The organism is Streptomyces sp. bgisy130, from assembly GCF_057708345.1.
In genome coordinates this window covers 112,189-167,972 of record NZ_JBYISA010000003.1, presented here as the reverse complement: position 1 = coordinate 167,972, position 55,784 = coordinate 112,189, and the positions used below count along the sequence as shown (strand labels likewise).

Sequence of the window (55,784 nt, the reverse complement as noted above, 5' to 3'; positions counted from 1 at the left end):
CGAGTGCGTCCGCTTCAACGAACTCCTGGCCAAGGCCGTCGCCGATCTCTCCACCCCCGCCTCCCCGTTGCTGCTGGCCTCCGAACCGGAGGGCTGGGAGACCGGCCGCGCCACCTATGACGGGACCCATCCGTCGGAGCACGGCGAGCACTTGCTGGCGGGCGCGTTCGCCCAGGCGATGCATCAGGCGTGGGGCGTCGGCGGGCCGTACCGCGCCGCCGCGGTGTCCGGGGCGGCCGTACCGGCGGGGTGACTCGGCGCGCGCGGTCGCCGGTGCCCCTGACCCCCGAACGGGCCTTGCTTTGAGCGCACTTCAAGGCGTTGGCTGGACCACCATGAAGTACACGCAGCTCGGACGCACCGGACTCAAGGTCAGCCGACTCGTCCTCGGCACGATGAACTTCGGGCCTCAGACGGACGAGGCCGAAAGCCACACCATCATGGACGCGGCGCAGCAGGCCGGCATCAACTTCTTCGACACCGCCAACGTCTATGGCTGGGGTGCCAACAAGGGCCGTACGGAGGAGATCGTCGGCTCGTGGTTCGCCAAGGGCGGCGCCCGGCGGGACAAGACCGTGCTGGCCACCAAGCTCTACGCCAACATGGCAACGGACGACGGCAAGGTCTGGCCCAACCACGACAAGCTCTCCGCGCTCAACATCCGGCGGTCGGTGGACGCCAGCCTCAAGCGGCTGGGCACCGACTACATCGACCTCTACCAGTTCCACCACGTCGACCGGGACACGCCCTGGGACGAGATCTGGCAGGCCATGGACGTGCTCGTCCAGCAGGGCAAGATCCTCTACGTGGGCTCGTCCAACCACGCCGGCTGGCATATCGCCCGCGCCAACGAGACCGCCGCCCGCCGCGGCTCGTACGGCCTGGTCAGCGAGCAGTGCCTGTACAACCTCGCCGAGCGGCGCGCCGAGATGGAGGTCATCCCGGCCGCCGAGGGCTACGGCCTGGGCGTCATCCCGTGGTCCCCGCTGCACGGCGGGCTGCTGGGCGGTGCCCTCCGCAAGGAGCGCGAGGGCGGTGCGGGCCGCTCGGGCGCCGGCCGCTCGGCGGACTCGCTCGCCAACTCCACGATCCGCGCCCAGATCCAGTCGTACGAGGATCTGCTCGACAAGCACGGTCTGGAGCCCGGTGAGGTGGCCCTGGCGTGGCTGCTCACCCGGCCCGGGGTCACCGGCCCGATCGTCGGCCCGCGCACCGCGGACCAGCTCGCCTCCGCGCTGCGGGCCGTCGAGCTGACCCTCCCGGACGAGCTGCTCGCCTCGCTCGACGAGATCTTCCCCGGCCCCGGGCCGAGCCCGGAGGCCTTCGCCTGGTGAACGGCCGGGCGCCCGGCGGCCGGTTCCAACCGGGCCGCCGGGCGCCCTGGGGCAGCCGTCAGCGCAGTGCCGCCGCCACGATCACGACGATGAGCAGCACGGCGAGCAGACCGGACATGATCCGGTTACGGGTTTTGGGATCCACCCTCTGAGCGTAACCGGGACGGACCCGAACGCTTCATCGGGCCGGGAACCAGCGGCCGCGGACCGTCAGTGGCCCAGCGGCCAGGACCCCACCGTTTCGTACCGGGGCTGCCTGCCCGCCACGCCCGCGACGGGGGGATGGCTGCACACCAGCGCGAGGGCCTCGACCGTCCAGGCGGTCCCGGCGAAGTCCTTGAGGGCGGTCGCGTACGGGCGGAGGTCCAGGCCGGGGACGCGGTTGCGGGCGAGGGTGAGGTGCGGGGTGTACGGGCGGTGCTCGTCGTCCATGGCGAGGCCGGCCCGGCGGCCCGCCGCGGTGGCCGCGTCGGCCAGCCGGCGCATGGCGGGGCGGTCGCCGTCGGCCCCGGCCCACACCACCCGGTCCGAGAAGCGGCCGCCGCCGGCGATCCGCAGCTCGTAGGGGTCGCGGCGGTGGGCGGCCCGCGCCAGCCGCTCGGCCAGGCCGGGGACGGTCTCCTCGGGCACCTCCCCGTAGAAGGCGAGGGTGAAGTGCCAGCTCTCCCGGCCGGTCCAGCGCAGCCGGTCGGCGGCCGGGAGCTGCTTCAACTGCGCCACCTCGGCGGCCAGTTCCTCGATCGCGGGCGCGGGGGGCAGGACGGCGGCGAAGAGTCTCATGCGGCCAGTGTGGCCCAGCGCACCGGCCGTCCGGCGGGACCCGGCGTGCCACGGCCCGGCCCCGCGGCGGCGCCGGGCCACGGTGCGTGCACTATGCCGCGGGCGTCAGAGCCCGCTCCGCGGAACGGGCATCGTCCGGGGCCCGGGGCACGAACGTGAGGTGCCGATGGCCGCGGCGCAGGTCGATCTTGAGGCGCAGACCGCCCACCCTGGCGAGGATCAGGCCGATGAGGACGGCGGCCGCGAGCGAGACCACCCCGCCCGCCAGGAAGCCGATCCGCGGGCCGAAGGTGTCGGTGATCCAGCCGACCAGCGGTGCGCCGAGCGGGGTGCCGCCCACGAAGACCATCATGAACAGGCTCATCACCCGGCCGCGCATGGCCGGATCGGTGGCCATCTGGATGCTCGAATTGGCCGTGACATTGATGGTCAGGCCGACCGTGCCGATCAGGACCAGCAGCGCCGCGAAGACCCAGAACGACGGGGCGAGCGCGGCCGCGATCTCCAGGGCGCCGAAGAGCATCGCCGCCCCCACCACCAGCCGCAGCCGGGAACTCGCGCGACGGGCCGCGAGCAGCGCGCCGATCAGCGAGCCGGCCGCCATCAGCCCGTTGAACAGGGAGTACGTCCCCGCGCCCTGGTGGTAGACGTGGTGCACGAACGCGGTCAGCCAGATCGGGAAGTTGAAGCCGAAGGTCCCGATGAAGCCGACCAGCACGATGGGCCAGATCAGATCGGGGCGGCCGGACACATACCGCAGGCCCTCCCGGAGCTGGCCCTTGCTGCGCGGGACGCGGTGGACCTTGTGGAGTTCGGCGGTGCGCATCATCAGCAGGCCGGTGAGCGGGGCGATGAACGAGAGACCGTTGAACAGGAAGGCCCAGCCGCTGCCGAAGGCGGTGATCAGGACACCGGCGGCGGCGGGTCCGATCAGCCGCGCGGACTGGAAGTTGGCGGAGTTGAGGCTGACGGCGTTGCGCAGCTCGTCCTGGCCGACCATTTCGGAGACGAACGCCTGCCGGGCGGGGTTGTCGAGGACGGTGACCAGGCCGAGCGCGAAGGCGGTCAGGTAGACGTGCCAGACCTGCACCTGCCCGCTCAGCGTGAGCGCGGCGAGGGCCAGGCCGGTGACGCCCATGGCGGACTGGGTGACGAGCAGCAGCTTGCGCTTGGCGAAGCGGTCGGCGATGACACCGCCGTAGAGCCCGAAGAGCAGCATCGGCAGGAATTGCAGCGCGGTGGTGATACCGACCGCGGTGGAGGAGCCGGTGAGGCTGAGCACCAGCCAGTCCTGGGCGATGCGCTGCATCCAGGTGCCGGTGTTGGACACCATCTGGCCGGTGGCGAAGAGGCGGTAGTTGCGTATCCGCAGGGAGCTGAACGTGCCCGTGCGCGGTGTGGCGGCGGGGCCGGCGGCGACAGCCGGGGCGGTGCCCGGAGCGGTCGCGGTCGCGTCGTCGGAAACCGTGTCGTCGTGGGAGTTCGGTGCGGGGGCGGAGTCTGCTCCGGATCCCGTACTCAAAGTGGGTTCGCCTCCTCGGCCTCGGGTTCTACAGCTGTGCGAGCTTCTCCAGCACGGGCGCGGCGGCCCGCACCTTCGCCCACTCGTCCTCGTCCAGCCCGGAGGCCAGCTCGGCGAGCCAGGCGTTGCGCTTACGGCGGCTCTCTTCGAGCATCGCCTCGGCCTGCTCGGTCTGCGTGACGACCTTCTGACGGCGGTCGTCGGGGTGCGGTTCGAGCCGGACCAGTCCCTTGGCCTCCAGCATGGCCACGATGCGGGTCATCGACGGCGGCTGCACATGCTCCTTGCGGGCCAGCTCACCGGGGGTGGCATGGCCGCACCGGGCGAGGGTGCCGAGCACCGACATCTCGGTGGGGCTCAGCGATTCGTCGACCCGCTGATGCTTGAGTCGGCGCGACAGGCGCATCACGGCGGACCGCAGGGCGTTCACCGCGGCCGCGTCGTCAGGGGGCACCTCCGGCCCGTCGGGCTGGAGGGAGGACAGTTCCGGCATGGTCTTTAGCATAACTCATTACCCTTTCTAAGGAAAGCCAAGGGCAGCCATCCGCCATGGGTCACCCATATGAGTGAGGACGCCGCCGAAAGTGACCCGCCTGACCGCGTACGGACGGGACCGTGTCCGAATGGGATCGAAGGTGCTCAGCCTGCGGGTGGACGGGGAACTGCTGGACCGCATCCGGCAGCACGCCGCAAAACGCGGAATGAGCGTCCAGGACTATGTGGTCCGGACGCTCATCCGCGAAGACTTCGACGAGCGGTTCCAGTGCTCCGTCGACGAGACGGAGAAGCTGGGAGTCCGCTGGCCCGCTACTTGACCCCCAGCGCCTGCTCGATCGGGTCGAGCAGGAAGTAGACCAGGAAGCAGAAGCCGACCGCGTTCAGCAGCCAGGGGACCTCCTTGATCCGGCCGGTCGCCGCGCGCAGCAGGATGAAGGCCAGCACGCCGATGCCGATGCCGTTGGTGATGCTGTAGGTGAACGGCATCGAGACGAGCGTCAGGAACGCCGGGATGCCGATGGTGAAGTCGCCCCAGTCGATGTCCCGGACGTTCGAGGCCATGATCAGGAAGCCGACGACCACCAGCGCAGGCGTCGCGGCCTGCGCGGGGACGACGGTCGCCAGCGGCGTGAAGATCAGCGCGAGCAGGAAGAGGCCGCCGGTCATCAGGTTCGCGAGACCGGTGCGGGCACCTTCGCCGACCCCGGCGGTGGACTCCACGAAGCAGGTGTTGGCGGAGGCCGAACCGAAGCCGCCGCCCGCGACCGCGATGCCGTCGACCATCAGGATCCGGCCCATGTTCGGCAGGTTGCCGGTCTCGTTGTCCAGCAGCCCGGCCTCCTCGCCGACGCCGATGATGGTGCCCATCGCGTCGAAGAAGCCGGAGAGCAGCACGGTGAAGACGAACAGGCAGCCGGTCAGCACACCGACTTCCTTGAAGCCGCCGAACAGGCTGATCTGACCGATCAGACCGAAGTCCGGGGTGTCGATGATCTTTTCCGGCACGTTGGGGACCGCCAGGCCCCAGGCCGCGTCCGGGATGTCGACGAGCGCGTTGATGACGATCGCGACGACGGCCATCGAGACCATGCCGATCAGGATCGCGCCCTTGGTCTTCCGCACGATCAGCACGAACATCAGCGCCAGCCCGATGATGAAGACCAGCACCGGCCAGCCCTTGAGCTGTCCGCCCTGGCCCAGGCCCATCGGGACGACGGTGTGCGCGGCGTCCGGGTTACGGGTCACAAAGCCCGCGTCGACCAGGCCGATCAGCGAGATGAACAGGCCGATACCGATGGCGATGGCCCGCCGCAGCCCGTTGGGGATCGCGTCCATCACCCGCTGCCGCAGCCCCGAGGCGACCAGGAGCATCAGCACCAGACCCGCGAGCACGACCATGCCCATGGCGTCCGGCCAGCTCATCTTGGGCGCGAGCTGAAGCGCCACCACGGCGTTGATGCCGAGGCCGGCGGCGACGGCGATCGGGACGTTGCCGATGACGCCCATCAGGACCGTGGTCAGTCCGGCCATCAGCGCGGTGGCGGTGACCAGCTGGGCGTTGTCGAGGTGGTGGCCGAACTTATCGACTCCGGAACCGAGAATGATCGGGTTCAGCACGATGATGTAGGCCATCGCGAAGAACGTCGCCAGCCCGCCGCGCAGTTCGCGGCCGACCGTCGACCCCCGCTCGGAGATCTTGAAGAAGGCGTCGAAGCCGTTCTTGGGAGGCTTCGGAGCCGGGTTCTCAAGGGTGTCGACCGGCGTGGTGGCCGAGGGGGACATGCGGGGACCTCAGTCGTACGGGCCTGGGCAGGCGTGGGGGCCCGAGGGCCCGGAACACGAACAAAAGCGGAATCAACTGGATCGACTTGGAGGAAGAGACGAGCAATACCAGCCGTATCCAGAAAGGTTCAGTATGAATAAACAATGCATTGATCGCTATCTCCGCGCGTAGACCCTTGCGGCACCTGGCCCTGCGCTCGCACCCCACGCCGCCGGCACCGCCGCGCACGGCCACCGGCCCGCTGCCCACCGCCGCCCGCGGAGCCGTCACCCGCTCCCCGTAAGCTGAGCACCATGTGGAAGAAGTCCGAACTGCGCGAGGCCCCGGCGCCTCTCGAGGGCCCCGTCGTCGGCACGATCACCGGCGGCACCATCATCTGGTTCGTCCTCTTCCTCGGCCAGCTCCCCTTCTACGGCTGGTTCGCCGACAACGGCCACGCCTGGTGGGTGTGGACCTGTCTGGCCGGCGGCGCCCTGGGCCTGATCGGCATCTGGTACGTCCGCGGACGGGATGCCGCGCTCAAGCGCGCCGCGGCGGCCGACCACTCCTGACCGCCTCCGCGCCCTCGGCGGACACCCCCTCGCCCCTCCGCCCGGCCAGCGGGTGAAGTACGCATTCCGCCCGTAACGTCGAGGGCATGACGGAGCGGGCGAGGACCGACGTCGAGCAGTCCGGGCCGGGTGGCGAGCCCGCCCGACGGACCGCGGGGGCACCGGTCAACCCCGGACTGACCGCCGCAGAGGTCGCGGTGCGAGTCGCCCGGGGCGAGGTCAACGACGTCCCCGTACGCTCCTCCCGCTCGGTCGCCGAGATCGTCCGGGCCAATGTCTTCACCCGCTTCAACGCCATCATCGGCGTCCTCTTCGTCATCATCCTGATCGTCGGCCCGATCCAGGACGGCCTGTTCGGCTTTGTGATCGTCGCCAACACCGGTATCGGCATCGTCCAGGAGCTGCGCGCCAAAAAGACCCTGGACAAGCTGGCGGTCATCGGCGAGGCCAGACCGGCCGTCCGGCGCGACGGGGTCACCGAGGAGATCCCCACCTCCGCGGTGGTGCTCGACGACGTCCTCGAACTCGGGCCCGGCGACAAGGTCATCGTCGACGGCGAGGTGCTGGAGAGCGACAGCCTGGAGATCGACGAATCGCTGCTGACCGGCGAGGCCGACCCGGTCGTCAAGAAGCCCGGCGAGCAGGTGATGTCCGGCAGCTTCGTGGTCGCGGGCGGCGGCGCCTTCACCGCGACCAAGGTCGGCCGGCAGGCGTACGCGGCCCAGCTCGCCGAGGAGGCCAGCCGCTTCACCCTGGTCCACTCCGAACTGCGGACCGGCATCAGCCAGATCCTCAAGTACGTGACCTGGATGATGATCCCGACCGCGCTCGGCCTGATCCTCAGCCATCTGCTCACCCTCGGGCTGCCGGGCGACGCGGCGATCCGCCGGATGGTCGCGGGGATCGTGCCGATGATCCCGGAAGGTCTGGTGCTGCTCACCTCCGTCGCCTTCGCGATCGGCGTCATCCGGCTCGGCCGTAAGAAGTGCCTGGTCCAGGAGCTGCCCGCGATCGAGGGCCTGGCCCGGGTGGATGTGGTCTGCCTGGACAAGACCGGCACGCTCACCGAGGGCGGCATGGACGTCCAGGGGCTGCGGACGCTCGACGGCGACGAGGACTACCTCCGGCAGGTGCTGGGCGCCCTCGGCGAGGCCGACCCCCGGCCCAACGCCTCCCTCCAGGCGGTCATCGCGGCCTATCCGGCGGACGGCGGCTGGCGCTGCGTCCAGTCACTGCCGTTCTCCTCCGCCCGGAAATACAGCGGCGCGGCCTTCAACGGCCCGGACGGCGAGAGCAGCACCTGGCTGCTCGGCGCCCCGGACGTCCTGCTGCCGGCCGGCGACCCGCGGCTCGCCGAGACCGACGCGCTCAACGCGCAGGGCCTGCGCGTCCTGCTGCTGGCCCGCGCCGTACGGGAACTGGACGACCCCGACGTCACCCGGGACGTACAGCCCGCCGCGCTGGTCGTCCTGGAGCAGCGGCTGCGCCCGGACGCCCCCGACACCCTGCGCTACTTCGAGGACCAGGGCGTCCGGGCCAAGGTGCTCTCCGGCGACAACGCGGTGTCGGTGGGCGCGGTGGCCGGCAAGCTGGGGCTGCCGGGCGCGCACGCCCCGGTGGACGCGCGCGCCCTGCCCGGCGAACGGGACGCGATGGCGGCCGAGATCGAGGCGGGCGCGGTGTTCGGCCGGGTCACCCCGCAGCAGAAGCGGGACATGGTCGCCGCGCTCCAGGCCCGCCGCCACACCGTCGCGATGACCGGCGACGGCGTCAATGACGTGCTGGCCCTCAAGGACGCCGACATCGGCGTCGCGATGGGCTCCGGCTCCGAGGCGACCCGCGCCGTCGCCCAGATCGTCCTGCTCAACAACAGCTTCGCCACGCTGCCCTCGGTGGTCGCCGAGGGCCGCCGGGTCATCGGCAACATCACCCGCGTCGCCACCCTCTTCCTCACCAAGACGGTCTACTCCGTCCTCCTGGCGATCCTGGTGGCCTGCTGGCAGATCCCGTACCCGTACCTCCCCCGGCACCTGACCCTGCTCTCCACCCTCACCATCGGCGTCCCCGCGTTCTTCCTCGCGCTGGCCCCCAACAAGGAACGCGCCCGCCCGCACTTCGTCCGCCGGGTGATGCGCTACGCCATCCCGTCCGGCCTCATCGCCGGCGCCGCCGCCTTCGCCACCTATCTGCTCGCCCGCAGCTACTACACCGGCCCCGACGCCCTGCCCGCCGAGACCAGCGCCGCGACCCTGACCCTCTTCCTCACCGCGATCTGGGTCCTGGCGATCATCGCCCGCCCCTACACCTGGTGGCGCATCGCCCTGGTCCTGGCCATGGGCCTGGCCTTCCTCATCGTCCTGGCCACCCCCTGGCTCCAGACCTTCTTCGCCCTGCGCCTGGTCGGCACGACCATGCCCTGGGTGGCGGTGGCCATCGCCGTACTGGCGGCCGTCCTACTGGAGGTCACGTGGCGATGGGTGGGGCGCCGGTTTCCGGCTTGAGGCGGTTTGCGATCGGCGGGGTGGACGTTTCTGACCACTGGGGCGCGGCCTTTGAATGCCGCCACGCGGCTCTCCGACTGCGGCCGAATACCGCGTCTCGGCCCGGTCACAGAACCCGCCCCGGCATGGCGGCCCCCCGCGCCTCCCCCTACTCTCCGCCCCATGACCTTCCTCCACGGGGGCCTCACCTACGAGGTCCTGGCCCGCACCCATCACTCCCGCCACTACCACTCCGGCGGCGACGGCGTCCTCGACTGGTGGGAGTGGCTGATCCTGGTCGTCGGCGCGGTCGCGGTGATCTGGTCCCTGGTGAAGAAGTTCAGCTCGGACTGAGGGGGCGGTGACGGCCGGGGTGCAGCCGGCCTCATAGGGCCGAACGCCGTTCCCGGGTGGCTCGGCTGTCACGGTCCCGGCAAAAGACCGAGATACGCCTGATACATGGCCTCGGGACGATCGAAACACGTGCCGCTTAACGTGCGGGATACGTGCGTCCTCTGTCGGCGGGCCCGAGGCGGGGCCGACCGGTCCGGAGGGTGTCGACGGACCAGGAACGGCCATGGCCATGGCCATGGGACGAGGAAGTGAGCGGCAGCGTGAAGAAGGCCAAAAGGCAGCGGGGCTTCTGGCAAGAGCTGCCGATTCTCATCGGTATCGCCCTTCTCCTCGCCCTGCTGATCAAGACCTTCCTGGTGCAGGCGTTCCTGATCCCGTCCGACTCGATGCAGGACACCCTCCAGCGCGGGGACCGGGTCCTGGTGGACAAGCTGACCCCATGGTTCGGCTCCGAGCCGGAGCGCGGCGAGGTCGTGGTCTTCCACGACCCGGGCGGCTGGCTGAACGAGGCGCCGACCCCCGAGCCCAACGCTCTCCAGCAGGTCCTCAGCTTCATCGGCCTGATGCCGTCAGCGGAGGAGAAGGACCTGATCAAGCGGGTGATCGCGGTCGGCGGCGACACGGTCGAGTGCCACGGCACCGGCCCGGTCGAGGTCAACGGCAAGGCGCTGAAGGAGGATTCGTACCTCTTCCCCGGCAACACCCCCTGCGGTGACAAGGCATTCGGGCCGGTCAAGGTTCCCAAGGGAAGCATCTGGGTCATGGGTGACCACCGTCAGAAGTCCCAGGACTCCCGCTACCACACGAACCTCAAGGGCAACGGCACCGTAGAGACCAAGCAGGTCGTGGGACGAGCCTTCACGATCGCCTGGCCGGTCAACCGCTGGTCGTGGCTGCCGGTGCCGGACACCTTCGACCAGCCCGCGCTCAACAAGGCCGTCGCAGCGACCCCGGCAGCGCTGGGCCTCGCGGGCGCGGCACCAATCACCACCTGGCTCCGCCGGCGGCGGCGAACCGCGCGAGCGAAGTAGCCCGCCCCTACGCCTCCTCCCCACCCTCACCCCCGCCCTCATCCTGGCCCTCATTCCCGCCCTCGTCGTCCAGCGACCGCCCCACGGCACGCAGCCGCTCCCCCCTGCTCTCCGCGACCCGCCGCACATCCCGCAGCGAGTCGGTCAGCCCTCGGGCCAGAAAGCGCAGCTCCCGGTTGCCCGCCCCCTGACAGGCGAGCAGCTCGTCCGCATGACCGATGAGGTCGTCGGCCATACCGAGTTGAAGGCGCTCGATGTCATCGGCAACACGGGAGACATGGCCCGTGCCGTCCCCCAGGAGATAACAGGGATTGCCGTCGGCGCTGGACCATGGGAGGAGGCGGGCGGGGTCGTGGTGTCCCGTCACGGCGCCACCCCCAGCCCATGAACCCGCTCGTACGGGACGAGGGAGGGGCGGTGGCGCGAGGGCGGTAACAGACTTCGCCGCAGTGGCTCGACGATGTGGTCAGTGCGTCGGAACATGGCGTCAACCTCCATGGGATCCCGGCCGAGGACGGCTGAGACGGTGTTGGCATGTGTAATCAGTCAACGACAGAACGCCACCGCGAATGTGCACAGCAAGTGCACAAGGGCGGCGCGTGGGTAGGTGCCCCTGCGAGCATGAAGTCCGGCGAACCAGACGAACTCGACTGGGAAGTAACGGCACATGAGTGCAGAGATCACCGCTCCTGGACCGGGCGCGAACGTGAAGGTGCTGCGGCTCGAACGGGGCTGGTTGCAGGACCACCTGGCAGCCAGGGCCCGGATGTCGACATCGATGCTCGGCAAGATCGAGCGAGGCGAACGACCACTCACCCAGGGCATGGGAGCTGTCCTCGCAGGCGCCTTCGGCATCACCCTGGACGAACTGTTGGGGCAGGTCCCCGTGCGGGCCGGGGACCAGGATCGGCTGACAGAGTTGCGGGCTGCGATGCGGCGCTTCGACCTCCCGGCCGGTGAGCCGGTTCGGGAGGACCGCCTCGCGTACGACCTCGCTGAGCTGTTCCGGCTCCGTGGCGATGCCGACATTTCGACCGTCACCCACCAGCTCCCGGGACTGCTGCGGCGTGTACAGGGCCGGGCACACAGCACCGGCCTGCCCGAGGACTGGTCGAACGTCGCCGAGGTGTACAGCGCGGTCTACTGGCTGGCCGCCCGCCACCGCTGGATGACGCTGGCGGAACTTGCCGTGGTCAGGCAGCGGCAGGCGGCGGAGCGCGCGAACGCCTTGGCGCTTGCCGTGGCCTCCCGGGACGAGGCCGGGACGTTCCTCAACGGAGGCGACTTCGCCGGAGGGCTGGCCGTTGTGGACCGGGCCCTCGTCCGGGCCGAATCGGGCATGCGAGGCAGGACCCGCCATCTCGCTCTGGGCCTGCTGCATCTCCGGGGGATGACCCTGGCCGGTCGATTGCGGGACAAGAAGACCGTCGAGCGGCATATCAAGGGCGCCCGCAAATCCGCCGCGGTCATCGACTCCGACGTCGGTGTACACGGAATCCATTTCGGCCCGGAAAACACCCTCGTCCACGTCCTCGCGACCCATGTCGACCTCAAGATGAACGCCGAGGCACTCGCCGAGGGCGAGAGATATCTGCGCGACGGCCCCACCCTGCCGGCCACGCGGATCGGCCCCCTCCACATGAATATTGCCCGGGCCCAACTGGCGTTGAAGGACCGGGACGGTGCGGTGGATTCCCTGGCCGAAGCATGGGACATCGCACCGCAGATGGCGAAGGTCCATCCCACCAGCCTGGAATTGAGCCGCGTGCTCGTTTTCCTGCATAAACGCAGCAATCCGAAGGTCACCGCGCTCGCCAAAAGGGCAGGCATCAGGATCTGAGCGGCAGTGATGCGGGACCGAGGGGACATCCTTCCCTCGGCGACGGTGACCAGGGAGAACCAGCGTGACGGACAACCAGCGGGCCCTCACCGACGATCAGCGGCAGTGGGCCGGACTGATCTGGGACTACCACCGGATGCACCACGAGGTGCGGCCGGCCGACGTGGCGATCGGGCTGGGCAGTCACGATCTCGGGGTGCCCGCTTTCTGCGCCCGGCTGTACCGCGCGGGGCTCTTTCCCACCCTGGTCTTCACCGGCGGCCCCAATCCGACGGCCCCTGAAAGGTTCCCCCGTGGCGAGGCCGTGCACTTCCGCGAGCACGCCCTGGAGCTCGGCGTGCCGGACAAGGCCGTTCTGCTGGAGCCCGCGGCACGCAATACCGGCCAGAACATCACGCTCTCCCGGAAGGTGCTGGCCGCCGCCGGTATCACCCCCAGGACGGTGCTGCTGGTGTCCATGCCCTATATGGAGCGACGGGCCTTCGCCACCGCCCGCAAGATGTGGCCCGAGGTCGAGGTGATCTGTGCTTCGGAACCGCTGGAATTCGACGACTACCTCAAGAGCATCGGCGACGAGAAACTCGTGACAGACCAGCTCGTCGGTGATCTCCAGCGGGTGATCGAGTATCCCGGGCTCGGCTTCGCCATCGAGCAGGAGGTACCTGAAGACGTACAGGCCGCGTACGCCTCACTCGTCCGGGACGGCTTCACCAGCCGACTGCTCACCCGCTGACCGGCCGCCGCCGGGCCCGCCCCGTGCCACTCACACATCGCCCTGCACACGGGCATGAAGATGCATGTCATGCCAGCCGTCCTGTTGCAGATGGGCGCTGCGGCGGGTGCCCTCCAGGGTGAAGCCGGACTTGGTGGCCACCCGGCAGGAGGGCTCGTTGGCGGTTGAGTGGGCGAGTTCGAGGCGGTGGAAGCCTGCCTCGTCCAGGGCCCAGGCGGCCAGGGTGGCGAGGGCGCGCGAGGCGATGCCGTCGCCGCGGGCGTGCGGCAGGACCCAGTACGCGCACTCGGCTTCGCCATGGTCCAGGTCCATCCGGCGCAGGCCCGCCCGGCCGAGGATCTCGCCGTCGGACGCCCGGGTGACGGCCCACTGGGCGTCCCGCTCCTGCTGCCAGGAACGGTGGGCGGCCGCGATCCACTCCTGCGCCTCGGCCGGGGACGTCACATGGTGCATGTGCCAGCGCCGGATCCCCTCGTCCTCGTAGGCGGCTTGCAGGACGGGGGCGTCAGCCGCCTCCCAGGGCCGTAACAGCAACTCGCCGCCGGGCGAGAGGAGAGAAGGCTGCGGGGTCGCCGAGAGGGCACCGGCACGGAGGGCGGGAGTGATCGCGAGGGGCATGGGCGGCATCATCTCCCTGCCACGGCCACTCCCGTCAGTCGAACCACCACGCCCGCGCCACTGCATGAGCCGGTGGAGGATGTACAGCCGCCCCAGCGACACAGCCGAGACGGCTCCCTCCGGGCCCGGAGGGAGCCGTCGTCAAGGATTCATCCACTCAGGTCGTGTACTCCAGCTCCGTCAAGGCGTCCTTGATGACGGTCGGAGCGACCTCATACAGGTCGAGACCTTCCACATGCTTGACCAGCGCTTCACGCGCTTCGCTGAGCTGTTCCATCAGGCCCTCCCCGCCCAACTGGCGGGGAAGGACAATGCGGCGGAACTCCTCCTGCGCGATGGCGCCGGCGAGCAACTTTTCGGCGAGCCACAGTTGCGTGCGTTCCCGGATCGCGAAGGTCAGGTGGATGCTGTGCTCGTCGGAGTCGACCACGTGAGGGTTGTGGACCCATCCCCGCGGGAGCAAGAGTGACTGGCCGGCCTTGAGGTCGACCTCTACGTCCGGCCCGGCCGCCTCCCACGCGGGAATGAAGTGGTCCTGCCATACGCGGAAGCTCTCGTTGTACTCGCGCATAGGCGCTGCGACCGGTGGCCGCCAGAGCTGCCACCGCTTCGTACCAGCGATCTGGACGATCACGGCCATCTGCTGATCCCAGTGGTGCCGGAGCCCTTGATTGTCGGGTGGGGTCAGGAAGGCGTGGATGTAGTTCGAGTAGCTGGTCTCCGTCTGGATCGCTTCCGAAATCTGTGACAGGGCCGGAACGACACGCTGAAGGTTGCCGAGGCGGATGGTGTAGCCACGCTCGTACAGCCGGGCGAGCTTCGCGCGGTCTGTCCTGCCGTTCGTCATGTACGCGTTCTGACTCAACGACGGGGTGGGGGCCTTGACAGCCGCAATCTCGTTGGCCGGGACGCACCCGGTGTAGAGGTAGCCACGGATGGACTCCGCGGTGACTGTCTCGTGGAGGGCCGACTTGCCGCGCTCATAGACGCGGGGCTCATCCGGCCACGAGGCCAGCAGTTCGGTTACGCCTTCCTCGGGCAGCAAGAGGCGCAGCGACATGGCATCGACTCCTTACAACGGCTGGAGCGGGCAAGAGGTCTGCGGGTGGAACCGGTTCGGGCAGCACACGACGGAGAACGAGATCAGGCTCTTGGACGGCGTGTAGTACACCCAGCTCACGTCGACACCGCGGGGCAGCACATCGGTGGCGTACTCCAGCTTGGTGTCGAGACCGCTGTACGTCTGGAGGCCATCCGCACGTTCGAACGGAGTGTTCGCCTCGTACTGCTTCGTCAGCCAGGCCAACGCGATAGCCAGATCAGCCCAGGTGCGGTCGGCCGAGACCTGGTGCTTCTTCATCAGCCAGTAGCCGGTCATCGTGGGCGGCACGTTGCCGGTCTGGAACTCCGCGGCGGCCTCGCGGTACCGGTCAAGGACTGCCTGCTGTCTCTTGTCCTCGGAGTCCAGCACCGAGGGCGGGCCGTTGGGATGTGGAGGCCGGCGCCCTCCCTCCTTGCCGTACACCGCCGATGGTCCGATCCACGGTCCGAAACCGTGCCAGTGCCCTGACCAGCTCATCTGTGCCCTTCTGGAGATGCGGGGCCGCCCCGCCAGAACAGGGCGGCCCGTTTTGTCCCGGATGGGGAAGCGCCAGACTAGAGCGCCAGACCCCGCTTCTTGGCCCAGCCGATGACGAAGTCGTCCACCTCGGCGGCGGTGGCGCGCAACTCCTGGCCGGCTCCCTCGGGCTTCGAGTCACGGAGCGCGAACGACTCCTCGGCGCCGGGGATGGCTGCCACGTCAATGCACGACTCGTGCTCGCCATTGAGGTTGCCGCCGCAGAAGTTCTCGAACGCGCCGTCGTCGACGGCGGGGAGGGTGTAGAGGTTGTGCACGGGTAGTCCTCCTTGCGCATGCGCTGTGCGGAGAGTCGTTCTCCGCGCCGTAGTGCACTTGCACCCACCCCGGCCCGACCTGTCCTCTTTCGGGGTACTGGCCGGCCGGGGTGGGATTTGAGTTCCGCCCCGCGGGGGCAAAGGGGCCGTACCCGGGGGGAGCCGGCGGAGGTCACGTCGGCATGATTTGCGGCTGCCATGGCTGCTTGGTCGGAACGAACGTAGAGCGGCCGACGGTCAACTCCCAAGCACATTGCGTGAGTTTGCAGCAAGTCCTTTGACGGGCACGAATGCCTCCTCGACCATCGACGTGTCGCGCAATTTCGTGCAAGGCGGACGACAGGAGAACAGCCATGAAGCTACGGTTCCTTGGTAAGAACTCCCAGGTGGGCGACTGCCCGACCCTCTACGCCACCGACCGTGACACCTACCTCGTCCAGGGGTGGAAGATCTTCGCGAACGACCTGCTGATGCAGCTCACCCTTTCCGAGGGCGAGACGGCCGTGGAGGTCCCCACCGAACTGTTCGAACACCTGGAGAAGGATGGCCTCCCCTCTGGCGAGTTCAAGCGCCTTGATGACCCCCTCATGGTCCTCACACCCGGCGGTACGTACGTTGTCCAGGGCCGGGCGGTGACCGACCCCGAGACCCTGGCCCAGATGTCGATTCCGGACTACGAGAGCGTGGTCGAGGTCTCCCAGGCCACGATCACCGCCCTACTGGAGGAACCACGTGAAGCTGATCTCCAGCGCCGAGCGCAACCGGCTCTTTGAGGGCTTCGCGCACGACGCCTTCCACCTGGAGCTGAGGGACGACTACTCGGTCCCAGCAGAAGACGGCCCGTACGAGAGTTGGCTCCGAGGGACGGTCGACAACTCGTTCATGGTGCCGTGGACACAGCTCATGAAGCGTGTCACCGGCTCCGGGCAGACCGTGCGCCGGGTACGGGTCGTCACCGAGCCCCATAGCTCCTACATCCAGTGGGAGTACGCCACTGCCCACGTCAACGTAGAGGCTGGCGAGTCAATCCGCTGGCTACCGCGCCACAAGCTGCACAAGGATCTGGTCTTCCCTGTAAAGGGAAATGACTGGTGGCTCTTCGATGACAAGCTCCTGGCCGTGGGGCACTTCGACGACACAGGGAGGGTCCTCGGGTCCGAAATGATCGATGATCCCGAGACGGTCGCCGAATGCGTCCGCCTGCGGGATCTGCTCTGGGCCTCCGCCATCCAACATTCCGAGTACACGCCCTGACAGTTCCGTGAGCGATCAGGCACAAGAGACACGCGAGGCGCTGGGCGCCCGGCTGCGTGGATTCCGCAAGGACGCGGGGTACAGCAGCGGCCGGGCCTTCGCCGCTGCCACAAGCTGGCAGGAATCCAAGATCTCCCGTATCGAGAACGGGAAGCAGAACGCGAGCGAGGAGGACATCCGCGTCTGGTGCCACTCGACGGGACACGAGGCCGACTTCCCCGACCTGCTTGCCACAGTTCGCCACATCGACGAGCTGTGGATGGAGTGGCGCCGGCAGCTCCAGGACGGGGCCGCGAACCGGCAAAGGAAGTCGCTGCCGCTCTACCAGAAGACCAAGGTATTCAGGATCTGGGAGCCCAATGTCATCTGGGGCACCATTCAGACCGCCGACTACGCCGAAGCCATCTTCGAGGAGGTCTCAAACTTCCACGAGAGCCCCGCTGACACGGAGGCAGCCGTGGCGAAGCGCCTCGAACGGCAGAAGTACCTCTACGAGGGCAACCGGATCTTCAACGTTCTCCTCGGGGAACAGGCCCTCTACTCGAACCACGGCGGATCCGAGGTCATGAGGGCCCAACTGGATCGAATTCTAGCCGTGTTGGCGCTTCCACGGCTCAGCCTGGGCATCGTCCCACGGTCCGCGCGCCTCGCCCTCTGGCTCGGGCACGGCTTCTCGATGTTCGATGACAAGCTCGTCATGGTGGAGGCGCTCTCCGCAGAGATGTCCGTGACACAGCCGAGGGAAATCGAGCTGTACCGCAAGGCATTTGCCCTTCATCGGCAGTCCGCCGTCTATGGCCAGGCCGCCAGGGATCTCATCCTGACTTCCATCGATCACTTCGACCGCCGGCGAAGGGAAAATCGTGACTGAAATACAGAATTGGCACACCAGCACCTACACCAAGTCTGATAACTGCGTCGAAGTCGCCGATAGCGACCCAGCCGAGGTCAAGGTCCGGGACTCCAAGCGCCCGGGAGGTGTAATCCTGACCTTCCCGCAGATTTCCTGGGGCCAATTCGTGGATTTCATAAAGCTCTGAACTGCTCATGCCGCTCGCGGTTTGACCGGCGGGTACCGGCCCCATGGTCGTCCTCCCTCAGTCGAACCACCGCGCCCGTGCCAGTTCCTCCCCCCGGTCCGGGTCCTCCAGGAGGGCGGCGACCTCGAAGCGGCGGGGCCATTGGCCTGTTGCCCAGGCGAGGCCGGCTGCTACGCCTTCCAGGGTGGCGGCGTGCAGCGTGCCGTCGGGGGTGTGGCGCCAGTCGAGTTCGGCGGTGTCTTCCGGGCCGTCGCCGACGAGGAGTTCCTCGTGTTCCAGGTAGGTGTCGGGGGTGGCCGGGCCCAGCAGGGCGCGGACGGCCTCGGGGACCTCGTGGCGGACGCCCTCGGAGCGGACCTCGGCGCTGACCACCTCGCTCAGGCGCCGTACCTGGAGCAGTTCGGCCAGCGCGGCGGCGCGGGCCGGGCGTACGGGGAGCAGGGCGCGGCCGGCCGCCAGTGGTACCAGGTCCGGGGCGTCGGCGACCACGGCGTCGGCCGCGTCGACCACCTGGACTTCCTGGTCGCGCACGGTCCGCAGTTCGTCCGGGAGGGTCACCTGGTCGGGGTCCAGGTCCGCCAGCAGGCCGTAGAGGGCGTGCAGTTGTGCGGGGCCGACGGTCAGGTCCGGGTCGGCGAGCCGGGCCAGCAGTTCGGCCGCGCCGCCCGGCTCGTCGAGGAGCGCGGAGACCGAGGTCCGGACGCCGAGGGCCCGCAGCACCTGGGCATCGACGTCGCCCGCGTCCGCCGACTCGTACAGCCCGGACAGCAGCGGGTCGCCGCCGGCCGAGCGCAGACCGGCGGGCCGGCGGCCGTCCAGCACCGGATGCCCGCGCAGCCACCAGGCGGTGTACGGGCGGACGGATTCGGTGGTGCCGTCGGGGAGCAGGACCCGTACGGGCGCGGTCAGGGCGTCGCGCAGCGGGGGCTGGGACAGCATCGCCAGCACCTGGGGCCAGGCGTCGTCGTCGACCAGGTCGAGGTCGCGGACCGCGACGAGTTCGGTCACCACCGGGGGGACGGGGGTCTCCGGCAGCGCGTCGAGGACGTCCTCGCACCAGACGTCCACCGCGTCCAGCAGCCCGACGTCGTCCGGCTCGGCGAAGTCGCCCTCGCGGGGGTCCATCTCGTCCGGGTCGAGCACCACATCGGTGGCCCGGACCAGCGCGAAGGCGGCCATGACGCCCACGGCCGTCAGCGGCTGCTCGCCCCAGCGTCCGGCCAACTCCGCGTCACAGGCGGCGATTTCGCCCTCGCGGATGACGCGCTCGAAGTCGCTGCCCGGGTACACCAGCTCGCCCGCCGGTGCCAGTTCGCCGTCCTCGTCGGGCAGCGCGAGCGCCCCGAGCCAGGGCTCGTCGCCCGGCGTGAGATTGGCGTCCCGGACCAGGCCGAGCACCGTCTCCGCCAGCTCCTCGGCGCCCAGCGGGGCCCCCGGCCCGCCACCCAGCTCGTCGGCGAAGACGTCGTATGCGTCCTCGTCGGCCTCCAGGGAGTTCGCCACCGCCGCCCGCACCTGCGGTGTGGTCAGGACCGCGCGCGGAGCGGCGGGCGTGGCGCCCAGCTTCTCCAGCAGCGGGTGCACCGCGTCGGGGTGGGCGACCTTCAGGCCGAGCCGGGCGAGCGTACGGTGCCGGGCCGCGGCGTCCTCGTCGGGGCCGCCGCCGGGCAGCGGCAGCAGCACCTGACGCGGCCCGATCGTGGTCCGTACGCCGCCCTGCGCGCCGCCGGGACCCTGGCCGGCGGTGCCCGCGAGCGGCACCGGCAGCCCGCTGAGCCGGTCCGGGTCGGTGCCGGCCAGCGCGTCGTAGAGCCGCCACCACCAGCCGGGCGACCGTTCGACGCCGGCCAGCCGGTCGATCATCTCGCCGAGCGGCACCCGGGCCACGCCCAACGCCCGCAGCTCCGGCCGGCGTTCGAGCCCGGCCGGCAGCAGGCTGGGGAACAGCTCGGCCAATACGCCCACGGCCGCCGCGCCCGCGCCCTCCACCAGCTCGGCGTCCACCGGGCGCAGGACGTACCGGTCGACGCCCCCGTCGCCCTCGTCCCACTCGTCCGCCGGCGCCGCCTCGGGCTCGGCCGGCCGCCCGCCGGCCGGTGCGCCCGCGCTCGGCAGAAAACGCACCCGCGGCAGCAGCTCCAGCACCTGGCGGCGCAGCTCACCGTCCAGACCGCCCTTGCCCAACGGGCCCGGCACCAGATCGAGGGTGCCGACCGAGACCGGCTGCCAGTCGCCCAGCAGCGCCGCATACGTCGCGGCCGCCCGCCCCACCAGGAAGTCCGTCAGCGCGCCCGGCGCGACATGGCGCCGGGTCGGCTCCAGCGGGAACGACGCGATCAGCAGCGCGGGCAGCCCCAGCGGCTCGTCCGTCGGCGTCGGGGCGTGCACCACCGCCGCGGTCCCCGGCCGCACCGGTGCACCCTCGCCGTCCACGGGCACCGCCCAGGTCACCGACCAGGCCGGCCGCAGCCGCTCCTCGACCGGCCGGTCCGCCAGCAGCGCCGGATCCAGCGGCCCGCCGTCGCTGGCCACCCGCCACCGGGTGGCGCCCCGCTCGCTGTCCTCGATCAGGACGTACGGGCCGTCCTGGCTGCGCCGCAACTCCCGTACGCCCTCCGGGGTCTCGACCACGACCTCGGCCAGCCCCGGCAGCGTCAGCAGCAGCGCCGCGTCGATCCCGGTCAGCAGCCGCTCGGCGAGATCCTGCGCCGCGACGTCCCGCAGCGGCAGCACGACGGCGGTGTCATACCCCTCGGGCGCCCCGCCCTCCGCGGGCAGCGGCAGCCGCAGCAGCGGGACATGACCGTCCCGGCGGCGCAGCTCGCCACCCAGGCCGGGGCTGTGCGCCGCCACCTCCTCCGCCAGCGCCCGCGCCTCGGCCAGCGACCAGCGGACGCCGCCGGTACGGCCCACCAGCGCCGGCTCGTCACTCACCGACAGCACCGCGGCGAAGCCCACACCGAACCGGCCGACCGCGCCGGCCGCCACACTGGGCTCCCGCTTCGCGGACGCCCGCAGCGTCGACAGCGACTCGACGCCGGTGGCGTCCAGCGGGGCACCGGTGTTGGACGCGACAAGTACGGCGGGGGCGTCGCCGTCGGCCGCGTGCAGGGTCAGCCGGAGCCGGCCGGGGACACCGGCGCGGGCCGCCGCGTCCGCCGCGTTCTGCGCCAGCTCCACGGCCAGCCGGTCGCGGTAGCCGCCGAGCGCGAGGTCCTCCTCGGCGTTGGCATCCTCCCGGAACCGGGCCGGCGAGGCGGCCCAGGCATCCAGCACGCCACGCCGCAGCCGAGCCGTCCCGAACGGGTCTCCGGCTGCGCCTCGCACCCACGACGTAGCTGTCACTGTCCGTCTCCCTTAAGCGTGTGTCGGTGGCCCGACGGTATCGCCCCACGTTGGCGGGTGCGGCGCCGTGTCCCCGCCTGTGGATTCTTTTCCCGCCTGTCGGCGGGAGGGGGTGGTGTTTGGGGTGGGGCCCCGGTTTGTGGTGGGTGCCGGTGGCGGGGGCTCCGGGGTGGGTGTTCGGACTGCTTCGCTTTACGTCCGAACACCCACCCCTCCGCCCCCACCCCCTCCCGTACGTGATGGAACCCCACCCCGGTGGGGGTGAAGGAAAGACAAAAAACCAGCACCCGCAGCCACGCCACGACACGGCCGAACTACTGGTCTTTAACAACTCCCCCACCGGACGGAGGCCGCCATCCGTACGGGAGGGGGCGGGCCGGAGGGGCCTGTGTTGTGGACGTAAAGCGAAGCAGTCCACAACACAGGCCCCGGAGGACCGAACCCGGCACCCACCACAGACAACAAGCGGCCCCCGCCCAAACACCCACCCCCGCCGAAGGCGAAAAACAGGGCACGGCGGCGCCACCGCAACGTGGGAAGCGGGCTACAAGCCCCTAGCTGTGGCCGAGCTCCTCGGCGGGCCCCGTTTCCTCGACGGACCCACCGTCTCGTTCGGGACGAAGCGACAACGGCTCAACAACCGTCTCGTCCACAACCGGCGCGGCAGGCCGCGGCGGTTTCGGCATGACGGCCGCCTCGGAATGCGCCCCGCACCCGTACGCGAGGGAGACCACCCGGCCGTCCGCCGGGGAGAACTCGTTGGCGCAGACGCCGAACGCCTGGCCCAGGGAGCCGGGCAGCGTGGTGAGGAAGCCGCAGGTCACGCAGGTGGCGGGGGCCGCCTGGGCCATGGGGGTGCGGGCGCCGTACGCCTCTTCCCAGCGGTCGGCGGCGGTGTGCAGACCGTAGCGGGAGAGCACCCGGGCACGGCGCATGCCCAGTTCCTCGGCGATCGCCGCGATGCTGCCGCGCTGGGGGGCGGGCTGGACGGCGGGCGAGCCCGGGACGACGTCCGCCTCCTCGGTGTCGGCGACCTCGGCGGCCATGCCCTCGGCGACCGGGGAGTTCGGGGGCGGGATGTCCTCGCCGCTGAAGCCGGGCTCCAGGCGCAGGTCGTCGGCCTCGGTGGGCAGCAGGTCGCCGGGGCCCATGTCGCCGGGGCGCAGCCGCTCGCTCCACGGCACCCACTCGGGCGCGAGCAGGGCGTCGGGGCCGGGCAGCAGGGCCACCTCGGCGAGCGTGACGATCTTGGCGCGGGAGGCCCGGGCGACCGTCGCGGCCCAGCGCCAGCCCCGGTAGCCGGGCTCGTTGCAGGCGAAGAGGTGGGTGACGACGCGGTCTCCGTCGGCCACGGCCTCGATGTGCTCGCCGACCATGCCGGGCAGTGCGGCTTCCTCCGCGGCCGCCCTGGCCAGGTCAACCGCCTCGGCGCACAGGCGGTCAGGGGTACGGCTTCGCATCGCAGCACTCACAAGAATCGATTCTCTCTTCCACGCCGTCTCACGAGTGCGCCAGCCGGAGCTGTCCTTGTCCTGTCCGGACGACCGGCGGTGCCGGGGCGGGCGGAGCGGACCTGGGGACCGCGTCGACGTCCGCGCCCGGTCGTTTCGGTCGAGCGCACCTCTTACGTCCCATTCTGCGGGATCGCGCGGAGGCACGCGGCCAAGAACGACCGCCGGTGGCGCGCTACACACGCTACCCCTTCAACGGTGGACGACCCCTCGGTGGGAGCGGCAAATGTCCACGGCCGCGTCCGCGGGCCGGTACGCCCCGCGCGGCAGGGCGGAGAAAGTGCCCTCTCCTGGGCGAGTTGGGGCACTATGACCGGATGGCTGCCGTACGGGCGTCGAAGGTGTCGAAGGTGTCGAGGACAGCTGGGAAATCGTCACGGGTCTCGCGCGCCTCGACGCGCGGCGGGGACGGGCGCGGCCGGGTCCGCCGGGCGGGCCGGGCCGTGGGCCGTGCGCTGCACCGGCCGTTCACCGGTGCGGCGCGCGGGGTGCGGCGCGCCACGCATGCGCACGGCGCCGGGGAGTCGGGGCTGGGCAAGCTGATCGAGCTGCATGCGGTGAACTCCGCCGGCGACATGCTGATCACCGTCGCGCTGGCCTCGACGGTGTTCTTCTCGGTGCCGACGGATGAGGCGCGGGGCCGGGTCGCGCTGTATCTGGCGGTCACGCTGGCGCCGTTCGCCCTGCTCGCACCGGTGGTCGGGCCGCTGCTGGACCGGGTGCCGCACGGCCGCCGGGCGGCGATGGCGGGCGCGATGCTGGCGCGGGCCCTGCTGGCGCTGACGATGTCCGGCGCGGTCACCACCGGGGGTCTGGAGCTGTATCCGGCGGCGCTGGGGGTGCTGGTGTCGTCGAAGGCGTACGGGGTGGTCCGCAGCGCGGTGGTGCCGCGGCTGCTGCCTCCGCGGATTTCGCTGGTCAAGGCCAATTCCCGGGTGACGCTCGCGGGGCTGCTGGCGACGGGGGCGGCGGCCCCGGCGGCGGCCGGGCTGCATCTGATCGGGCCGGCCTGGCCCTTGTACGGGGCGTGTGTGGTGTTCGTGGCCGGTACGGTCCTGTCGTTCTCGCTGCCGCACAAGGTCGACTCGGCCAAGGGCGAGCGCCGGGCCCGGCTGGCGTCCCGGGACGCGGCGCGGCAGGCGGGCGGCGGGCGGAAGCCCGGACTGCGCACGGTCGGGCCGTCGGTGCTGCACGGCCTCCAGGCCAACGCCTGTCTGCGGGCGCTCTCCGGTTTCCTGACGTTCTTCCTGGCGTTCCTGCTGCGGGAGCATCCGCTGGGCGGGCTGGGGCCGGCGGCCTCGCTCGGGCTGGTGGTGGCGGCGGCCGGTACCGGCAATGCGCTGGGGACGGCGGTCGGCGCCTGGCTGAAGGCCCGCGGGCCGGAGCGGATCATCGCGGCGATGCTGGGGCTGGCGCTGGGTGCGACGGTGCTGGCGGCGGTGTTCTACCAGGCGGTGGCGGTGGTTGTGGTGACCGCCGCGGCGGCGGCCGCGGGGCTGTGCCAGGCGCTGGCGAAGCTGTCGCTGGACGCGATGATCCAGCGCGATGTGCCGGAGGAGGTGCGTACCTCCGCGTTCGCCCGGTCCGAGACGGCGCTCCAGATGTCGTGGGTGGTGGGCGGCGCGATCGGGATCTCGCTGCCGCTGATCGGCACGCTGGGGATGGCGGTGGCCGCGGGGCTGGTGGCGCTGGGCGTGGTGCTGGCCGTGCGGGGACTGCTGAGCGCGGCCCGGCGGGGCGGTACGCCGAGCGCCCGGGTGGCCTGACCGGCGACGGGCGGCGCGGCACGCCGTACCCGGGCGTGGCGTGAGCAAAGGCGCCCGATAGCCTGCCCGTATGACCGCTGCGTTGATCTCCTGGGGCAAGGGCCGCCGTGCCGCTGCCGCCATCGGTGCCGTGTCCCTGGGTCTCATCACCCTCTCCGCCTGCGAGAAGCCGACCGCGCTCGCCACCGTGACCGTCGGTTCGTCGACCGTGACGGCCGAGGCCACGCCCGGCTGCGACGGTGACGGCAAGGTCCTGTCCAAGAAGGACGTCTCGGCCTGCCTGACCAAGAAGGGCGGCAAGACGATCACCGTGCACCCCGGTGAGAAGGTGCGCGTCGGCGTCGACCCGGAGGTCGCCAAGTCCGGCTGGATCGTCATCGGTGCCGGCCCGGTCATGCGCGAGCCCAGCAAGCAGACGTACCGCAGCTTCGACGCGGACACGCTCTTCATGCAGCAGAACCCGCAGACCGGCCAGACCACGTACTCCAAGGACGTCACCCTCCAGGTCGCCGAGCTGGGCGCGGGCGAGGGCCCCAAGACGATGTGGCACTTCACGCTGAAGCAGGAGAACTAGGAGCGCCGGCCGCATGAGTCGGGTCCTGGTCGTCACGGCGGTGGCCGCCGAGCGTGACGCGGTGTGTGCCGCGGCGGGGTCCTGCGCGGCGGTGACACTGCCCGGCGGGCAGGAGCTGCGGCGGGCCGCCGGGCTTCCGGTGGCGCTCGACGTGCTGGCCGCCGGCGTCGGTCCGGCCGCCGCGGCCGCGGGCACGGCCACCGCGCTGACCGCCGCCGCGCTCGCCGGGCAGCCGTACGACCTGGTCGTCTCGGCCGGTATCGGCGGCGGCTTCGCCCCCGCGCACGGGACGTCCGGCGCGCCGCTGGGGTCGGTGGTGGTCGCGGACGCGATCGTCGCGGCCGACCTCGGCGCGGAGACCCCCGACGGCTTCACCCCGGTCACCGAACTCGGCTTCGGCACGGTCGCGCACCGCCCCGACCCGGCACTGGTGCGGACCGTCGCGGCGGCGGCCGGTGCGCCGGCCGGCCCCGTCGTCACGGTCTCGACGGTCACCGGCAGCGCGGCCCGCGCCGCCGAGCTGGCGGAACGTCACCCGGGGGTGCTGGCCGAGGCGATGGAGGGGTTCGGGGTCGCCGAGGCGGCCGCCGCCCACGGGGTGGCGGTGCTGGAGATCCGCGCGGTCTCCAATGCCGTCGGCCCCCGCGACCGCGCCGCCTGGCGCATCGGGGACGCCCTCGCCGCGCTGACCGGCGCCTTCCGTACGCTTCCCGGAGCCCTCACAGCCGCCGCCGGACCGGCTCCGGAACCTCCCCCACGCTCGGCTTCGCGCGCGCCGGGGGGACCCCCACGTCCTTGAGGAGGACCCCGTGACCCGGCCGCTGAACATCGCGTACTCGCCGTGCCCGAACGACACCTTCGTCTTCGACGCGCTGGCGCACGGCCGCGTCCCGGACGCGCCGGAGCTGGCGGTCACCTTCGCCGATATCGACCTCACCAACGGCATGGCCGAGCGCGGGGAGTTCGATGTGCTGAAGGTGTCGTACGCGGTGCTGCCGTGGGTGCTCCAGGACTATGCGCTGCTGCCCTGCGGCGGGGCGCTGGGGCGCGGCTGCGGGCCGCTGGTGCTGACGCGGGAGCAGGGCGCGGCGGCGGACCTGGCGGGCAAGACGGTCGCGGTGCCCAGTGAGCGGTCCACCGCGTATCTGCTGTTCCGGCTGTGGGCGGCGGCCGAGGTGCCGGGCGGCGTCGGGGAGATCGTGGTGCTGCCGTTCCACGAGATCATGCCGGCCGTGCGCGACGGCAAGGTCGATGCGGGCCTGGTCATTCACGAGGCGCGCTTCACGTACCAGAACTACGGCCTGTTCTGCCTGGCCGACATGGGCGAGCACTGGGAGCACACCACCGGGCTGCCGATCCCGCTCGGCGCGATCATCGCCAAGCGGTCGCTGGGCGAGCGGACGTTGCGCGATCTCGCGGCGGCGATCCGGAGTTCGGTCCTGATGGCCTGGGACGATCCGGCGGCCTCCCGGCCGTATGTCCTGGAGCACGCGCAGGAGATGGACCCGAAGGTCGCCGACCAGCACATCGGGCTGTACGTCAATGAGTTCACCGCCGACCTCGGCGAGGACGGCTATGCCGCGGTGCGCGGGCTGCTCACCCGCGCCGCGGCCGAGGGGCTCGTTCCGCCCCTCGGCCGCGATGCGCTGAGCTTTGTGTGAGAGATGCCGGGTGGGACGGCCGCGGGTGCGGGCGGGGTGCGCCGGTCCGCGGCCGGGCGCGTCAGACGTCCAGCTGGTCGGCGACGGCGCGCAGCATGCCGGCGATCTTGGCGCCGTGGACCTTGTCCGGGTAACGGCCCCGTTCGAGCTGCTGGGTGACGTTCTCCAGGAGCGTGGTGAGGTCCTGGACGATCGAGGCGAGTTCGTCGGGCTTGCGGCGCTGCGCCGCGGCCACCGAGGGGGCGGGGTCGAGCAGTGTCACGGTCAGCGCCTGGTCGCCGCGCTGGCCCGCGACCACGCCGAATTCGACGCGCTGGCCAGGCTTGAGTGCGGCTACGCCGTCGGGCAGCACCGACGAGTGCACGAAGACGTCACCGCCGTCATCGCGGGAGAGAAAGCCGAAGCCCTTCTCACTGTTGAACCACTTGACCTTGCCGGTAGGCACGTCTGTCCTCGTCCTCGTACTCGTTGGAAAATAACTGGGCCGGGTCTACTGCGGAATCTGCGGGCTGGCTTCCTCTCCGCCCGGGCGAGGCCGGGGTGAAGAGGTCTGGAGAGCAATGCAGCGGGCCGCAGGACCCGCCACCCCAAGGCTAATGGTCCCAAGGCCGGTGACAAGACGCCGCCGGGTGGATCCTCCGTGCTTCTGGCCCGGACTTACCCTGGTCAGGTGTCTGACGAAACGCCCCTTGCCGGGGATCTGCTGGTCCGAATCGGCGCGATCATGTTCCTAGTTGGCGCAGCGGCCACTCTCGCCACGGTGGCCCCGCTGTTCCTGGGAACCGATCCGCTGCCGTCCGTCTTCTACGGCGTGTGCATGCTGATGGGCGCCGGGTTTCTCGTGGCGGCGGCCGGAGTGATCCGTTCCGTGCTCGCGCAGCGCCGTCAGATGGCGGCGGCTTCGCCCCCGTCCGCCCCTTCCGCCACATAGCGCGCCAGCCAGGACGGAAACTCCGTGAGGTCGCCGAGCACCACCTCGGCGCCGGCCGCGCGCAGTTCCGTGGCGTCGCACGGGCCGGTGGCGACCGCGACGGACAGCGCGCCGGCGGTGTGCGCCCCGACGACGTCACCGATGTGGTCGCCGACGTAGACCTGCGCCTGGTGCTTGTCCAGCGCCTCGGCCTTGTCCGCCGCCCACAGGGAGCCGAAGAGGGCGTCCACGCCGAGCCCGAGGTGCTCCAGGTGCAGCTTGGCGTTGGGTTCGTACTTGGCCGTCACCACGATCGCCTGGCCGCCCGCCCGGTGCACCGCGTCGATCGCCTCCCGGGCGCCGGGCAGGGCGGGCGTCGCCGCGACCGCGAACTCCGGATACAGCGACCGGTAGAGGTCGGCGATCTCCGCCACCCGCTCCTCGGGGAACCACCGGCTGATCTCCTCCTCCAGCGGAGGCCCCAGCCGGCTGACGGCGAGGTCGGCGTCGACGAAGGTGCCGGTCCGGGCGGACAGCTCGTGATAGGCGGCCCTGATGCCGGGGCGGGAGTCGATCAGCGTCATATCGAGGTCGAAGCCGACCGTCAGGGTGTGTGCAGCCATGCCTGCCATTGTGCCTGCGGCGCCGCGCCGGTCATCCGGCCCGGTACACCGCGCCCGGTCATCCGGCCCAGCGCCCGTTCACCGCGGAGTCCGCCGCATCCGCCACACCAGGAACAGCGCCGAGGCGACGGCCGCCACCCGCGCCATCACCGGCAGCCCGGCCAGCATTTCCTCGCCCAGCCGGCCCTGGGCGAGGGGCTCGCCCCACCGCCCGTCGAACCGGCCCCACAGCCACACCACCAGGCCGCCGACGACGGTGCCCGGTACCCCGAGCGCCGCGAACTTGGCCTCGGCGCGGGTCAGCCGCTGGGAGACGTAGGCGAGCCCCCAGCCGCCCGCCAGCGCGAGCCACGACCCCAGGGCCGCACCGGCCACCAGCAGCAGCACCGCCAGCGTCAGAACGGGGCTGAGCGGGGCCCGCGCCGCCACGACCTCTTCCCCGGCCTCGGCCTCGACCAGGGGCTCGGGGGCGGTGCGCCGGCGGCCCAGCGCGCGCCGCAGCATCCGGGGCAGCGGGCGTTCCGCCGGTCCGCCCTCGTCCGCGGCCGGCCCGCCGCCCGCGTCGGCCCCGGCCGCGCCGTCCTTCGTCAGCGACAGCGGGCGCTCGTCCTCGGGCCGGTCCCACATCTCCGGGATCTCGATGCCGCCGACGAATCCGGGCACGGTCTCGCCCGGCCCGAACGGCGCCGGCTCGACCCGCCACCAGTCCGGTGCGTCCTCGGCGTCGCCCAGCTCGTCGGCGCCGGCCAGATGCGGGGGCAGGCCGACGGCCGGCGCGGGGTCCGGTGCCCCGTCGCGCGGTGCGGGGACCGCGCCGCCCGTGGGGGCCTCGCCGCTGCCGGCCGCCTTGCCCGTCAGTCCGCTGCGTGCGGCCAGGCCGCTGAGTTTGCCGCGGGCGCCGCTCCACCGCCGGGGCGGCTCGGCGGGCCGCGGGCCGAGAGGCACGGCGGGCCCGTCGCCCGCGGCGGTCCCGGCACCCGGCTCCGGCCGCGTCGCCGAGCCGCTCCAGGCGGCACCCGGCACCCGGTCGTCCGCGCTCCCGGCCGCCGCGACCACCGCCTCCGGCGTCCCGAGGCGGGCCAGCAGCCGCTTCACCCCGGGCACCGAACCGGCCTGACCGCCGTCGATCTCGGCCCGGAGCCCGGTCACCAGCCGCATCCGGGTGGCGGCGGGCAGCCCCCGCTGCTGGGCCAGGTCGCCGACCCGGCTCAGATAGTCAAAGACGAGCTGATCACTCTCGATCCCCACGAAATCCCCTGCGGCGTCCGCTGGTTGCTGCTCCGACGGTACCGCTTCGGCCGGCGGCCGGGCCGGAGGCGGCCCGGGGGCGGCGCAGCGGGTGTCTCACGGATCGGGGCGGACCGGGGTGGCCGGGCGCTCCCCCGTCTTCCCCGGCCCCGCTAACGTAGGACGAATGACCGGTACACCCCGCACCCTCGCCGAGGAGCTCAGGACCCGCACCGACCGCGGGCTCGCCGGGCTGCTGCGGGCACGGCCCGACCTGCTCAATCCGGTGCCGGGCGATGTCACCCAGCTCGCGACCCGGGCCGGGACGCGGGCGTCGGTGGTCCGCGCCGTGGAGCGGCTCGACCGGTTCGTGCTCCAGACCGCCGAGGCGCTGGCGGTGGCGCCCGACCCGTGCCCGTACGACACGCTGGGCGCGCTGATGGGCGGGGACGCCGGGGACCCGGCCGTCGCCGCCGAGCTGCCCCGGGCGGTGGCCGAGCTGCGCGCGCAGGCACTGGTGTGGGGCCCGGACGACCGGCTGCGGCTGGTGCGGACGGCCCGTGAGCTGCTCACGCCGAGTCCCGCGCACCCGTCGCCGACCGGCCTGGGCCCGACCGTCGCCGAGGCCATGGCGGGGATGTCGCCGGGGCGGCTCCAAGAGATCATCGCCGCGGCCGGGCTGCCCACCACCCACGATCCGGTCACCGCGGTCGCCGCGCTCACCACGCTGTTCGCCGACCGGGCCCGGATGGCGGCGCTGCTGGACACCGCGCCCGCCGAATCCGTCGCCGTCCTCGACAAGCTGCTGTGGGGGCCGCCCTACGGCGCGGTCACCGACCGCCCGGCCCCGCATCTGCAATGGCTGCTGGACCGGGGCCTGCTGATCCCGGCGGGGGCCCGGAATGTCGTGCTGCCGCGGGAAGCGGCGCTGCATCTGCGGGGCGGCTGCGCCCATCACACCCCCGAGCCGGTGCCGCCCGCGCTCGCGCCCGCCACGGAACGTGATCCACAGCTTGTGGACAACGCCGCGGCGAGCCAGGCGTTCACCGCGCTCGCGACCATCGAGGAGCTGCTCAAGGAGTGGGACCTGGGCGGGCCGGCCGTCCTGCGCGCCGGCGGGATGAGCGTCCGCGACCTCAAGCGGACCGCCACCGCCCTGGACACCACCGAGCAGCTCGCCGCCTTCTGGCTCGAACTCGCTTACGCGGCCGGGCTGATCGCCTCCGACGGCGAGGCCGATGAGCGGTTCGCGGCCACCCCGGCCGCCGAGGAGTGGCTCCAGCTGCCCGACCACGCGCGCTGGGCGGCGCTGGCGGCCGGCTGGCTCGCCGCGACCCGCGCCCCCGGGACCGTCGGCACCGCCGATGCCAAGGGCCGCGCGCTCGCCGCCCTCGGCCCGCACCTCGACCGCTCCCCCGCCCCCGAGGTCCGCCGCCGCGCCCTCACCCTGCTCGCCGCGCTGCCGCCGGGCACCGCCGTCCCGGCGACGGCTGTACTGGCCCGGCTGCGGTGGGAGCGGCCGCTGCGCAGCGGCGCACCGGCCGCGGGACAGCTGCCGGCCGGCGACGGTGGCACGGCCGCGCCCGGCCCCGACCCCGCCGACGACCTCCGCTCACGGCTCGCCCAATGGACCCTGACCGAGGCCGAGTTGCTCGGCGTGACCGGCCGCGGCGCGCTCTCCGCCCACGGCCGCACCCTGATCGACAGCCCGTCGGACGGCGCCGCCCCCACCCCCGCCGAGACCACCGCCGCCGCGACCCGCGCCGCCGCCCTGCTCGCCCCGCTCCTCCCCGAGCCGGTCGATCATGTGCTCCTCCAGGCGGACCTGACCGCGGTCGCGCCCGGCCCGCTGCACCGCCCGCTCGCCGAGGCGCTCGGCGTGCTCGCCGACATCGAGTCCAAGGGCGGCGCGACGGTCTACCGCTTCACCCCCGGCTCGGTACGCCGCGCCCTGGACGCCGGCCGCTCCGCCGCCGAGCTCCAGGAGTTCCTCGCCGCCCACTCCCGCACCCCGGTCCCCCAGCCGCTCGCCTACCTCATCGACGACGTGGCCCGTAGGCACGGGCAGCTGCGGATCGGCGCGGCCGCCGCCTATGTCCGCTGCGACGACGACGCGCTGCTCGCCGAGATCCTCGCGGACCGCCGCGCCGCCCCCCTCCGGCTGCGCCGGCTCGCCCCGACCGTGCTCGCCGCCCAGACCTCCCCCGACCAACTCCTCGACGGCCTCCGGGCGATGGGCTACGCCCCGGCCGCCGAGTCGGCCGCCGGTGACGTCCTGATCGCCCGCGCCGACTCCTACCGGACCCCGCCGCGCACCGCCCCCGCCCCGGTCCCGGACGGCCCGCCGTCCCCCGACGCCACCCTGCTCTCGGCGGCGGTCCGCGCCATCCGCGCCGGCGACCTTGCGGCCACCGCGGAACGCAAACCGGTCCAGGCCCCCGCCCCGGCGCCCGGCGCCTTCCCCCGCACCACCTCCGCCGAGACCCTCGCCACGATGCAGGCCGCGGTGCTGACCAACTCCGCGCTCTGGATCGGCTATGTCAACGCCGACGGCGCCGCCAGCCAGCGTGTCATCGCGCCCGTACGGGTCGAGGGCGGCTTTGTGACGGCGTACGACCACACCTCCGACGAGGTCCGTACGTACCCGCTGCACCGCATCACCGGCGTGGCGGAACTGGCTGACGACTCGGTCTGAGCGGTCGGCGGGCAGTCCGGTGCCCGGCCGCCCTTTCCGGACGGCCGGGCACCGGCGGGGATCCGACGAGCCGCGGCGCGGTCAGCGGGGCCAGCCGCAGTGGACGTGGGTGGCGTGTCCGGCGCTCCCCGGCCCGAGGACCTCCGTGGCGCCGAGCTTCCGGCAGGCGGCCATCAGATTGCGGTGCGGGGCGCCGCTGCCGACGTGCCGGCCGTTGATGTAGTTGATGTCGAAGGCGAGCCCGGCGTAGTGGCGGGAGCGGCTGCTGTGGTCGCCGCCGACGATCTCGGAGACCGCGATCCGGTAGCCGTACTGGGTCCGCAGCTTCAGCATCCCGTTGAGCATCCGGGCGTCCAGGGCGACCCGGCGGTTCGGCCGGTCGCTCCAGCGGCTGGTGAGCGCGCCCCTGCCGTGGGCGGTGTCGACGAGGTTCTGCCGGGCGGTGGACGCGGCGTGGCTGCCGCCGGCGTGGCCGGTGGCCGGCGCGATGCCCTTCGTGGCCAGGATCTGCCGCGCCAGCGCGGCCCGGCCGGGGGCGGCGGTGGCGGAGGGGGTGGCCGCGGTGCCCATGAAGGCGGCGAGGGCGGCGGCCCCGGCAATCAGGCGCGGGGCGAGGGTGCGTACGGACATGAGTGACTCCTTGTCAGGTGAGGGTGAATGAGGGCGGTTGCGGTCGGCCCGGCCGTCGCCGAGGCGGCGGGCACGGTCCCGGCCGCGGGACGGGCAAGGGCGGTACCTCCCCGAAAGGGTGATGTCAGGGGCACGGTCCGCTGCCTCGTTTCCTTGCTGAGCAGGTGCGTTGAACCCCTCCGCTTCCGCATTCGCGCAGGCCGGCGCACCCCTGGGTAAGGGGCGGGAACGGAGCGGAGGGTGCGCGGCCCGACCGGCGGCGCCCCTCAACGATGCAACAGCGGCAGGGGACTTCACTACGATCTGCCGGGCTTCGGCTCATGCATCGATGCAGCAACCCGATGCACCGTGCTGACCTGCGCTTATGCAGCAGTGAGCGGCCGAGCGCGACAGCTTGAGGACATTCGGACGCCCGGGGGAAGCATGACGGGACCCACCGCACCGGACCGGGACGCGGTCCGTGCGCTGGCGGAACTGCTCAGGACGTGGTGGGAGTTGTCGGCGCGGGACGGCCGGCCGAAGCCCACCCAGCAGTCGCTGGCCGGTCGTCTGGGCATCGACCAGACGACCCTCTCCCGCTATCTCAACCCCCGGCACCCCTCCACCGCGCCGCTCAAGACCGTCGAACTCCTCCACACGGTGCTGCGCGCACCGGCCGCCGACCTTCCCCGGGCCCGCGCGCTGGCCGAGGCCGCCGCGGCCGGAGCGGCCCGTAAGTCACCCCGCCCGGCCGGCCCCGCCCCGGCGGACGGCCCCGATGCCCCGGCCGCGAGCCCCCAGGACCCGTCCGCCGGGCCACAGTGCCCCGGCCCGGTCTCCGCCCCTCCCCCCGCTCCGGTCCCGGCGGCCCCCGTGCCCCGCCGCACGGCCGCCGCCCGCGCCGCCCTCGCGTTCCTGGGCGTGCTCACCCTCGGCGGCGGGATCGGCCTCGGCTGGGGCGTGCTCGCGCACCGCGCCGGCCAGGGCGGCCCCCCGGTCGCCGCGGTGGCCGCCCCGGCGGGCACTACGGCCACCGGCTGGCCGCTGGCCCGCAAGGGCGATCTGCTGTGGAAGGCCCGTGCCGTCCAGTACCTGCTCCGGGCCCACGGTCATGCCGTCGAGGCCGATGGCGATTTCGGGGTCCGGACGGCGGCCGCGGTGAAGACGTTCCAGGCCGCCCACGGTCTGCTCGCGGACGGCAAGGTCGGCCCGCGGACCTGGTCGCATCTGATCGTCCGGATCGATTCCCGGCACGCCCCGCAGCAGGCGGTCGTGGCCCTCCAGTACCTGCTCGACAACAGCGGCACCGCCACCGACATCACCGGCCTCTTCACCCCCTCCACCACCCGCTCCCTGGAAACTTTCCAGCGCGACCGGGCGCTCCCCGTGACCGGCGTCGCCGACCGCGACACCTGGCGGGCCCTCCTTGCCGCACAGGGGCCCGGCATCCATCGCTGACGGCCGCCGCGGCGATGCGGCACACTGGACGTTTGGCCGTATGTGCGGTCGATGTCCGCGGTCGTGATCAACGGCCGGGGGCTGCGGGCCGGTCCCGGCGGCCGGAAGCGAAAGGCGAGGCGTGTGAACGGACCCCTCATCGTCCAGAGCGACAAAACGCTGCTGCTGGAGGTGGACCACGAGCTGGCGGACGCCTGCCGGCGGGCCATCGCGCCCTTTGCCGAGCTGGAGCGGGCGCCCGAGCACATCCATACCTACCGGGTGACGCCGCTGGGACTGTGGAACGCGCGGGCCGCCGGGCACGACGCCGAGCAGGTCGTGGACGCGCTGGTGCAGTTCTCGCGGTATCCGGTGCCGCATGCGCTGCTCGTCGACATCGCCGAGACGATGTCCCGCTACGGGCGGCTGACGCTGGTCAAGCACCCCGCGCACGGTCTGGTGCTGACCAGCACCGACCGCCCGGTGCTGGAGGAGATCCTGCGGTCGAAGAAGGTGCAGCCGCTGGTCGGGGCGCGGCTGGATCAGGACTCGGTCGTGGTGCACCCGTCGGAGCGCGGGCAGATCAAGCAGACGCTGCTGAAGCTGGGCTGGCCGGCCGAGGACCTGGCCGGTTACGTCGACGGTGAGGCGCACCCCATCGAGCTGCGCGAGGACGGCTGGGCGCTGCGGCCGTACCAGCAGCAGGCCGTGGAGGGCTTCTGGCACGGCGGCTCGGGTGTGGTCGTGCTGCCCTGCGGTGCGGGCAAGACGCTGGTCGGGGCGGGCGCGATGGCGCAGGCCAAGGCGACCACGCTGATCCTCGTGACGAACACGGTCTCGGCCCGGCAGTGGAAGCACGAGCTGGTCCGGCGGACCTCGCTGAGCGAGGACGAGATCGGTGAGTACAGCGGGACGAGGAAGGAGATCCGGCCGGTCACCATCGCCACCTACCAGGTGCTGACGACCAAGCGGAAGGGCGTCTACCCGCATCTGGAGCTCTTCGACTCCCGGGACTGGGGCCTGATCGTCTACGACGAGGTGCATCTGCTGCCCGCCCCGGTCTTCAAGTTCACCGCCGATCTTCAGGCCAGGCGGCGGCTCGGGCTGACCGCGACGCTGGTCCGCGAGGACGGCCGGGAGTCGGATGTCTTCTCCCTCATCGGGCCCAAGCGGTTCGACGCCCCGTGGAAGGAGATCGAGGCCCAGGGCTATATCGCCCCCGCGGACTGTGTCGAGGTCCGGGTCAATCTGACCGAGTCGGAGCGGCTGGCGTACGCCACGGCCGAGACCGAGGAGAAGTACCGCTTCTGTGCCACGACGGCCAGCAAGCAGTACGTGACCGAGGCGCTGGTCCGCCGGCACCAGGGCGAGCAGACGCTGGTCATCGGCCAGTACATCGACCAGCTCGACGAGCTCGGCGAGCATCTGGACGCGCCGGTGATCAAGGGCGAGACCACCAACGCCCAGCGCGAGAAGCTCTTCGACGCCTTCCGTCAGGGCGAGATCTCGGTGCTCGTGGTCTCCAAGGTCGCGAACTTCTCCGTCGACCTCCCGGAGGCGACGGTCGCCATCCAGGTGTCCGGCACCTTCGGCTCCCGCCAGGAGGAGGCCCAGCGGCTGGGCCGGGTGCTGCGCCCCAAGGCGGACGGGCACGAGGCGCGGTTCTATTCGGTCGTCGCGCGCGACACCATCGACCAGGACTTCGCGGCGCACCGCCAGCGCTTCCTGGCCGAGCAGGGGTACGCGTACCGGATCGTGGACGCGGACGAGCTGCTGGCGGCCGACGAGGACGTCTGAGCCGGACGGCCGCTGAGCCGCGGACGGCCGCTGAGCCGGGCGGCCGCCGGGCTCAGACCGCCGGGGACCGGCTGGCCGCCGGTTCCTGTGCGGTGCGCGGCGACGGGAGGCCGCCGCCCGGAGCCGCCGGCGGCCGCCGGGTCCACCAGAACACCGCCGCCAGCAGGGCCAGCCCGAGCAGGGGATACGGGGACGCGAACGGCTGCTGCCACCAGGGGATCCGCAGATCGAGGTCGCCGGTGTGCGGGACGATCCACATCGTGCGGGCGGCGAAGGCGAGGGTGACGGCGGCCAGCAGCGCCCTGCGCCACGGGTCGCGGCGGGTGCGGGCGGCGAGCGCGATCAGCAGCGGCACACACCAGACCCAGTGGTGGGACCAGCTGATCGGCGAAACCAGCAGCGCCGTGACGGCCGTACACAGCACACCCCAGCCGTCCAGGCCGCGGCGCAGGAAGACCCGGCGGGCGGCCCAGAGCCCGGCGGCCGCGGCGAGCAGCGCCGGCACCGCCCAGAGGAGGCCGGGCTCGGGCTGGTGCAGCACCCGGGTGATCAGGCCCTGGAGGGACTGGTTGTCGACGATCCAGACCTTGCCGACCCGGCCGGTCTCGAACATCCGCCGGGTCCAGAACTCGATGCTGGCATCGGGCAGGACCAGCCAGCCCACCAGCACCGAGCACAGGAACCCGGCGAGCGCGGTGCATGCGGCCTTCACCCGGCCGGTGACGAGCAGGTAGACGGCGAAGAGTGCGGGGGTGAGCTTGATGCCGGCCGCGATACCGGTGGCGAACCCCTTGAAGCGGGCGCCGTCCGGACGGGAGAGGTCCCACAGGACCAGGCAGGTCAGCGCGAGGTTGACCTGCCCGAAGACGAAGGTCTGGAAGACCGGCTCCAGCCAGAGGCCGAGCGCGGTGGCGGTCAGGAGGAAGGGCGCGGTGTGGGCGGCCCTGCGCAGGCCGGCGGCCTTGCAGGAGAGGTGGATCAGCAGCGCGAGCAGCGCGGCGTTGACCAGCACGCAGACGACCTTGAGCGTGCCGAGCGAGAGCCAGGTGGTCGGTATGAAGAGCAGCGCGGCGAAGGGCGGATAGGTGGCCGGAAGTGCCCACTTGGTGACCGTGAAGCCGTAGAGATCACCGCCGGTGGCGGCGGCCTCACCCTCGGCCCGGTAGACCGCTATATCGGACATCGGCAGCGGCTGGACCTGGTACAGCACCCAGAGTCCGGCGAAGGACGCCAGAAGCAGCGCCGTGGCGAGCGCCAGCCGGCCGGGATGGGCGGTGCTCTGCGCCCAGGTGCGTCTCCACGTCCATGTCCCCTCGGCGGCAGACACCCGCTGATCCCTCCCCGTTGCCCTGAGCGCGCCTACCGCGGTGACGCTAGTGGATCGAGGCCGACCGTCCGTTACGGTTTCCGGTCATCCGGATGTCGACGCGGGGGCCGGCTTCGCGCGCCCGATCGCGCGTGTGGTGTGCATGATCTGTGCATGCCTGGGCGGCACGCGTGTGATGCGGCTTCTTGCCCGTATTGTGCGCGGTGCGGACGGCCAAGGGCGGCCGGGGCACGCGCTCGGCTGCATGTGGCGGGCCGGGGCATCAGCCGTCCGCGTACTCGCCCATGACGACGACGCTGAAGGCGGCCGAGGCGAAGACCTTGATCGCGCGGAGGGCGTTGCCCACGACATAGCGGTGCTCGTGGGTCTCCGCCGGTTCGCGCCCGGCGTCGACACCGAGGGCCGTGGCGCCCTTCGCCGGGTGGAGGGAGACGGGGTGGACAGGACCTGGAGGAATCGCTGCGCTGCTCATGACTCCATGATGGAATTCACGCGATTGCAGCACATCGGTCCATAGGTCCATCCCTGTGGGCCGGATGTCCGTCTTCAGACCCACCCCGCCCCCTACGGGAGACCGATGCCGCCGTCGCGCCGGAGACCGCCGCGGCCCGTCGTAAATCCGTTGGCGCCCCTGTCAGCAGCTGACTACAATCGCGCGTCTGCCTGCCTCCCGTCGAGGAGTGCCGCCGACCGGTCGGAAACCGGCCGGCCCTTCGCTTCACGCCGCTGACCCGCACACGCAGGACCTGCGCTGTGCACCGACACCGGCCCGCCGCGCCCGCGCTCGACCGGCGCGCGCCCGCCGACGTACCCGCCACGGAGGCAACGCCGTGCCCTCGCACGCCCCCCACCCGACCACGGATCCGCGCACCGAAAGCTCCCCGCCGGCATCCGACGACCCGCTCCTGCGCGAAAAGGCCCACCTCGCGGCCTCCCGCTCCGCCCTGCGCGCGATGCGGGCCGACGCCGAGGCGCTGAACATCGCCGATGTCACCGCGAACTGGGTCAACGCCGAGGCCCTCCAGGGCGAGATCGACGCCCGGATCAAGGCGCTCGCCGACCTCTCGCACACCCCGCTCTTCTTCGGCCGCCTCGACTACCTCCACGCCCCCGGCCTCGACCTCGCCGAGGGGGCCTCCGGAGAGAACTTCTACATCGGCCGGCGGCACGTGCACGACGCCGACGGCGACCCCATGGTCATCGACTGGCGCGCACCCGTCTCCCAGCCGTTCTACCGGGCCTCCAAGAAGGACCCGATGGACCTCAAGCTGCGCCGCCGCTTCGGTTACACGGCCGGCAAGTTGACCGCCTACGAGGACGAACATCTCACCGACCCGGCCGAGGCCGACCGGACCAGCGCCCTCCTCCAGTCCGAGATCGAGCGGCCGCGTGTCGGCCCCATGCGGGACATCGTCGCCACCATCCAGCCGGAGCAGGACGAGATCGTGCGGGCCGGCATCGGCGGCTCGGTCTGCGTCCAGGGCGCGCCAGGCACCGGAAAGACAGCGGTGGGCCTGCACCGTGTCGCGTATCTGCTGTACGCGCACCGCGAGCGGCTGGCCCGCGCCGGCACCCTCGTCATCGGCCCCAACCGCTCCTTCCTCCACTACATCGAGCAGGTGCTGCCGGCCCTCGGCGAGCTGGAGGTCAAGCAGGCCACGGTCGACGACCTGGTCGGGCATGTGGAGGTACGCGGTACGGACGAGGCGGCCGCCGCGACGGTCAAGGGCGACGCACGGATGGCGGAGGTGCTGCGGCGGGCGGTCCGCTCGCACATCACCCCGCCGCAGGAGCCCTGCGTGGTCGTCCGCGGCTCCCGCCGCTGGCGCGTACCCGCCTATGAACTCGAAGAGATCGTCCAGGAGTTGCGGGACCGCGAGATCCGCTACGGCGCGGCCCGCGAGGCCCTTCCGCAGCGGATCGCCCATGCCGTGCTGGTGCGGATGGAGCAGTCGGGCGAGGCCCCGGACGACCGGGTGCAGGACGCGGTGGCCCGTAACGCCGCCGTGAAGGCCGCGGTCAAGGCGGTCTGGCCGCCGGTCGATCCGGCGAAGCTGGTGCTGCGGCTGCTGGGCGACGCCGACTTCCTCGCCGAGCAGGCCGAGGGGATTCTGACCCCGGAGGAGCAGAAGACGATCCTGTGGACCAAACCGGCCCGCAGCGTGAAGAGCGCCAAGTGGTCCGCCGCGGACGCGGTGTTGATCGACGAGGCGACGGACCTGATCGCCCGCACCCCGTCGCTGGGCCATGTGGTCCTCGACGAGGCCCAGGACCTCTCCCCCATGCAGTACCGCGCGGTCGGCCGCCGCTGCACGACCGGCTCCGCGACCATCCTCGGCGACATCGCCCAGGGCACCACCCCCTGGGCGACCAACACCTGGGAGGAGGCGCTGACCCACCTGGGCAAGCCCGGTTCGGCCGTCGAGGAGCTCACCCAGGGCTTCCGCGTGCCGCGCGAGGTCATCGCCTATGCGTCCCGGCTGCTGCCCGCCATCGCCCCCGACCTGACGGAGGCCACCTCGATCCGTGAGTCGGCGGGCGACTTCACGATCCGTCCGGTCGACCCGGCCGGCCTGACCGCCGCCACCCTCACGGCCTGCGACGACGCCCTCGCGAAGGAGGGCTCGATCGGCCTGATCGCCGCGGAGGCCCGGATCCCGGAGCTCCGCTCGGCCCTGGAGGCGGCGGGCGTGACCTGCCTGGCCCCCGGCGAGGAGACCTCGGCCGAGGCCCGGCTGACACTGGTGCCCGCCACCCTCGCCAAGGGCCTGGAGTACGACTACGTGGTCCTGGACGAGCCCGCCGCGATCGTCGACGGCGAACCGGACGAACGGACCGGCCTGCGCCGCCTGTACGTCTGTCTGACCCGTGCGGTCTCCGGTCTGACGGTGGTCCATGCGGCGGCCCTGCCGCAACAACTGGCCGACCGCTGAGGGTCCCTGCGGGCAACCGCCGAGGGCACGGCGCCTGACGCGACTTTTCGGCGTCAGGCGGTCAAGGGGCCAGGCGACCTTGGCGAGGAAACACTGCCCCTTTGTCTCAGTTGCCGCGACTGCCTAAGTTGCCGCGGCCCCCTCAGACCCGCTGGGCGACGGGCAGATCCAGCGCCTCCCGCCACTCCCGTACCGCCGCCGCCTCCACCGGGGCCGACCAGCCGGCGGGGCGGGCGGCGCCCCCGATGTGGAACGCGTCGAGACCGGCCGCCCGCAACGCCGGCAGATGGCCGAGCCCCAGGCCGCCGCCTACCAGGATCCGCGGCGCGTACCCGGGCTCGCCCGCCGCCGTACGCGCCTGCTCGGCGAGCAGCGTCGGCAGCCCCCGGTCGACGCCCTGCGCGGACCCGGCCGTCAGATAGGTGTCGAGCCCCGTGGCGCCGGCCGCCCCGGCCAGCTCCTTGCGCAGCGCGTCCCGGTCGGCGGCCCGGTCGATGGCCCGGTGGAAGGTCCACCGGCAGCCGTCGATCACCTCGGCCAGCGCCGTCACGGCCGCCAGATCCGGCCGCCCGTCCGGCGTGAGGAATCCGAGGACGAACTCCTCGGCGCCCTCCGCCCGCAGCGCCGCGGCCTCCTCGCACAGCGCCGCCACCTCGCCCGCCGCGAAGCCGTCGGTGGCCCGCAGCATCACCCGTAGGGGAAGGCCGACGGCCGCCCGGATCGCCGCGAACGTGGCCCGGGGCGGGGTGAGCCCGTCGGCCGCCATGTCCGTCACCAGCTCCAGCCGATCGGCCCCGCCGGCCTCGGCGGCGACCGCGTCCTGCGGGCCGAGCGCGATCACCTCCAGCAGCGCGCGCTTGCTCATATGACCCAATCCTTCGCGACGACATGACGGGACGGACGGAACCCCTAACAGGTCTAGTCCAATATCCCAGAGTACGGGCCCCCCGGCCCTCCGGACACCAGCCCCTGACCGGCACGCCCGGAATCCGCCCATACGCCTCACCCCCACGCGCGCGACCGCCCGCCCGCCCGCCGACCACCTGAAGCCCCCGGGACGACCGCCGCCCCCTTCTGCACGCGCCGCGGCCGTCCGCAAACCTGACCGGACCTCAGCCTCCGCCCCGGATTTCGCCGGGTGCGGGGCACAATGGCTGGCATGAACCCCGTGCCCCGTACGGCAGACACCACCGACCCGGCGCCGGAGCTGCGGCAGCGCTGGGCCGACACCGTCACCGCGGCCCGCGGCACCAAGAACTCCACGGCCCCCGACCCGGCCCCGTACGCGGACAACCTCCTGTCCCGCTGGCGCGAACCGCAACGCCGCTACCACACCGTCGACCACTTGGCCGCGGTCCTGCTGCGCATCGACGAACTGGCCGAGCACGCGGATGACTTGCCCACCGTCCAGTTGGCAGCCTGGTTCCACGATGCGGTCTACCGCCCGGACCGCTCCGAGAACGAGGAGCGCAGCGCGGCTCTCGCCGAGCGGGCACTGCCCGAGCTGGGCATCGGCGCGGCCCGCACGGCCGAGGTCGCCCGCCTGGTGCGGCTCACGGTCACCCATGACCCGGCGCCGGACGACCCCGACGGCGAGGTGCTCTGCGACGCGGACCTCGCGGTGCTCGCCGGGTCCCCCGACCAGTACGCCGCCTACGCCGCTGCGGTTCGCGCCGAGTACGCGTTCGTCCCCGACCCCGACTTCACCGCGGGCCGCTCCGCCGTCCTGACCCAACTCCTCGCCCTCCCCCGCCTCTTCCGCACCCCTCGCGGGTACGACCTCTGGGAACACACTGCTCGACGCAATCTCGCCACGGAGCTGGATCTGTTGCGGGGGGCGTAGGGGGGCTGGCCTTGGCGGGTCTCGTTTTTGGCTGCGGGTGCGGTTGTGGCTGGGCGCGCAGTTCCCCGCGCCCCTGTTTTGTCGCCGTACGTCGTTTGGTGCGGCGCCGTTGCGGCTGGCGCCGTTGCGGCTGGCGCCGCTGCGGGCTCTGTGGTTGCCGCGGGGGCCGGAGGGGACGCACCGGGACCCGTCCTCGGCGCGGGCGACGCGGCTACGAGCGATTGAGCGCCCCGGCGTTTGCTCCGGTCCTGCGGGCGGGCCCCGGTACATCCCCTCCGACCGTCCCCCGTTGCCGACTGCCGGACGGTGGCACCGCGCCTTACAGCCCGGCTCGGCCCGCGCCCAAGCTGCGGGGCGTGGCCGGACCAGGTGCCTGCCAAGGGGTGCCGCTGCCTTGCCGTAACGGTGATCCGTACGGCGGGTCAGCCGCGTACGGACGGTGGTCGGAGGGGATGTCCGGTGCCCCGCCCGCAGGACTGGAGCAAACGCCGGGGTGCCTTACCTCTGGGACCAGGGCCGCCCGCGCCGAGGACGGGGTACCGGGCGTCCCCTCCGACCCGCCACCCACCCGCCGTAGGCGAACGGCGAACAGCCACCGGCAAACCCGCCGTCTCGCTGGTGCCGGTGACCGCGCAGGCCCGCGCGATGGCCGTGATGGTGGGCGGCCTGAGCATCGCCAACATCGCCGGCGTCCCGGCCGGCGCACGCGCCGGGGCCGAGCGTTCAGGCCCCGCCGTTGAACGTCCATCGCGTCTGGCTATAGGTCTCGCCCCGCCCGAACCCGAAGGCCGTGACCGGCTCGACCCGGAAGACCACGGCCCGGTTGCCCTCCCCGTAGAACGCACCGTCGCGGACGTCGAAGTGCCAGTCGCTGCCGTACTTCTCGCCGTAGAGATCGGCCAGCCGGCGCAGCGTGGGCTCGTCGTGCACCGGCACCGCCTCGCCCTCGACGACCACGTCGAGCCCCGCGTGCAGGTCGTTGCCGCCGGCCGTCGAGGTCGTCAGCACACAGTGCGTGTTGGTGGCGAGGTTCTTGGCCTTGCGTTCCTCGGGGCCGGTGCAGAAGTGCAGCGCGTCGTCCGCCCAGACGGCGAGCAGCGGGGTGACATGCGGGCGGCCGTCGGGCCGGACGGTGGTGAGCCAGAAGATCTCGGCCTCGGTCATTCCGCCGACGGCCGCGGGCCAGGCGGTCGCCGTGGCGTCCGCGCTGCTGTAGTTCGGGTCGAGGTCGGTGGCCGGTTGTCCGCCTTCGCTGGCTGGCATGGCTGTCCCCTTTCGGTGCGGCGCACGGTCAGGCCCATCGTGCGGGGGCCCGCCGCCGGGCCGCCGCTACGACGCGCCGCGGCGGGCCGTACGGGGTGCCGGCCGGTGCTTGGGGCGGCGCAGACCGGCCGCGGTCAGCCGGCGTACCAGCTCCTTGGAGCCGATCTCGACGGCGCCGGCGCGCACCGCGTCGCCGTACCGCTCCGCCGGCAGGTCGTAGTGGTCGCGTTCGAACGCCCGCCGGGGCGCGCCGAGCCGCGCCGCGAAGGCGTGCAGTTCGTCGAAGGAGTGGTCGCTGACCAGATGCGACCACATCCGGCCGTGGCCCGGCCAGGTGGGCGGATCGATATAGATCGCCACCTCAGCGCTCCGGCCGGATCGCCACGTCAGCCCGCCGCACCATCAACCACCTCAGCCTTCCATCGGGGTGCCGAGCCGGCCGACCCGGGCCACCGCGACAGCTGTCTTGGGGCAGACCCAGTGCGGATCGGTGCCCAACTCCGGTTCGACGTCGAGTGCATGGGGATCCCCCGACTCCGTGCACACGGGGCACAGCGGCCAGCGGCCGTAGCGGTCCAGGAGGGCGTCCTGAACGTCCTGCGCTATGAGTCCTGCGACGAATGCCGCGCCTTCAGGCCATTGCTCCACCCACCACCGGCGGTGGACGACCGCATCTTCCACGAGCGAGACGATGTCGGCGTCGGCCACCTTGTCCGCCATCAGGTCGGCGAGCACCAGCGCCCGCGCGGCGTGCAATGCCTGTTCCATCTCCATGCCCCCCATTGTCTCCCGGCCGCCGTCCGCCCCGCGGAGTTGTCCACAGCCCAAGCCGCGGCCTCTCGCTCTGTCCACAGCACTCACAGAGGGTATTGACGCCGAGCGGTCGATGAAATTACTTTTCAAGCGTGAGCAGTAGCGTGAAGGAAACTTTCAAGGACGTGGCCGTCGAGACCCGACCGGCCCCGGCCCCACCCGTCCCCGCGGCGCTGGCCGCCAAGGTCCGCACCCTCGCGCCGACGATGACCCGCTCCATGCAGCGGGTCGCCGAGACCGTCGCGAGCGACCCGGCCGGCTGCGCCGCCCTCACCGTCACCGGCCTCGCGGAGCGCACGGGCACCAGCGAGGCCACCGTCGTGCGGACCTCCCGGCTGCTCGGCTACCCGGGCTATCGCGATCTGCGCCTCGCCCTCGCCGCGCTCGCCGCGCAGCAGGCGGCCGGCGGCGCGCCCGCGGTGACCGCCGACATAGCGGTCGACGACTCCCTCGTCGACGTCGTCGCGAAGCTGGCGCAGGAAGAGCAGCAGTGCCTGGCCGACACCGCCGCCGCGCTGGACGTCACCCAGCTCGAAGCCGCCGTCGCCGCGCTCGCCGGTGCCCGCCGTATCGATGTGTACGGCATAGGGGCCTCCAACCTCGTCGGCCAGGACCTCGTCCAGAAGCTGCTGCGCATCGGCCTGATCGCGCATGCGCACGCGGACCCGCATCTGGCCGTGACGAACGCCGTGCAGATGCGCACCGGCGATGTCGCCCTCGCCATCACGCATTCCGGGCGGACCACCGATGTCATAGAGCCCTTGCGGGTGGCTTTCGACCACGGCGCGACGACGATCGCCATCACCGGCCGCCCGGACGGCGAGATCGCCTCGTATGCCGACCACATCCTGACCACGTCCACGGCCCGCGAGAGCGAGCTGCGCCCGGCCGCGATGTCGTCCCGGACGAGTCAGCTGCTGGTCGTGGACTGCCTGTTCATAGGCGTCGCGCAGCGTACGTACGAGACCGCGGCCCCCGCGCTGTCCGCCTCGTACGAGGCCCTCGCCCACCGCCACTCGCCGCGCAACCACCAGCGCTGACCTCGCACCGCCCCGCCGTTGTGGGCCCCGTGCCGCCGGGACGGCACGGGTGGGCACGACGGCACCCGGCGGCGGGACAGCCGAAAAACCACGGCCCCCCACGAGCCCGACCGAAGAGAGTCGCCACGCCATGACCTCCCCCGCCGACCACGCCCATCTGCGCGCCCAGTTGGACACCCTCACCACCGAGGCGTACCGGCCCGAGCTCGCCGAGATCGACCGCCGCCCCACCCTGGACATCGCCCGCACGATGAACGACGAGGACGCCACGGTCCCCGCCGCCGTCGCCCGGCGGCTCCCGGAGATCGCCGCCGCTATCGACGCCACCGCCGCCCGGATGTCCCGCGGCGGCCGGCTGATCTACGCCGGCGCCGGCACGGCCGGCCGCCTCGGGGTGCTGGACGCCAGCGAGTGCCCGCCGACCTTCAACACCGACCCGTCCGAGGTGCTCGGGCTGATCGCGGGCGGCCCGTCCGCGATGGTCGCCGCCGTCGAGGGTGCCGAGGACAGCACGAAGTTCGCGATCGAGGATCTGAGTGCGATCGGCCTGACCGACCTGGACACCGTCGTCGGCATCTCGGCGTCCGGCCGGACGCCCTACGCGATCGGGGCCGTCGAGCATGCCCGCGCCCTGGGCGCGCTGACCATCGGCCTGTCCTGCAACTCCGATTCGGCGCTGGCCGCGGCCGCGGAGCACGGCATCGAGGTCGTGGTCGGTCCCGAGCTGCTGACCGGCTCCACCCGGCTCAAGGCGGGCACCGCCCAGAAGCTGGTGCTCAATATGCTCTCGACCATCACCATGATCCGGCTGGGCAAGACCTACGGGAATCTGATGGTCGATGTCCGCGCCTCCAACGAGAAGCTGCGGGCCCGCTCGCGCCGTATCGTCGCGCTCGCCACCGGCGCTTCCGACCAGGAGATCGAGACGGCGCTGCGCAGCACGGACGGCGAGGTGAAGAACGCCATCCTCACCCTCCTCGGCGGAGTCGACGCCCCCGCCGCCGGCCGCCTCCTCGACGCCGCCGACGGCCATCTCCGCGCCGCCCTCCAGGCCGCCAAGGACCACTGAGACCCACTACTACCCCGCCCGTCCGGCCCGTACGAGCCCCCGACCCCGTCCCCTCGTTTCCGCACAGCAAGTCGTTCGTCCGCACAGCAAGGCACCGCATATGCCCGAAGACAAGAACCGCGCCATCGCTGCCGCGCTCCTCCCTCTCGTCGGCGGCGCCGGAAACCTCACCTCCATCGCCCAGTGCATGACCCGGCTGCGCCTCGGCATCCAGGACCGCTCCCTGGTCCAGGACGAGGCCCTCAAGGCCCTGCCGGCGGTCATGGGTGTGGTCGAGGACGACACGTACCAGATCGTGCTGGGCCCCGGGACGGTCGCCCGGGTCACCCCGGAATTCGAGCGCCTCGTGGCACAGTCCCGCGACACCCCACCAACCCCGGAACCAGAGGCCGCCGCACCCGCACCGGCCACGGCCCCTGCCGGGGCGCCCCCGGCCCCGACACCAGCCGCGACCGCTGGTGCCCCCGCCTCCGACGCCCCCACCACCGCCACCACCACCGCCGCCACCACCGCCGACGAACTGGCCGCCCAGGGCGCCGCCCTCAAGGCCCGGCAGAAGTCGCGGAACGCCACCCCTGTGAGGCTGTTCCTCCGCCGGATCGCCAATATCTTCGTCCCGCTGATCCCGGCCCTGATCGGCTGCGGCATCATCGCCGGCATCAACGGTCTGCTGACCAACCTCGGTCAGCTGCCGTCCGTCGTCCCCGCCCTCGCCGCCATGGCCTCCGGCTTCATGTCCCTCATCGCCGTCTTCGTCGGCTACAACACCGCCAAGGAATTCGGCGGCACCCCGATTCTCGGCGGCGCGGTCGCCGCCGTCATCGTCTTCCCCGGCGTCACCCACATCACCGCCTTCGGCCAGCACCTCTCCCCCGGCCAGGGCGGGGTGCTCGGCGCACTGGCCGCGGCGCTGCTCGCCGTCCAGGTGGAGAAGCGGTGCCGCAAGGCCGTCCCCGAGGCACTGGACGTCCTGGTCACCCCCACCGTTACGGTCCTGGTCACGGGCCTGGTCACCCTCTTCGGCCTGATGTACGCCGCGGGCGAGGTCGCCACCGCCATCGGCACCGGCGCCAACTGGCTGCTGGCCCACGGCGGGGCATTCGCCGGCCTCGTCCTGGGCGGCCTGTTCCTCCCCCTCGTCATGCTGGGCCTCCACCAGGCCCTCATCCCGCTGCACACCACCCTCATCGAGCAGCAGGGCTACACCGTCCTGCTCCCGATCCTCGCCATGGCCGGCGCGGGTCAGGTCGGCGCCGCGATCGCCGTCTACCTCCGCCTCCCCCACAACCGCTCGATCCGCCGAACCATCAAGTCCGCCCTCCCCGCAGGCTTCCTGGGCGTCGGCGAGCCCCTGATCTACGGCGTCTCGCTCCCCCTGGGCCGCCCCTTCATCACCGCCTGCCTGGGCGGCGCAGCCGGTGGCGCCTTCGTCGGCCTCTTCAACCAACTCGGCGACGCCGTCGGCTCCACCGCCATCGGCCCCTCCGGCTGGGCCCTGTTCCCCCTGGTCAAGGGCAACCAACCGCTCGCCACCACCCTCGTCGTCTACGCCCTGGGCCTGGCCGTCGGCTACCTCGTCGGCTTCCTCGCCACCTACTTCTTCGGCTTCAGCAAGCAGCTGCGGACGGAGCTCAACGCAGACCCTGACGGCACCCCCGCCGCCACAGACCCCGCAGCCGCAGAGCCAGCCCCCTCAACTACCGCAACCACGGAAAGCCCCACCCCACTCGGAGCACGGGCCGGTCTGGGACCCAGAGCACACTGAATCCGTGGCGTGTACGGGGCCCATTGGGTGGTGTGCAGGGAGGGGTGCACCGGCTCGCGGCCCGATTTCCGCGAGGGCGCGCACCTCATCGGCAGCAGGACATCGGCCGACGACGACAGCCCGAGGCCGGCCGGCGCCGGCCGGCGCCTACCCGGCCCGTACGTGCCCCGCCGTACTTCGGGCGTGCGTACCGGAACAGCCACAGAGAACCCACAAGATTGCGCTCTACGGTCGCGCCGCGGCTACCTTGCAGGGCGTGCCGTCGGTGGGTGGGTCAGTGAACCGGGACGGCGTCGACAGTGAACTGCACACGATGCGGTAGCTCTGTGATCCAGGGGCCGGACGGCCGATGGTGCTGCAACAACTGCGGGGCGAGCGGATGAGCCGCCCGCTGAGACGAAGGCGGAGCCTGGAATGTGCGCGGCGAAGCGCCCGGACCGAGTCCTGGTCGTCGATGACGACGCGATGATCCTGCGTTCCCTCGGGCGCGGCCTCCGGCTCAACGGGTTCACCGTGGCGCTCGCCGAGGACGGTCCGACGGCCCTTGCAGAACTGACGGAGCGTCCCCCGGACGTGGTCGTCCTGGACGTCTCCCTGCCGGGCCTCAGCGGCACCGACATCTGCCGCACCCTGCGCGCCAACGGGGATGAGGTGCCGGTACTGATGCTGTCCGCGCTGGACGAACTGGAGGACCGGGTCGCGGGGTTGCAGGCCGGGGCCGACGACTACCTGGTCAAGCCGTTCGCGCTCAAGGAACTGGTGCTGCGGCTGGAGGCCCTGTTGCGCCGCCGTCCGCCCGGGGGCAGGGACGAGGTGCAGATAGGTGACCTCGTCCTCGACACGGCGGCCCGCGAGGTGACGTACCAGGGGGCGCCGGTCCGGCTCACCCGGCGGGAGTTCGAGCTGCTGGAGGTGCTCGCCCGCAACGCGGGGGTGGTGCTCACCCGTGACCAGTTGCTGGACCGGGTGTGGGGATACGACTTCGCCGTCCGCACCGATGCCGTCGACACCTTTGTGAGCTACCTCCGGCGCAAGCTGGAGGCCGACGGGCGACCGCGCCTGGTCCATACGGTCCGCGGCGTCGGCTTCGTCCTGCGGGCGGACGAGCGGACGACCGGGCGGACGACCGGGCGGACGGAAAGCCGGGCGGACGGATGGACGGACAGCCGGAAGGGGTCCGCACGATGAGGCTCTCGACCCGGATCGCCCTCGCGATGGGCATCGCCATGCCCCTGCTGGTCCTGGGCTCGGGGCTGCTGCTCCTGCGCCTGGTCACCCATGACGTGCACGCCGAGCAGGACGCCCATCTGCGGGAGCGGGCCGCGGTGCTGCTGCCGCTGGCCAGGGGGCTGCTGCGGACCGAGGACAAGGGACAGCCGCGGAAGGCGGCGAACCAGGAGCGGCGGCTGCTCGACGCGGGCCTCGACGTCGGGGTGCGGCTCCTCACGGCCGCGGACAAGGCAGGGATGCCCGGTAACGGCGGCGGGGACGCGGCCACCGGCGGCCGGCACACCACCATTGGCGGGCAGGGCACCGCCACGGGTGGGCAGAACGGGACCTCGCGCGGGAAGAACGCGAGCCAGGGCCAGGCAACCACGGCCGGGCAGGCTGCCACGCCCGTACGGCCGGCGTACCGGGTGGTGGCCCAGGCCGGCCCCCAGCCCGCCGGGACCGTGGCCCTGCCGGACGCCGCCTCCGCCCCGGTGACCGTCCGGTCCCACGGGAAAGCGTGGCGCGCGCTGTCGGTGGAGGTGCGCGGTTCGAGCGCCCGGAAGCCGCACGGCACGCTGTGGGTGTTCTCCCGCGGATCGGCCGGGAGCGGCAAGATCGACACCGTACAGCGGCGCGTCGTCCTGGTGGCGCTGATCACCGCACCACTGACCGGGCTGCTCTCCCTGGCCATCGCCGGACGCGCCACCCGGCCGCTGCGCCGGCTTCAACGCCGGGCCGGCGGGCTGGACCCCCGCACCAGCACGGCCCGTCTCGACCACACCCGGTCGCGGATCACCGAGGTGGACGACCTGGCCCGCACCCTCCAGACCGTGCTGACCCGGTACGACGAGCAGGCAGCGCGGACCCAGGAAGCGCTGGCCACCGCGCGGGCCTTCTCCGCGACCGCCTCGCACGAACTGCGCACCCCGTTGATGGGTATGCAGACGAATCTGGACATCCTCGCCGACCACCCGGACCTCGACCCCGCCGACCGTGCCGAGGTCCTGGACGACCTGCACGCCGGACAGCAGCGGCTGATGGACACGCTGACCGCACTCCGGGCGCTCACCCAGGGCGACCTGGTGGAGGCCGGCGCCTTCGGTCCGGTGGACCTCTCCGAGCTGGTCGCCGTGACGGTGGACGAGGTGCAACGGCACCACCCCGGCGTCGGGCTGACCGTGCACATCACCCCCGGGCTACGGCTGAGCGCCTGGGAGCCGGGGCTGCGGATGGCGGTGGAGAACCTGCTCCGCAACGCGGTGGTCCACGGGAGCCGGCCGGGCGTACCGGCCCGGGTCGAGGCGGTGCTGCGGCCGGGCGGCTCACCGGCGGAACCGGTCGCCGTGCTCACTGTGGACGACGAGGGTCCGGGCATCGCGCCGGAAGAGCGTCAGCAGGTCTTCCAGCGGTTCCACCGGCGCACGGACAGCCCGGGCTCGGGGCTGGGGCTGACCCTGGTGGCCCAGCAGATCGCCCTGCACCGCGGCACCGTGGAGATCATGGACCGGCCCACGGGGACCGGCGCCCGGTTCGAGGTGCGGCTGCCCCGTCCCGTCGACGTGGAGGCCGACACCCGCACCCTGCAACTGCCGCTGCGCCGCGCCTGGCTGAGCGAGATTCCGGCCGAGGGGTTCACCCCGGAGTTCGTTTCGGGGTCCAGCCCTGAGTCGGCTCCGCCCGCCCTCTAGAAACCTGCCGCTCACCCCTCCCGCCGCCGGGCCTCCCTGGCCACCCGCGTCGTCACCCGGCTCGCGCCCGCGGAGCACGTCACCGAGCGGAAGTGGCCGTCGACCTCGGCGACCCAGTACGCATCGGCGAGCGTGACCGCCTGGACGCACCGGCTGCTCCGCCACCCGCGGAAGGACACCTCGACGACATCGGCGCCGGGCGGCAACTGCCCCCACGCCAGCGACCAGGGCGCCGCCGTCCCGCCGCCGCGCCGGGCGCCCCTGAGCGGCGAGACACAGAGCGTGCTCACAACGGACACATCGATCAGTCCGGCCCCGCTGTGCACCTCCAGCGCCGGGCGGCCCTCGGAACCGCGCGCGAGGCGCAGCAGCCAGCCGCTCAGGGGCAGCCGCAGAGCACGCGGCCCCAGAACGGCGAGGGCGGAGGAGCTCGTGCGGGAGGGCTCGTCCGGCAGGAGGAAATCAGCGCAGTCCACGGTGTCTCCCGGGGTTCGACGGCTCGGTGCGTGCGCTGCCGCTGACACGGAGGCTGACGCGCAACTGACCCGGAGCGTAAGGACGTTCCTTGTGGATTCCTTGTGTCGGCGCACGTATCCCGGCCCCCCTGACCCCGGCTCCTCCACGGGACGACGCACACCGCACCGAGTCACAAGATCCCCACAAGGAACGTCCCTACGTTCTGTGCCACCGGCCGGTCCGCCTCCACGGGAGACCGGATACGGCCGCGTCCATCCCTTTCCGGAAACCCTTCGTTTCCGGGAAGCCATTCGTTCCTGGATTGGAGCACCACCATGCAGCGTCCCAAGACCGCAGTGGCAGGAGTTCTGGCCGGACTCGCGCTCGCCGGTTCCCTGCTGGCCACGGCGGGGCCGGCGAACGCGGCGGACTCCGACAGCCCGGCCTCCGCGCCCGCGGCAACAGCCCCGAAGACCGGCCACGAGGGCCACGGCAAGAGCCTCTGTGAGCGGGTGCCCCACATCGAGAAGCGCATCAACAAGGCGCTCGACCGGCTCAACGGCGATGCGAGCACCCGCGGTTCGATCGCGCGGATGGCGGCGCGTGTGCAGAAGGCCCACTCCAAGGGCAACGAGGAGGTCGCCACGTTCCTCCAGGACCGGCTCACCCACCGCAAGGAACTGAAGCCGGACCTCACCCGGAAGCTCCGTGACCTCAAGGCCGTCGCGACCTGGTGCGAGAAGAAGGACGACGCCAAGGGCGGCAGCGGCTCATGAGGCGGCGTTCCCGGCGGATCGCGCTGCTGCTGACGGCGGCGGTCGCGTTACCGGTCCTGGCGGCCACCGCCTGTTCGGGAGACTCCGGCCAGGCGTCCCCGGGGGGCTCCGGGGGCAACGGTGCGTCGTCCTCGACGCCAGAGGGGTCCTCCGGTTCGTCCGGCCCGTCCGGTTCATCCGCTGAGGAAACGGAGATGGAGAAGAAGGTCCAGGACGCCGAGAAGGCGGCGGACGACGCCGACGCCGACGCGGCAGAGGACCCTCAGTGAGGAGCCGGTGATGGAGGCGGGGGCATCCGTGGGCTCTCCCCCGGGCTCGCACACCGCGGGAGTACGCCGGCTGGGCGGCCGGTACGAGCTGGGCGACCGGCTCGGCCGGGGCGGCACCGCCGAGGTCCACGCCGCACACGACCTGCGGCTCGACCGCGGCGTCGCGGTCAAGACCCTTCGGTCCGACCTGGTCGGGGGCCCGGAGTCACTGGCGCGCTTCCGGAGCGAGGCGCGCTCGGCGGCGTCGCTCAACCACCCGTCGATCGTCGCGGTCTACGACACCGACGAGGACATGGTGGACGGCACGTTCGTTCCGTACATCGTGATGGAACGGGTCGACGGGGCGACCTTCGCGGACCTGCTGCACGACCGGCACCGGCTCCCGCCCGCCAGGGCGCTGGAGTTGACCGCCGGCGTGCTGAAGGCGCTGGCGCACGCGCATCACAGCGGCATCGTCCACAGCGACATCAAACCCGCCAATGTGATGCTCACCCACGACGGTGCCGTCAAGGTGACGGACTTCGGCATCGCGCGGCTCGTGGCGGTGCAGGGGGCGGGCCTGCCCCCGGACACCACGGTCGCCGGCACTCCCCCGTACCTCTCCCCGGAGCAGGCCCGGGGAGAGGCCGTGGGTGCCCCCGCCGACCTCTATTCCACCGGCTGTCTGTTGTACGAGTTGCTGACGGGGCGTCCGCCGTTCCTCGGTGAGGGCGTGATGGACCTGGTACTCCAGCATGTGGAGGCCACTCCGGAGCCCCCGTCGGCCCATGTGCCACAGCTGCCTCCCGAGTGCGATGCACTCGTGCTCCGGGCACTGAAAAAGGAGCCCTCTGACCGCCCGCCGGACGCCGAGGCGATGCTCGGCACCGTCGAGCGGATCCTGGGCGGCCTCCCCTCCGGGCACTCGGGCCCGGAGGCGGCGTTCGGTGGGCCGGCGGACGCGGGCGGGCCCCCCGGTCCGCCCGCGTCCCGCCCCCGCACGTCCGGCCCGCTCACCCCGAGCCCGCCCGCGTCGAGCCTGCACACGGACCCGACGCTGGTGTTCCCCGCCCCGGATCCGCCCGTCCGGGGCGACCGGGGGCGCCGCTCCCGGCCGGCCCGGCGCCGGGTCGGCCGGACGGCCGGGCTACTGGTGGGCGCCCTGCTGGCCGTAGTGGCCGGCGCATACGCCCTCACGGTCCCGGGCAGCGGGGAGCCGGACGCCACCGCAGCGGGCGCCGAGGCATCCGGCACCGCGAGCCCGGCCTCCCCGGCACCGGACGAGTCGCCGGAGCAGGAGCCCGGCCGGCAGTCGGCGGACGAGCAGGCGGACGGCCGGCAGCCGAAGGGCGAGCGGGCCGGCCGGGGCAAGGCCCGGGTTCCCGCCCTCGTCGGCAGCACGCTGCCGCAGGCGCGGTCCGCCGCCGAGCGAGCGGGGCTCCGGGTGACGGTCAAGCGCCTACCGGGCCGGCACTGCCCGGAGGGGCCCGCCGAGCCGGGCACCGTGTGCGCGCAGACGCCGGGGCCGGGCGCCGGCGTCGCCCGCGGGTCCACGATCCGGGTCAGGGTGCCGGAGGGCCGCCCCCGCGCCCACCACCGCCCGGCACGCTCATGACCTGACCGCACCTCAGGTCCACGGAACCGCAGATCCACCGCACCGCACACCCGCAGAAACAACGCCGCCGGGGCGGCACCCCCCTGGAAGGAGGGTGCCGCCCCGGCGTTCGTGTGGACGTGTGATCCGGGAGGATCAGCGTTCCGATCCGTAGCGGATCAGAAGTCCATGTCACCGCCCGGCATGCCGCCCGGAGCGCCCGCCGCGGCGGCCTTCTCCGGCTTGTCGGCGATGACGGCCTCGGTGGTGAGGAAGAGCGCCGCGATGGAGGCGGCGTTCTGGAGCGCGGAGCGCGTCACCTTGGCCGGGTCGATGATGCCCTCGGCGATCATGTCGACGTACTCACCGGTGGCGGCGTTCAGACCGTGGCCGACGGCCAGGTTGCGCACCTTCTCCACCACAACGCCGCCCTCGAGGCCGCCGTTGACGGAGATCTGCTTGAGCGGGGCCTCCAGGGCGAGCTTCACGGCGTTGGCGCCGGTCGCCTCGTCACCCTCGAGCTCCAGCTTCTCGAAGACCTGGGAGGCCTGGAGCAGGGCGACGCCACCGCCGGCGACGATGCCCTCCTCGACGGCCGCCTTCGCGTTGCGAACGGCGTCCTCGATGCGGTGCTTGCGCTCCTTGAGCTCGACCTCGGTGGCGGCACCGGCCTTGATGACGGCCACGCCGCCGGCCAGCTTCGCCAGACGCTCCTGGAGCTTCTCGCGGTCGTAGTCCGAGTCGCTGTTCTCGATCTCGGCGCGGATCTGGTTGACCCGGCCCTGGACCTGCTCGCTGTCACCGGCACCGTCGACGATGGTGGTCTCGTCCTTGGTGATGACGACCTTGCGGGCGCGGCCGAGCAGTTCGAGACCGGCGTTCTCCAGCTTGAGGCCGACCTCCTCGGAGATGACGGTGCCACCGGTGAGGATGGCGATGTCGCCGAGCATGGCCTTGCGGCGGTCACCGAAGCCCGGGGCCTTGACGGCGACGGACTTGAAGGTGCCACGGATCTTGTTGACGACCAGGGTCGACAGGGCCTCGCCCTCGACGTCCTCGGCGATGATCAGCAGCGGCTTGCCGGACTGCATGACCTTCTCCAGGAGCGGCAGCAGGTCCTTCACGCTGCCGATCTTGGAGTTGACGATGAGGATGTACGGGTCGTCGAGCGACGCCTCCATACGCTCCATGTCGGTGGCGAAGTACGCCGAGATGTAGCCCTTGTCGAAGCGCATACCCTCGGTGAGCTCCAGCTCCAGACCGAAGGTCTGGGACTCCTCGACGGTGATGACGCCTTCCTTGCCGACCTTGTCCATGGCCTCGGCGATCAGCTCGCCGATCTGGGTGTCAGCGGCGGAGATGGAGGCGGTCGAAGCGATCTGCTCCTTGGTCTCCACGTCCTTGGCCTGCTCGAGCAGGGCGGCGGAGACGGCCTCGACGGCGCGCTCGATACCGCGCTTGAGGGCCATCGGGTTGGCACCGGCGGCGACGTTGCGCAGGCCCTCGCGGACCAGGGCCTGGGCCAGGACGGTCGCGGTCGTCGTGCCGTCACCGGCGACGTCGTCCGTCTTCTTCGCGACCTCCTTGACCAGCTCGGCGCCGATCTTCTCGTACGGGTCCTCGAGCTCGATCTCCTTGGCGATGGAAACACCATCGTTGGTGATCGTGGGGGCGCCCCACTTCTTCTCGAGGACGACGTTACGGCCCTTGGGGCCGAGGGTGACCTTGACGGCGTCGGCGAGCTGGTTCATCCCGCGCTCGAGACCGCGCCGTGCCTCCTCGTCGAACGCGATGATCTTGGCCATGTGAAGTGGTCCTCCCGGACTGGGGTGGATTGCTCCGGACCGCGCTGGCGCCCGCGACGGACGACCTACAGACCTGTGTGGTT

Annotated in this window: 54 protein-coding genes (1 of these 54 running past the window's edge); 31 read left to right on the top strand and 23 right to left on the bottom strand. The window is 72.2% G+C overall.

From position 1 onward, the window contains the following. Both AC3EUV_RS05990 and AC3EUV_RS05985 read left to right on the top strand, forming a co-directional pair. Window positions 1–253: the 3' end of a GDSL-type esterase/lipase family protein gene (locus AC3EUV_RS05990; protein ID WP_432143631.1), read on the top strand. Its footprint begins 452 nt before the window's first position; only the last 253 of its 705 coding nucleotides appear in the window; the start codon falls outside the window, past its left edge; the stop codon is at window positions 251–253. A gap of 82 nt (window positions 254–335) precedes the next feature. Next, a complete protein-coding gene (locus AC3EUV_RS05985; RefSeq protein WP_432143538.1) occupies window positions 336–1,334 on the top strand; it encodes an aldo/keto reductase in 999 nt (332 codons plus the stop codon). 210 nt (window positions 1,335–1,544) lie between these two features. Here the strand turns inward: AC3EUV_RS05985 and thpR are convergent, their stop codons facing one another. From thpR to AC3EUV_RS05970, 3 genes are all read right to left on the bottom strand, one after another. After that, window positions 1,545–2,114, bottom strand: coding sequence for an RNA 2',3'-cyclic phosphodiesterase (gene thpR, locus AC3EUV_RS05980; RefSeq protein WP_432143539.1), 570 nt, complete (start codon window positions 2,112–2,114; stop codon window positions 1,545–1,547). Window positions 2,115–2,205: 91 nt separating this feature from the next. Further along, window positions 2,206–3,636 carry an MFS transporter gene (locus AC3EUV_RS05975; RefSeq protein WP_435602332.1) on the bottom strand — a complete coding sequence of 477 codons (1,431 nt, stop codon included), beginning with the start codon at window positions 3,634–3,636 and terminating at the stop codon, window positions 2,206–2,208. Window positions 3,637–3,664: 28 nt separating this feature from the next. Continuing rightward, complete coding sequence (locus AC3EUV_RS05970) at window positions 3,665–4,129, bottom strand: MarR family winged helix-turn-helix transcriptional regulator (RefSeq protein ID WP_018089673.1); 465 nt, start codon at window positions 4,127–4,129, stop codon at window positions 3,665–3,667. Between the two features lie 130 nt (window positions 4,130–4,259). Between AC3EUV_RS05970 and AC3EUV_RS05965 the strand changes: the two genes are divergently transcribed. Next, window positions 4,260–4,451 carry a hypothetical protein gene (locus AC3EUV_RS05965; RefSeq protein WP_432143541.1) on the top strand — a complete coding sequence of 64 codons (192 nt, stop codon included), beginning with the start codon at window positions 4,260–4,262 and terminating at the stop codon, window positions 4,449–4,451. Here AC3EUV_RS05965 and AC3EUV_RS05960 read toward each other — a convergent pair. After that, window positions 4,444–5,916, bottom strand: a complete 1,473-nt coding sequence (locus tag AC3EUV_RS05960) for an NCS2 family permease (RefSeq protein WP_432143542.1) — start codon at window positions 5,914–5,916, stop codon at window positions 4,444–4,446. The two genes, AC3EUV_RS05965 and AC3EUV_RS05960, sit on opposite strands and share 8 nt — an antisense overlap. A 294-nt stretch (window positions 5,917–6,210) precedes the next feature. On the opposite strand from AC3EUV_RS05960, the gene AC3EUV_RS05955 reads away from it, so the two are divergent. The 4 genes from AC3EUV_RS05955 to lepB all read left to right on the top strand — a co-directional run bounded on the left by AC3EUV_RS05955 (window position 6,211) and on the right by lepB (window position 10,333). Further along, the gene (locus tag AC3EUV_RS05955; protein WP_432143543.1) at window positions 6,211–6,468 is read left to right on the top strand and encodes a DUF2530 domain-containing protein; all 258 of its coding nucleotides are present in this window, start codon (window positions 6,211–6,213) and stop codon (window positions 6,466–6,468) included. Window positions 6,469–6,554: 86 nt separating this feature from the next. Beyond that, entirely contained in the window at window positions 6,555–8,969 is a 2,415-nt protein-coding gene (locus AC3EUV_RS05950; protein WP_435602331.1) for an HAD-IC family P-type ATPase, read from the top strand. Window positions 8,970–9,131: 162 nt separating this feature from the next. Beyond that, the gene (locus AC3EUV_RS05945) at window positions 9,132–9,302 is read left to right on the top strand and encodes a hypothetical protein (protein ID WP_432143545.1); all 171 of its coding nucleotides are present in this window, start codon (window positions 9,132–9,134) and stop codon (window positions 9,300–9,302) included. Window positions 9,303–9,550: 248 nt separating this feature from the next. Beyond that, window positions 9,551–10,333, top strand: a complete 783-nt coding sequence (lepB, locus tag AC3EUV_RS05940; RefSeq protein ID WP_435602330.1) for a signal peptidase I — start codon at window positions 9,551–9,553, stop codon at window positions 10,331–10,333. A 7-nt stretch (window positions 10,334–10,340) separates the two neighbouring features. Here lepB and AC3EUV_RS05935 read toward each other — a convergent pair whose 3' ends face one another. Continuing rightward, window positions 10,341–10,700, bottom strand: coding sequence for a hypothetical protein (locus AC3EUV_RS05935; protein ID WP_435602329.1), 360 nt, complete (start codon window positions 10,698–10,700; stop codon window positions 10,341–10,343). A 339-nt stretch (window positions 10,701–11,039) separates the two neighbouring features. Here AC3EUV_RS05935 and AC3EUV_RS05930 point away from each other — a divergent pair, with 339 nt between their 5' ends. Continuing rightward, complete coding sequence (locus AC3EUV_RS05930) at window positions 11,040–12,173, top strand: helix-turn-helix domain-containing protein (RefSeq protein WP_432143548.1); 1,134 nt, start codon at window positions 11,040–11,042, stop codon at window positions 12,171–12,173. A 64-nt stretch (window positions 12,174–12,237) separates the two neighbouring features. After that, window positions 12,238–12,906, top strand: a complete 669-nt coding sequence (locus AC3EUV_RS05925; protein ID WP_432143549.1) for a YdcF family protein — start codon at window positions 12,238–12,240, stop codon at window positions 12,904–12,906. Window positions 12,907–12,936: 30 nt separating this feature from the next. Here AC3EUV_RS05925 and AC3EUV_RS05920 read toward each other — a convergent pair whose 3' ends face one another. The 4 genes from AC3EUV_RS05920 to AC3EUV_RS05905 all read right to left on the bottom strand — a co-directional run bounded on the left by AC3EUV_RS05920 (window position 12,937) and on the right by AC3EUV_RS05905 (window position 15,420). Continuing rightward, a complete protein-coding gene (locus tag AC3EUV_RS05920) occupies window positions 12,937–13,524 on the bottom strand; it encodes a GNAT family N-acetyltransferase (protein ID WP_435602328.1) in 588 nt (195 codons plus the stop codon). A 157-nt stretch (window positions 13,525–13,681) separates the two neighbouring features. Beyond that, the gene (locus AC3EUV_RS05915) at window positions 13,682–14,584 is read right to left on the bottom strand and encodes a JmjC domain-containing protein (protein ID WP_432143551.1); all 903 of its coding nucleotides are present in this window, start codon (window positions 14,582–14,584) and stop codon (window positions 13,682–13,684) included. A gap of 12 nt (window positions 14,585–14,596) precedes the next feature. Next, window positions 14,597–15,103, bottom strand: a complete 507-nt coding sequence (locus tag AC3EUV_RS05910; RefSeq protein WP_432143552.1) for a hypothetical protein — start codon at window positions 15,101–15,103, stop codon at window positions 14,597–14,599. A 77-nt stretch (window positions 15,104–15,180) separates the two neighbouring features. After that, the gene (locus AC3EUV_RS05905) at window positions 15,181–15,420 is read right to left on the bottom strand and encodes a DUF397 domain-containing protein (RefSeq protein WP_432143553.1); all 240 of its coding nucleotides are present in this window, start codon (window positions 15,418–15,420) and stop codon (window positions 15,181–15,183) included. A gap of 353 nt (window positions 15,421–15,773) precedes the next feature. Here AC3EUV_RS05905 and AC3EUV_RS05900 point away from each other — a divergent pair, with 353 nt between their 5' ends. The 4 genes from AC3EUV_RS05900 to AC3EUV_RS05885 are packed head-to-tail and all read left to right on the top strand — an operon-like array spanning window position 15,774 to window position 17,714. Continuing rightward, a complete protein-coding gene (locus AC3EUV_RS05900; protein WP_432143554.1) occupies window positions 15,774–16,193 on the top strand; it encodes a hypothetical protein in 420 nt (139 codons plus the stop codon). Next, on the top strand, window positions 16,153–16,674 hold the full coding sequence (locus tag AC3EUV_RS05895; RefSeq protein ID WP_435602327.1) for a DUF6879 family protein: 522 nt from the start codon (window positions 16,153–16,155) through the stop codon (window positions 16,672–16,674). Before AC3EUV_RS05900 ends, AC3EUV_RS05895 begins: the two co-directional genes overlap by 41 nt. A 7-nt stretch (window positions 16,675–16,681) precedes the next feature. After that, a complete protein-coding gene (locus AC3EUV_RS05890; protein WP_432143556.1) occupies window positions 16,682–17,545 on the top strand; it encodes a helix-turn-helix domain-containing protein in 864 nt (287 codons plus the stop codon). Beyond that, entirely contained in the window at window positions 17,538–17,714 is a 177-nt protein-coding gene (locus tag AC3EUV_RS05885; protein WP_432143557.1) for a DUF397 domain-containing protein, read from the top strand. Before AC3EUV_RS05890 ends, AC3EUV_RS05885 begins: the two co-directional genes overlap by 8 nt. Before the next feature lie 57 nt (window positions 17,715–17,771). Here the strand turns inward: AC3EUV_RS05885 and AC3EUV_RS05880 are convergent, their stop codons facing one another. Both AC3EUV_RS05880 and AC3EUV_RS05875 read right to left on the bottom strand, forming a co-directional pair. Continuing rightward, window positions 17,772–20,990 carry a sacsin N-terminal ATP-binding-like domain-containing protein gene (locus AC3EUV_RS05880; protein ID WP_435602455.1) on the bottom strand — a complete coding sequence of 1,073 codons (3,219 nt, stop codon included), beginning with the start codon at window positions 20,988–20,990 and terminating at the stop codon, window positions 17,772–17,774. A 623-nt stretch (window positions 20,991–21,613) separates the two neighbouring features. Beyond that, entirely contained in the window at window positions 21,614–22,519 is a 906-nt protein-coding gene (locus AC3EUV_RS05875; protein WP_432143558.1) for a DUF3027 domain-containing protein, read from the bottom strand. 368 nt (window positions 22,520–22,887) lie between these two features. Here AC3EUV_RS05875 and AC3EUV_RS05870 point away from each other — a divergent pair, with 368 nt between their 5' ends. The 4 genes from AC3EUV_RS05870 to AC3EUV_RS05855 all read left to right on the top strand — a co-directional run bounded on the left by AC3EUV_RS05870 (window position 22,888) and on the right by AC3EUV_RS05855 (window position 26,571). Next, window positions 22,888–24,336 (top strand): MFS transporter, encoded by a 1,449-nt coding sequence (locus AC3EUV_RS05870; protein WP_432143559.1) that lies wholly within the window; start codon window positions 22,888–22,890, stop codon window positions 24,334–24,336. Between the two features lie 70 nt (window positions 24,337–24,406). Beyond that, window positions 24,407–24,910 carry a hypothetical protein gene (locus tag AC3EUV_RS05865; protein ID WP_042147220.1) on the top strand — a complete coding sequence of 168 codons (504 nt, stop codon included), beginning with the start codon at window positions 24,407–24,409 and terminating at the stop codon, window positions 24,908–24,910. A 13-nt stretch (window positions 24,911–24,923) separates the two neighbouring features. Further along, on the top strand, window positions 24,924–25,709 hold the full coding sequence (locus AC3EUV_RS05860; RefSeq protein ID WP_432143560.1) for a futalosine hydrolase: 786 nt from the start codon (window positions 24,924–24,926) through the stop codon (window positions 25,707–25,709). Between the two features lie 10 nt (window positions 25,710–25,719). After that, window positions 25,720–26,571: a 1,4-dihydroxy-6-naphtoate synthase gene (locus tag AC3EUV_RS05855; protein WP_432143561.1), complete on the top strand. Its 852-nt coding sequence runs from the start codon at window positions 25,720–25,722 to the stop codon at window positions 26,569–26,571. A gap of 61 nt (window positions 26,572–26,632) precedes the next feature. Here the strand turns inward: AC3EUV_RS05855 and AC3EUV_RS05850 are convergent, their stop codons facing one another. Then, window positions 26,633–27,016: a cold-shock protein gene (locus tag AC3EUV_RS05850; RefSeq protein ID WP_018089689.1), complete on the bottom strand. Its 384-nt coding sequence runs from the start codon at window positions 27,014–27,016 to the stop codon at window positions 26,633–26,635. A 225-nt stretch (window positions 27,017–27,241) separates the two neighbouring features. Here AC3EUV_RS05850 and AC3EUV_RS05845 point away from each other — a divergent pair, with 225 nt between their 5' ends. Next, entirely contained in the window at window positions 27,242–27,502 is a 261-nt protein-coding gene (locus AC3EUV_RS05845; RefSeq protein ID WP_432143562.1) for a hypothetical protein, read from the top strand. On the opposite strand, the gene AC3EUV_RS05840 is transcribed toward AC3EUV_RS05845, so the two are convergent. Together AC3EUV_RS05840 and AC3EUV_RS05835 are read right to left on the bottom strand one after the other, a co-directional pair. Next, the gene (locus AC3EUV_RS05840) at window positions 27,457–28,104 is read right to left on the bottom strand and encodes an HAD family hydrolase (RefSeq protein ID WP_432143563.1); all 648 of its coding nucleotides are present in this window, start codon (window positions 28,102–28,104) and stop codon (window positions 27,457–27,459) included. The genes AC3EUV_RS05845 and AC3EUV_RS05840 overlap by 46 nt on opposite strands. Window positions 28,105–28,182: 78 nt before the next feature. Beyond that, window positions 28,183–29,352, bottom strand: a complete 1,170-nt coding sequence (locus AC3EUV_RS05835; protein ID WP_435602325.1) for a hypothetical protein — start codon at window positions 29,350–29,352, stop codon at window positions 28,183–28,185. Between the two features lie 166 nt (window positions 29,353–29,518). On the opposite strand from AC3EUV_RS05835, the gene AC3EUV_RS05830 reads away from it, so the two are divergent. Next, a complete protein-coding gene (locus AC3EUV_RS05830; protein ID WP_432143565.1) occupies window positions 29,519–32,026 on the top strand; it encodes a helicase-associated domain-containing protein in 2,508 nt (835 codons plus the stop codon). Window positions 32,027–32,107: 81 nt separating this feature from the next. On the opposite strand, the gene AC3EUV_RS05825 is transcribed toward AC3EUV_RS05830, so the two are convergent. After that, the gene (locus tag AC3EUV_RS05825; RefSeq protein WP_432143566.1) at window positions 32,108–32,656 is read right to left on the bottom strand and encodes a hypothetical protein; all 549 of its coding nucleotides are present in this window, start codon (window positions 32,654–32,656) and stop codon (window positions 32,108–32,110) included. A gap of 423 nt (window positions 32,657–33,079) precedes the next feature. On the opposite strand from AC3EUV_RS05825, the gene AC3EUV_RS05820 reads away from it, so the two are divergent. Continuing rightward, window positions 33,080–34,093: a peptidoglycan-binding protein gene (locus AC3EUV_RS05820; protein WP_432143567.1), complete on the top strand. Its 1,014-nt coding sequence runs from the start codon at window positions 33,080–33,082 to the stop codon at window positions 34,091–34,093. A gap of 123 nt (window positions 34,094–34,216) precedes the next feature. Continuing rightward, entirely contained in the window at window positions 34,217–35,869 is a 1,653-nt protein-coding gene (locus AC3EUV_RS05815) for a DNA repair helicase XPB (RefSeq protein WP_432143568.1), read from the top strand. 52 nt (window positions 35,870–35,921) lie between these two features. Here AC3EUV_RS05815 and AC3EUV_RS05810 read toward each other — a convergent pair whose 3' ends face one another. Together AC3EUV_RS05810 and AC3EUV_RS05805 are read right to left on the bottom strand one after the other, a co-directional pair. Next, on the bottom strand, window positions 35,922–37,196 hold the full coding sequence (locus AC3EUV_RS05810; RefSeq protein WP_432143569.1) for a glycosyltransferase 87 family protein: 1,275 nt from the start codon (window positions 37,194–37,196) through the stop codon (window positions 35,922–35,924). A 262-nt stretch (window positions 37,197–37,458) separates the two neighbouring features. Beyond that, a complete protein-coding gene (locus AC3EUV_RS05805) occupies window positions 37,459–37,668 on the bottom strand; it encodes a hypothetical protein (RefSeq protein WP_435602324.1) in 210 nt (69 codons plus the stop codon). 358 nt (window positions 37,669–38,026) lie between these two features. Between AC3EUV_RS05805 and AC3EUV_RS05800 the strand changes: the two genes are divergently transcribed. Then, on the top strand, window positions 38,027–40,129 hold the full coding sequence (locus AC3EUV_RS05800; protein WP_435602323.1) for a HelD family protein: 2,103 nt from the start codon (window positions 38,027–38,029) through the stop codon (window positions 40,127–40,129). Window positions 40,130–40,271: 142 nt separating this feature from the next. On the opposite strand, the gene AC3EUV_RS05795 is transcribed toward AC3EUV_RS05800, so the two are convergent. Continuing rightward, a complete protein-coding gene (locus AC3EUV_RS05795) occupies window positions 40,272–40,994 on the bottom strand; it encodes a copper homeostasis protein CutC (protein WP_432143572.1) in 723 nt (240 codons plus the stop codon). Window positions 40,995–41,288: 294 nt separating this feature from the next. Here AC3EUV_RS05795 and AC3EUV_RS05790 point away from each other — a divergent pair, with 294 nt between their 5' ends. Continuing rightward, window positions 41,289–41,972 carry an HD domain-containing protein gene (locus AC3EUV_RS05790; RefSeq protein ID WP_432143573.1) on the top strand — a complete coding sequence of 228 codons (684 nt, stop codon included), beginning with the start codon at window positions 41,289–41,291 and terminating at the stop codon, window positions 41,970–41,972. A 723-nt stretch (window positions 41,973–42,695) separates the two neighbouring features. Here AC3EUV_RS05790 and AC3EUV_RS05785 read toward each other — a convergent pair. The 3 genes from AC3EUV_RS05785 to AC3EUV_RS05775 form a co-directional block, all read right to left on the bottom strand. Then, a complete protein-coding gene (locus AC3EUV_RS05785; RefSeq protein WP_432143574.1) occupies window positions 42,696–43,235 on the bottom strand; it encodes a pyridoxamine 5'-phosphate oxidase family protein in 540 nt (179 codons plus the stop codon). A 66-nt stretch (window positions 43,236–43,301) separates the two neighbouring features. Beyond that, the gene (locus tag AC3EUV_RS05780) at window positions 43,302–43,595 is read right to left on the bottom strand and encodes a DUF4031 domain-containing protein (RefSeq protein ID WP_387249756.1); all 294 of its coding nucleotides are present in this window, start codon (window positions 43,593–43,595) and stop codon (window positions 43,302–43,304) included. 51 nt (window positions 43,596–43,646) lie between these two features. Continuing rightward, window positions 43,647–44,009, bottom strand: coding sequence for a hypothetical protein (locus tag AC3EUV_RS05775; RefSeq protein WP_085926290.1), 363 nt, complete (start codon window positions 44,007–44,009; stop codon window positions 43,647–43,649). A gap of 131 nt (window positions 44,010–44,140) precedes the next feature. Between AC3EUV_RS05775 and AC3EUV_RS05770 the strand changes: the two genes are divergently transcribed. The 5 genes from AC3EUV_RS05770 to AC3EUV_RS05750 all read left to right on the top strand — a co-directional run bounded on the left by AC3EUV_RS05770 (window position 44,141) and on the right by AC3EUV_RS05750 (window position 50,822). Next, window positions 44,141–45,088 carry a MurR/RpiR family transcriptional regulator gene (locus AC3EUV_RS05770; protein ID WP_432143575.1) on the top strand — a complete coding sequence of 316 codons (948 nt, stop codon included), beginning with the start codon at window positions 44,141–44,143 and terminating at the stop codon, window positions 45,086–45,088. A 130-nt stretch (window positions 45,089–45,218) separates the two neighbouring features. Further along, window positions 45,219–46,157 (top strand): N-acetylmuramic acid 6-phosphate etherase, encoded by a 939-nt coding sequence (murQ, locus tag AC3EUV_RS05765; RefSeq protein WP_432143576.1) that lies wholly within the window; start codon window positions 45,219–45,221, stop codon window positions 46,155–46,157. A 100-nt stretch (window positions 46,158–46,257) separates the two neighbouring features. After that, entirely contained in the window at window positions 46,258–47,922 is a 1,665-nt protein-coding gene (locus AC3EUV_RS05760; protein ID WP_435602322.1) for a PTS transporter subunit EIIC, read from the top strand. 414 nt (window positions 47,923–48,336) lie between these two features. Continuing rightward, window positions 48,337–49,110 carry a response regulator transcription factor gene (locus tag AC3EUV_RS05755; RefSeq protein ID WP_432143578.1) on the top strand — a complete coding sequence of 258 codons (774 nt, stop codon included), beginning with the start codon at window positions 48,337–48,339 and terminating at the stop codon, window positions 49,108–49,110. Beyond that, window positions 49,107–50,822, top strand: coding sequence for a sensor histidine kinase (locus tag AC3EUV_RS05750; RefSeq protein WP_435602320.1), 1,716 nt, complete (start codon window positions 49,107–49,109; stop codon window positions 50,820–50,822). Before AC3EUV_RS05755 ends, AC3EUV_RS05750 begins: the two co-directional genes overlap by 4 nt. Before the next feature lie 11 nt (window positions 50,823–50,833). On the opposite strand, the gene AC3EUV_RS05745 is transcribed toward AC3EUV_RS05750, so the two are convergent. Then, window positions 50,834–51,298, bottom strand: a complete 465-nt coding sequence (locus AC3EUV_RS05745) for a hypothetical protein (protein WP_432143580.1) — start codon at window positions 51,296–51,298, stop codon at window positions 50,834–50,836. Window positions 51,299–51,613: 315 nt separating this feature from the next. On the opposite strand from AC3EUV_RS05745, the gene AC3EUV_RS05740 reads away from it, so the two are divergent. From AC3EUV_RS05740 to AC3EUV_RS05730, 3 genes are read left to right on the top strand one after another with little or no spacing between them, the layout of a single operon-like run. Then, window positions 51,614–52,054, top strand: coding sequence for a hypothetical protein (locus AC3EUV_RS05740; protein ID WP_432143581.1), 441 nt, complete (start codon window positions 51,614–51,616; stop codon window positions 52,052–52,054). Further along, on the top strand, window positions 52,051–52,323 hold the full coding sequence (locus AC3EUV_RS05735; protein ID WP_432143582.1) for a hypothetical protein: 273 nt from the start codon (window positions 52,051–52,053) through the stop codon (window positions 52,321–52,323). The genes AC3EUV_RS05740 and AC3EUV_RS05735 overlap by 4 nt, the downstream gene beginning before the upstream one ends. A gap of 10 nt (window positions 52,324–52,333) precedes the next feature. Then, complete coding sequence (locus AC3EUV_RS05730) at window positions 52,334–53,917, top strand: protein kinase domain-containing protein (RefSeq protein ID WP_435602318.1); 1,584 nt, start codon at window positions 52,334–52,336, stop codon at window positions 53,915–53,917. Window positions 53,918–54,075: 158 nt separating this feature from the next. Here the strand turns inward: AC3EUV_RS05730 and groL are convergent, their stop codons facing one another. Next, window positions 54,076–55,701 carry a chaperonin GroEL gene (gene groL / locus AC3EUV_RS05725; protein WP_386687110.1) on the bottom strand — a complete coding sequence of 542 codons (1,626 nt, stop codon included), beginning with the start codon at window positions 55,699–55,701 and terminating at the stop codon, window positions 54,076–54,078. Window positions 55,702–55,784: the final 83 nt, after the last annotated feature.

Bases quoted from the DNA above. Each gene is read 5' to 3' on its own strand.
- AC3EUV_RS05985 (WP_432143538.1), top strand. From the start codon at position 336: ATGAAGTACACGCAGCTCGGACGCACCGGACTCAAGGTCAGCCGACTC.
- thpR (WP_432143539.1), bottom strand. From the start codon at position 2,114: ATGAGACTCTTCGCCGCCGTCCTGCCCCCCGCGCCCGCGATCGAGGAA.
- AC3EUV_RS05970 (WP_018089673.1), bottom strand. From the start codon at position 4,129: ATGCCGGAACTGTCCTCCCTCCAGCCCGACGGGCCGGAGGTGCCCCCT.
- AC3EUV_RS05965 (WP_432143541.1), top strand. From the start codon at position 4,260: ATGGGATCGAAGGTGCTCAGCCTGCGGGTGGACGGGGAACTGCTGGAC.
- AC3EUV_RS05960 (WP_432143542.1), bottom strand. From the start codon at position 5,916: ATGTCCCCCTCGGCCACCACGCCGGTCGACACCCTTGAGAACCCGGCT.
- AC3EUV_RS05955 (WP_432143543.1), top strand. From the start codon at position 6,211: ATGTGGAAGAAGTCCGAACTGCGCGAGGCCCCGGCGCCTCTCGAGGGC.
- AC3EUV_RS05950 (WP_435602331.1), top strand. From the start codon at position 6,555: ATGACGGAGCGGGCGAGGACCGACGTCGAGCAGTCCGGGCCGGGTGGC.
- AC3EUV_RS05945 (WP_432143545.1), top strand. From the start codon at position 9,132: ATGACCTTCCTCCACGGGGGCCTCACCTACGAGGTCCTGGCCCGCACC.
- AC3EUV_RS05920 (WP_435602328.1), bottom strand. From the start codon at position 13,524: ATGCCCCTCGCGATCACTCCCGCCCTCCGTGCCGGTGCCCTCTCGGCG.
- AC3EUV_RS05915 (WP_432143551.1), bottom strand. From the start codon at position 14,584: ATGTCGCTGCGCCTCTTGCTGCCCGAGGAAGGCGTAACCGAACTGCTG.
- AC3EUV_RS05910 (WP_432143552.1), bottom strand. From the start codon at position 15,103: ATGAGCTGGTCAGGGCACTGGCACGGTTTCGGACCGTGGATCGGACCA.
- AC3EUV_RS05900 (WP_432143554.1), top strand. From the start codon at position 15,774: ATGAAGCTACGGTTCCTTGGTAAGAACTCCCAGGTGGGCGACTGCCCG.
- AC3EUV_RS05875 (WP_432143558.1), bottom strand. From the start codon at position 22,519: ATGCGAAGCCGTACCCCTGACCGCCTGTGCGCCGAGGCGGTTGACCTG.
- AC3EUV_RS05870 (WP_432143559.1), top strand. From the start codon at position 22,888: ATGGCTGCCGTACGGGCGTCGAAGGTGTCGAAGGTGTCGAGGACAGCT.
- AC3EUV_RS05865 (WP_042147220.1), top strand. From the start codon at position 24,407: ATGACCGCTGCGTTGATCTCCTGGGGCAAGGGCCGCCGTGCCGCTGCC.
- AC3EUV_RS05860 (WP_432143560.1), top strand. From the start codon at position 24,924: ATGAGTCGGGTCCTGGTCGTCACGGCGGTGGCCGCCGAGCGTGACGCG.
- AC3EUV_RS05840 (WP_432143563.1), bottom strand. From the start codon at position 28,104: ATGGCTGCACACACCCTGACGGTCGGCTTCGACCTCGATATGACGCTG.
- AC3EUV_RS05830 (WP_432143565.1), top strand. From the start codon at position 29,519: ATGACCGGTACACCCCGCACCCTCGCCGAGGAGCTCAGGACCCGCACC.
- AC3EUV_RS05825 (WP_432143566.1), bottom strand. From the start codon at position 32,656: ATGTCCGTACGCACCCTCGCCCCGCGCCTGATTGCCGGGGCCGCCGCC.
- AC3EUV_RS05820 (WP_432143567.1), top strand. From the start codon at position 33,080: ATGACGGGACCCACCGCACCGGACCGGGACGCGGTCCGTGCGCTGGCG.
- AC3EUV_RS05805 (WP_435602324.1), bottom strand. From the start codon at position 37,668: ATGAGCAGCGCAGCGATTCCTCCAGGTCCTGTCCACCCCGTCTCCCTC.
- AC3EUV_RS05795 (WP_432143572.1), bottom strand. From the start codon at position 40,994: ATGAGCAAGCGCGCGCTGCTGGAGGTGATCGCGCTCGGCCCGCAGGAC.
- AC3EUV_RS05790 (WP_432143573.1), top strand. From the start codon at position 41,289: ATGAACCCCGTGCCCCGTACGGCAGACACCACCGACCCGGCGCCGGAG.
- AC3EUV_RS05785 (WP_432143574.1), bottom strand. From the start codon at position 43,235: ATGCCAGCCAGCGAAGGCGGACAACCGGCCACCGACCTCGACCCGAAC.
- AC3EUV_RS05775 (WP_085926290.1), bottom strand. From the start codon at position 44,009: ATGGAGATGGAACAGGCATTGCACGCCGCGCGGGCGCTGGTGCTCGCC.
- murQ (WP_432143576.1), top strand. From the start codon at position 45,219: ATGACCTCCCCCGCCGACCACGCCCATCTGCGCGCCCAGTTGGACACC.
- AC3EUV_RS05760 (WP_435602322.1), top strand. From the start codon at position 46,258: ATGCCCGAAGACAAGAACCGCGCCATCGCTGCCGCGCTCCTCCCTCTC.
- AC3EUV_RS05755 (WP_432143578.1), top strand. From the start codon at position 48,337: ATGTGCGCGGCGAAGCGCCCGGACCGAGTCCTGGTCGTCGATGACGAC.
- AC3EUV_RS05750 (WP_435602320.1), top strand. From the start codon at position 49,107: ATGAGGCTCTCGACCCGGATCGCCCTCGCGATGGGCATCGCCATGCCC.
- AC3EUV_RS05740 (WP_432143581.1), top strand. From the start codon at position 51,614: ATGCAGCGTCCCAAGACCGCAGTGGCAGGAGTTCTGGCCGGACTCGCG.
- AC3EUV_RS05735 (WP_432143582.1), top strand. From the start codon at position 52,051: ATGAGGCGGCGTTCCCGGCGGATCGCGCTGCTGCTGACGGCGGCGGTC.
- AC3EUV_RS05730 (WP_435602318.1), top strand. From the start codon at position 52,334: ATGGAGGCGGGGGCATCCGTGGGCTCTCCCCCGGGCTCGCACACCGCG.
- groL (WP_386687110.1), bottom strand. From the start codon at position 55,701: ATGGCCAAGATCATCGCGTTCGACGAGGAGGCACGGCGCGGTCTCGAG.